The sequence below is a fragment of the Actinoplanes couchii genome (genome assembly GCF_016862075.1).
Taxonomy (GTDB): domain Bacteria; phylum Actinomycetota; class Actinomycetes; order Mycobacteriales; family Micromonosporaceae; genus Actinoplanes; species Actinoplanes couchii.
The window spans coordinates 1-57,671 of record NZ_BOMG01000024.1; the positions used below are offsets into that span (position 1 = coordinate 1).

General features: G+C 70.8%; 47 protein-coding genes, 1 tRNA gene and 2 pseudogenes (1 of these 50 running past the window's edge). 14 read left to right on the forward strand and 36 right to left on the reverse strand.

What is annotated here, in order from left to right:
- Positions 1-138 precede the first annotated feature (138 nt).
- The 10 genes and pseudogenes from Aco03nite_RS52700 to Aco03nite_RS05950 form a co-directional block, all read right to left on the reverse strand.
- A pseudogene (locus Aco03nite_RS52700) lies at positions 139-432 on the reverse strand (ArsR/SmtB family transcription factor); the annotation flags it as partial.
- A 32-nt stretch (positions 433-464) separates the two neighbouring features.
- The gene (locus tag Aco03nite_RS05910) at positions 465-761 is read right to left on the reverse strand and encodes a hypothetical protein (RefSeq protein WP_203793735.1); all 297 of its coding nucleotides are present in this window, start codon (positions 759-761) and stop codon (positions 465-467) included.
- Between the two features lie 1,733 nt (positions 762-2,494).
- The gene (polA, locus tag Aco03nite_RS05915; RefSeq protein ID WP_203793736.1) at positions 2,495-5,191 is read right to left on the reverse strand and encodes a DNA polymerase I; all 2,697 of its coding nucleotides are present in this window, start codon (positions 5,189-5,191) and stop codon (positions 2,495-2,497) included.
- Between the two features lie 111 nt (positions 5,192-5,302).
- A complete protein-coding gene (locus Aco03nite_RS05920) occupies positions 5,303-6,013 on the reverse strand; it encodes an ABC transporter ATP-binding protein (protein ID WP_203793737.1) in 711 nt (236 codons plus the stop codon).
- Positions 6,003-6,794, reverse strand: a complete 792-nt coding sequence (locus tag Aco03nite_RS05925; protein ID WP_203793738.1) for an ABC transporter ATP-binding protein — start codon at positions 6,792-6,794, stop codon at positions 6,003-6,005. Before Aco03nite_RS05925 ends, Aco03nite_RS05920 begins: the two co-directional genes overlap by 11 nt.
- Positions 6,787-7,944: a branched-chain amino acid ABC transporter permease gene (locus Aco03nite_RS05930; RefSeq protein WP_373872576.1), complete on the reverse strand. Its 1,158-nt coding sequence runs from the start codon at positions 7,942-7,944 to the stop codon at positions 6,787-6,789. The genes Aco03nite_RS05925 and Aco03nite_RS05930 overlap by 8 nt, the downstream gene beginning before the upstream one ends.
- Entirely contained in the window at positions 7,941-8,891 is a 951-nt protein-coding gene (locus Aco03nite_RS05935) for a branched-chain amino acid ABC transporter permease (RefSeq protein WP_373872577.1), read from the reverse strand. Before Aco03nite_RS05935 ends, Aco03nite_RS05930 begins: the two co-directional genes overlap by 4 nt.
- A 116-nt stretch (positions 8,892-9,007) precedes the next feature.
- Positions 9,008-10,180 (reverse strand): branched-chain amino acid ABC transporter substrate-binding protein, encoded by a 1,173-nt coding sequence (locus tag Aco03nite_RS05940; protein ID WP_203793740.1) that lies wholly within the window; start codon positions 10,178-10,180, stop codon positions 9,008-9,010.
- 209 nt (positions 10,181-10,389) lie between these two features.
- On the reverse strand, positions 10,390-11,313 hold the full coding sequence (locus tag Aco03nite_RS05945; RefSeq protein ID WP_203793741.1) for a hypothetical protein: 924 nt from the start codon (positions 11,311-11,313) through the stop codon (positions 10,390-10,392).
- 466 nt (positions 11,314-11,779) lie between these two features.
- The gene (locus Aco03nite_RS05950) at positions 11,780-12,394 is read right to left on the reverse strand and encodes an ANTAR domain-containing response regulator (RefSeq protein WP_203793742.1); all 615 of its coding nucleotides are present in this window, start codon (positions 12,392-12,394) and stop codon (positions 11,780-11,782) included.
- 131 nt (positions 12,395-12,525) lie between these two features.
- Between Aco03nite_RS05950 and Aco03nite_RS05955 the strand changes: the two genes are divergently transcribed.
- Together Aco03nite_RS05955 and Aco03nite_RS05960 are read left to right on the forward strand one after the other, a co-directional pair.
- Positions 12,526-12,602 (forward strand) — tRNA-Leu (locus Aco03nite_RS05955).
- Between the two features lie 1,133 nt (positions 12,603-13,735).
- Complete coding sequence (locus Aco03nite_RS05960; RefSeq protein ID WP_203793743.1) at positions 13,736-15,955, forward strand: hypothetical protein; 2,220 nt, start codon at positions 13,736-13,738, stop codon at positions 15,953-15,955.
- Positions 15,956-16,268: 313 nt separating this feature from the next.
- On the opposite strand, the gene Aco03nite_RS05965 is transcribed toward Aco03nite_RS05960, so the two are convergent.
- The 4 genes from Aco03nite_RS05965 to gltB all read right to left on the reverse strand — a co-directional run bounded on the left by Aco03nite_RS05965 (position 16,269) and on the right by gltB (position 24,930).
- Positions 16,269-17,138 carry an acyl-CoA thioesterase gene (locus tag Aco03nite_RS05965; RefSeq protein WP_203793875.1) on the reverse strand — a complete coding sequence of 290 codons (870 nt, stop codon included), beginning with the start codon at positions 17,136-17,138 and terminating at the stop codon, positions 16,269-16,271.
- A 2-nt stretch (positions 17,139-17,140) separates the two neighbouring features.
- Positions 17,141-18,577: a pyruvate kinase gene (pyk, locus tag Aco03nite_RS05970; RefSeq protein ID WP_203793744.1), complete on the reverse strand. Its 1,437-nt coding sequence runs from the start codon at positions 18,575-18,577 to the stop codon at positions 17,141-17,143.
- Between the two features lie 319 nt (positions 18,578-18,896).
- Positions 18,897-20,366 (reverse strand): glutamate synthase subunit beta, encoded by a 1,470-nt coding sequence (locus tag Aco03nite_RS05975; protein ID WP_203793745.1) that lies wholly within the window; start codon positions 20,364-20,366, stop codon positions 18,897-18,899.
- Complete coding sequence (gene gltB / locus Aco03nite_RS05980) at positions 20,359-24,930, reverse strand: glutamate synthase large subunit (RefSeq protein WP_203793746.1); 4,572 nt, start codon at positions 24,928-24,930, stop codon at positions 20,359-20,361. The genes Aco03nite_RS05975 and gltB overlap by 8 nt, the downstream gene beginning before the upstream one ends.
- Before the next feature lie 180 nt (positions 24,931-25,110).
- Between gltB and Aco03nite_RS05985 the strand changes: the two genes are divergently transcribed.
- Positions 25,111-25,983 carry a GNAT family N-acetyltransferase gene (locus tag Aco03nite_RS05985; protein ID WP_203793747.1) on the forward strand — a complete coding sequence of 291 codons (873 nt, stop codon included), beginning with the start codon at positions 25,111-25,113 and terminating at the stop codon, positions 25,981-25,983.
- A 316-nt stretch (positions 25,984-26,299) separates the two neighbouring features.
- Here the strand turns inward: Aco03nite_RS05985 and Aco03nite_RS05990 are convergent, their stop codons facing one another.
- The 5 genes and pseudogenes from Aco03nite_RS05990 to trpC all read right to left on the reverse strand — a co-directional run bounded on the left by Aco03nite_RS05990 (position 26,300) and on the right by trpC (position 31,542).
- On the reverse strand, positions 26,300-27,487 hold the full coding sequence (locus tag Aco03nite_RS05990) for an FAD-dependent monooxygenase (RefSeq protein WP_203793748.1): 1,188 nt from the start codon (positions 27,485-27,487) through the stop codon (positions 26,300-26,302).
- Positions 27,429-28,566 (reverse strand): annotated as a pseudogene (gene lgt, locus Aco03nite_RS05995) (prolipoprotein diacylglyceryl transferase); the annotation flags it as partial. The pseudogene lgt and the gene Aco03nite_RS05990, both read right to left, overlap by 59 nt.
- Before the next feature lie 77 nt (positions 28,567-28,643).
- Complete coding sequence (gene trpA, locus Aco03nite_RS06000) at positions 28,644-29,441, reverse strand: tryptophan synthase subunit alpha (protein WP_203793750.1); 798 nt, start codon at positions 29,439-29,441, stop codon at positions 28,644-28,646.
- Positions 29,438-30,679 (reverse strand): tryptophan synthase subunit beta, encoded by a 1,242-nt coding sequence (gene trpB, locus Aco03nite_RS06005; protein WP_203793751.1) that lies wholly within the window; start codon positions 30,677-30,679, stop codon positions 29,438-29,440. The genes trpA and trpB overlap by 4 nt, the downstream gene beginning before the upstream one ends.
- Positions 30,676-31,542, reverse strand: a complete 867-nt coding sequence (gene trpC / locus Aco03nite_RS06010; protein ID WP_203793752.1) for an indole-3-glycerol phosphate synthase TrpC — start codon at positions 31,540-31,542, stop codon at positions 30,676-30,678. The genes trpB and trpC overlap by 4 nt, the downstream gene beginning before the upstream one ends.
- A gap of 314 nt (positions 31,543-31,856) precedes the next feature.
- Between trpC and Aco03nite_RS06015 the strand changes: the two genes are divergently transcribed.
- Positions 31,857-32,081: a hypothetical protein gene (locus Aco03nite_RS06015; RefSeq protein ID WP_203793753.1), complete on the forward strand. Its 225-nt coding sequence runs from the start codon at positions 31,857-31,859 to the stop codon at positions 32,079-32,081.
- Positions 32,082-32,126: 45 nt separating this feature from the next.
- Here the strand turns inward: Aco03nite_RS06015 and Aco03nite_RS06020 are convergent, their stop codons facing one another.
- Genes Aco03nite_RS06020 through hisI form a run of 3 tightly spaced genes read right to left on the reverse strand, consistent with a single transcriptional unit; the run spans position 32,127 to position 34,557 of the window.
- Positions 32,127-32,666, reverse strand: a complete 540-nt coding sequence (locus Aco03nite_RS06020) for a Trp biosynthesis-associated membrane protein (protein ID WP_203793754.1) — start codon at positions 32,664-32,666, stop codon at positions 32,127-32,129.
- Complete coding sequence (locus Aco03nite_RS06025; protein WP_203793755.1) at positions 32,663-34,195, reverse strand: anthranilate synthase component I; 1,533 nt, start codon at positions 34,193-34,195, stop codon at positions 32,663-32,665. The genes Aco03nite_RS06020 and Aco03nite_RS06025 overlap by 4 nt, the downstream gene beginning before the upstream one ends.
- Complete coding sequence (hisI, locus tag Aco03nite_RS06030; protein WP_203793756.1) at positions 34,192-34,557, reverse strand: phosphoribosyl-AMP cyclohydrolase; 366 nt, start codon at positions 34,555-34,557, stop codon at positions 34,192-34,194. The genes Aco03nite_RS06025 and hisI overlap by 4 nt, the downstream gene beginning before the upstream one ends.
- Before the next feature lie 596 nt (positions 34,558-35,153).
- Here hisI and Aco03nite_RS06035 point away from each other — a divergent pair.
- Positions 35,154-36,380, forward strand: a complete 1,227-nt coding sequence (locus tag Aco03nite_RS06035) for a hypothetical protein (RefSeq protein ID WP_203793757.1) — start codon at positions 35,154-35,156, stop codon at positions 36,378-36,380.
- A gap of 184 nt (positions 36,381-36,564) precedes the next feature.
- On the opposite strand, the gene Aco03nite_RS06040 is transcribed toward Aco03nite_RS06035, so the two are convergent.
- Positions 36,565-37,299, reverse strand: coding sequence for a DUF2470 domain-containing protein (locus Aco03nite_RS06040; protein WP_203793758.1), 735 nt, complete (start codon positions 37,297-37,299; stop codon positions 36,565-36,567).
- A gap of 71 nt (positions 37,300-37,370) precedes the next feature.
- Between Aco03nite_RS06040 and rpsD the strand changes: the two genes are divergently transcribed.
- Positions 37,371-37,979, forward strand: coding sequence for a 30S ribosomal protein S4 (rpsD, locus tag Aco03nite_RS06045; protein WP_203793759.1), 609 nt, complete (start codon positions 37,371-37,373; stop codon positions 37,977-37,979).
- Positions 37,980-38,083: 104 nt separating this feature from the next.
- On the opposite strand, the gene Aco03nite_RS06050 is transcribed toward rpsD, so the two are convergent.
- Together Aco03nite_RS06050 and Aco03nite_RS06055 are read right to left on the reverse strand one after the other, a co-directional pair.
- Positions 38,084-39,844 carry an ABC transporter ATP-binding protein gene (locus Aco03nite_RS06050; RefSeq protein WP_203793760.1) on the reverse strand — a complete coding sequence of 587 codons (1,761 nt, stop codon included), beginning with the start codon at positions 39,842-39,844 and terminating at the stop codon, positions 38,084-38,086.
- Positions 39,841-41,580, reverse strand: a complete 1,740-nt coding sequence (locus Aco03nite_RS06055) for an ABC transporter ATP-binding protein (protein ID WP_373872580.1) — start codon at positions 41,578-41,580, stop codon at positions 39,841-39,843. Before Aco03nite_RS06055 ends, Aco03nite_RS06050 begins: the two co-directional genes overlap by 4 nt.
- 141 nt (positions 41,581-41,721) lie before the next feature.
- Here Aco03nite_RS06055 and Aco03nite_RS06060 point away from each other — a divergent pair, with 141 nt between their 5' ends.
- Together Aco03nite_RS06060 and Aco03nite_RS06065 are read left to right on the forward strand one after the other, a co-directional pair.
- Complete coding sequence (locus Aco03nite_RS06060; RefSeq protein ID WP_203793762.1) at positions 41,722-42,348, forward strand: TIGR03085 family metal-binding protein; 627 nt, start codon at positions 41,722-41,724, stop codon at positions 42,346-42,348.
- 77 nt (positions 42,349-42,425) lie between these two features.
- Complete coding sequence (locus tag Aco03nite_RS06065) at positions 42,426-43,721, forward strand: APC family permease (protein ID WP_203793763.1); 1,296 nt, start codon at positions 42,426-42,428, stop codon at positions 43,719-43,721.
- Here Aco03nite_RS06065 and pdxR read toward each other — a convergent pair.
- Positions 43,613-45,004 carry a MocR-like pyridoxine biosynthesis transcription factor PdxR gene (pdxR, locus tag Aco03nite_RS06070; RefSeq protein ID WP_203793876.1) on the reverse strand — a complete coding sequence of 464 codons (1,392 nt, stop codon included), beginning with the start codon at positions 45,002-45,004 and terminating at the stop codon, positions 43,613-43,615. The two genes, Aco03nite_RS06065 and pdxR, sit on opposite strands and share 109 nt — an antisense overlap.
- A gap of 169 nt (positions 45,005-45,173) precedes the next feature.
- Between pdxR and Aco03nite_RS06075 the strand changes: the two genes are divergently transcribed.
- The 3 genes from Aco03nite_RS06075 (at position 45,174) to Aco03nite_RS06085 (ending at position 47,800) form a co-directional block, all read left to right on the forward strand.
- Complete coding sequence (locus Aco03nite_RS06075) at positions 45,174-46,997, forward strand: AMP-dependent synthetase/ligase (protein ID WP_203793764.1); 1,824 nt, start codon at positions 45,174-45,176, stop codon at positions 46,995-46,997.
- Between the two features lie 222 nt (positions 46,998-47,219).
- Complete coding sequence (locus Aco03nite_RS06080) at positions 47,220-47,360, forward strand: hypothetical protein (protein WP_203793765.1); 141 nt, start codon at positions 47,220-47,222, stop codon at positions 47,358-47,360.
- Positions 47,357-47,800, forward strand: coding sequence for a pyridoxamine 5'-phosphate oxidase family protein (locus Aco03nite_RS06085; protein ID WP_203793766.1), 444 nt, complete (start codon positions 47,357-47,359; stop codon positions 47,798-47,800). Before Aco03nite_RS06080 ends, Aco03nite_RS06085 begins: the two co-directional genes overlap by 4 nt.
- A gap of 212 nt (positions 47,801-48,012) precedes the next feature.
- On the opposite strand, the gene yczR is transcribed toward Aco03nite_RS06085, so the two are convergent.
- Positions 48,013-49,464 carry a MocR-like transcription factor YczR gene (yczR, locus tag Aco03nite_RS06090; protein WP_203793767.1) on the reverse strand — a complete coding sequence of 484 codons (1,452 nt, stop codon included), beginning with the start codon at positions 49,462-49,464 and terminating at the stop codon, positions 48,013-48,015.
- Between the two features lie 58 nt (positions 49,465-49,522).
- On the opposite strand from yczR, the gene yczE reads away from it, so the two are divergent.
- Positions 49,523-50,146 (forward strand): membrane protein YczE, encoded by a 624-nt coding sequence (gene yczE, locus Aco03nite_RS06095; RefSeq protein WP_203793768.1) that lies wholly within the window; start codon positions 49,523-49,525, stop codon positions 50,144-50,146.
- A gap of 25 nt (positions 50,147-50,171) precedes the next feature.
- A complete protein-coding gene (locus Aco03nite_RS06100; protein WP_203793769.1) occupies positions 50,172-50,600 on the forward strand; it encodes a hypothetical protein in 429 nt (142 codons plus the stop codon).
- A gap of 7 nt (positions 50,601-50,607) precedes the next feature.
- On the opposite strand, the gene hisF is transcribed toward Aco03nite_RS06100, so the two are convergent.
- Together hisF and Aco03nite_RS06110 are read right to left on the reverse strand one after the other, a co-directional pair.
- Positions 50,608-51,369: an imidazole glycerol phosphate synthase subunit HisF gene (gene hisF / locus Aco03nite_RS06105; protein WP_203793770.1), complete on the reverse strand. Its 762-nt coding sequence runs from the start codon at positions 51,367-51,369 to the stop codon at positions 50,608-50,610.
- Positions 51,366-52,241: an EamA family transporter gene (locus Aco03nite_RS06110; protein WP_203793771.1), complete on the reverse strand. Its 876-nt coding sequence runs from the start codon at positions 52,239-52,241 to the stop codon at positions 51,366-51,368. The genes hisF and Aco03nite_RS06110 overlap by 4 nt, the downstream gene beginning before the upstream one ends.
- 73 nt (positions 52,242-52,314) lie before the next feature.
- Between Aco03nite_RS06110 and Aco03nite_RS06115 the strand changes: the two genes are divergently transcribed.
- Entirely contained in the window at positions 52,315-53,223 is a 909-nt protein-coding gene (locus Aco03nite_RS06115; protein ID WP_203793772.1) for a LysR family transcriptional regulator, read from the forward strand.
- Here Aco03nite_RS06115 and priA read toward each other — a convergent pair.
- The 7 genes in view from priA to hisD are tightly spaced (at most 9 nt apart) and all read right to left on the reverse strand, a layout consistent with a single transcriptional unit that may run on beyond the window.
- A complete protein-coding gene (priA, locus tag Aco03nite_RS06120) occupies positions 53,189-53,908 on the reverse strand; it encodes a bifunctional 1-(5-phosphoribosyl)-5-((5-phosphoribosylamino)methylideneamino)imidazole-4-carboxamide isomerase/phosphoribosylanthranilate isomerase PriA (RefSeq protein ID WP_203793773.1) in 720 nt (239 codons plus the stop codon). The two genes, Aco03nite_RS06115 and priA, sit on opposite strands and share 35 nt — an antisense overlap.
- 9 nt (positions 53,909-53,917) lie before the next feature.
- Entirely contained in the window at positions 53,918-54,235 is a 318-nt protein-coding gene (locus Aco03nite_RS06125; RefSeq protein WP_203793774.1) for a hypothetical protein, read from the reverse strand.
- Positions 54,232-54,849 (reverse strand): imidazole glycerol phosphate synthase subunit HisH, encoded by a 618-nt coding sequence (gene hisH / locus Aco03nite_RS06130; protein ID WP_203793775.1) that lies wholly within the window; start codon positions 54,847-54,849, stop codon positions 54,232-54,234. Before hisH ends, Aco03nite_RS06125 begins: the two co-directional genes overlap by 4 nt.
- A complete protein-coding gene (locus tag Aco03nite_RS06135) occupies positions 54,849-55,010 on the reverse strand; it encodes a CG2302 family histidine operon protein (RefSeq protein ID WP_203793776.1) in 162 nt (53 codons plus the stop codon). Before Aco03nite_RS06135 ends, hisH begins: the two co-directional genes overlap by 1 nt.
- Entirely contained in the window at positions 55,007-55,618 is a 612-nt protein-coding gene (gene hisB, locus Aco03nite_RS06140) for an imidazoleglycerol-phosphate dehydratase HisB (RefSeq protein WP_203793777.1), read from the reverse strand. Before hisB ends, Aco03nite_RS06135 begins: the two co-directional genes overlap by 4 nt.
- The gene (locus Aco03nite_RS06145; protein ID WP_203793778.1) at positions 55,615-56,688 is read right to left on the reverse strand and encodes a histidinol-phosphate transaminase; all 1,074 of its coding nucleotides are present in this window, start codon (positions 56,686-56,688) and stop codon (positions 55,615-55,617) included. Before Aco03nite_RS06145 ends, hisB begins: the two co-directional genes overlap by 4 nt.
- Positions 56,685-57,671, reverse strand: the 3' portion of a protein-coding gene (gene hisD, locus Aco03nite_RS06150; protein WP_203793779.1) for a histidinol dehydrogenase. Its footprint extends 339 nt past the window's final position; the window shows 987 of its 1,326 coding nt (coding positions 340-1,326); the start codon falls outside the window, past its right edge; the stop codon is at positions 56,685-56,687. Before hisD ends, Aco03nite_RS06145 begins: the two co-directional genes overlap by 4 nt.

Genomic DNA, 57,671 nt, shown 5'->3' on the forward strand with positions numbered 1-57,671 from the left:
GGCCGGGGACTGGACCTGGACCGGGGACTGGGTCTGGACCGGGGACTGGACCTGGACCGGGGACTGGGTCTGGACCGGGGACTGGACCGAAGCCGGGTCCTGGACCGAAGCCGGAGCCGGGATCTGGCGGTCTCCGTCGAGGATGGCTGCGAGGCGGGTGAGTTCGGCGGGGATCGCCCGGTAGTAGACCCAGGTGCCGCGGCGAGCACCGTGAACCAGCCCGGCTTCCCTGAGGATCTTCAGGTGGTGCGAGATCGTCGGGCCGGTGAGCGGGAAGGCATCGCTGAGATCGCAGACACAGATCTCCCCCTCAGCCGCCGAGGCGATCATCGACAGCAGCCGAAGCCGAACCGGATCACCGAGGGCCTTGAACGCACCGGCCAGATTCCCGGCCCGCACCGAATCCAACGGCCCTTGCGTAAGCCCGGGCACGGCTTGCTCGACCGCCTCAGGACCAGCATCACTCACGCCCGCCCGAAAACCCTCACCGCCGCTTCCGGCAGCACCCCGCCGCCCAGCGATTCCCGGCCCGCCGCCAAGCCCGGCCCGTCCGGCAAGCCCGGCCCCTCCGGCAACACCCGGCCGCCCGGCAAGAGCAGGACCGGGCCGACCAACAAGCCCAGGACCGCCAGCAGAACCAGACCGCCCGACAGGTCCAGGACCGCCGGCAGGACCAGACCGACCAACAAGCCCAGGGCCACCGGCAGGACCGGACCGACCAACAAGCCCAGGACCACCGGCAGGACCAGACCGCCCCGCAAGTCCGGGAGTACTGGTCGGACCGAGTCTCCCAGCGGCGCCAAGGCCTCCGGCAACATTCGGTCGCCCGGTGACAGATGGCCCGCCACCAGCGTCTGGGCGCCCGGGAACGCCTGGTCCTCCAACGACATTCGGTCGCCCGGCAACACCTGGTCGCCCGGGAACTACCGGTCGTCCAGGAACCGCCAGTCGGTCCGGAGCCTGACCCGCACCAACGACGGCCGGTCTGGCAGAGACTTGTCCGCTACCAGCGACAGCCCGCCGCCCGGCGACTTGCCGGTCGACGATCTGCCGAGCACCGGCAGTGCCGGGACGTGCGGAGATCTGGCCGGAACCACCCACATCCCGCCGTGCGGAAGCCTGCCCAGGACTGGCAACTCCCTGCCGTGCGGAAGCCTGCCCCGCACCGGCAACTCCCTGCCGCGCGGAAGCCTGCCCCGCACCTGCGATACCGCGCCGCGCGGAAGCCTGCGCCGAATCGTCAAATCCCTGTCGCCCGGAGCCCTGGCCGGGGCCAGCTGCGGACTGCCGCAATGAGCCCTGACCCGTGCCGGCATCGACCGACCCGCCAGGAGTCCGTGGACCATCGGGAGCGATCGAGGAACCGGCAGTACCAGGACGTGTCCCCGGATAGCCAGCCGCCAAGGGACGGCCGGTGACCGGACCGCTCGAGGAAAGGCGGCCGGGGGCAGGATGGTCCGCCGCAACCAAAAGCTCGCCGGCGGCAGGCAACCCGGAGACAAGGACGCCGTCGGCAGAGGTGTGCAAAGCAGGAACCGGAACGCCGCCGGTGGAGACATGCCCGACGGGAACCGAGACAGCACCGGCAGAGGCATGCGCTTCAGGAACCACGACAGCACCGGCAGAGGCATGCGCTTCAGGAACGGCGACACCACCAGCGGGAACCGGGACACCGTCGGTAGAGGCACCCGTTTCGGGAACCGCGACACCACCGGCGGGACCCAGGACACCGTCGGCGGAGGCATGCGCTTCGGGAAGCGGGGCACCGTCGGCGGAGGCATGTGGTTCGGGAAGCGGGAGGCCGTCGGTGGTGGGAAGGCCTGCGCGGGCTGGAGCGGTGGTGGATGGGGCGTAAAGGTTGCTTCCGGGAACTGGGGTGGGGGCTCCACTCGCTGTCACGGGTGTGGTTTCGCTTGGGGTGTTTACGACACCGGGCGTGACGGGATCGGTGGTGGGTCCGGGCTCGGTCGCCGAGTGCTGATCGGTGGCGGGCTCCGGACGAACCTCAATCGACGTCGATTGAATCAGCATCGGCCCAGGGTGTCAGATCAGGGTAAACATTGGCGACGCTGCCACCCGGACGGGTATCCGACAATCCGGCGTCATCACCCGGGAGGAGCATTCGCACGCACTTTCCGGTCGGACAGCGCTCACCCTGAGTGACATATCTCGGTTACTCGGACGGTTCGGCGTAACTCACCCTGAGTATTGCCCGATCGCTGGTCACTCCATTGTGCACAAACACGCGCACCCCTCGGAAACTAACGAACCGCCCCGCCGACGGCTGGAAACCGGCGACGGGGCGGGCAGAAAGGCGACCAGCGGACGAGACAGGTCCGCGGCCAGGACCGAGGCAACAACCAGGACCGAGGCAACGACCAGGACCGGATCAGCGGCCAAGACCGAGACAACGACCAGGACCGGATCAACGGCCAAGATCGGCCAGTGACCGGGACGGGTCAGCGGCCGAACAGAGGTCAGCGGCAGGAACGGGTCAGTGGTCGGCGCCGTTCCAGTCCCGGCCGGAACCGATGGAGACCTCCAGCGGGACCGACAGTGGGTAGGCGGCGCCCATCTCCCGGCGGACCAGCTCCTCCAACTGTGGCTGCTCCCCCTCGGCGACCTCGAAGACGAGCTCGTCGTGGACCTGCAGGAGCATCCGGGATTTCAGGCCCGCGTCCTTCAGCGCCTCGTCCACGCGCAGCATCGCGATCTTGATGATGTCGGCGGCGGAGCCCTGGATCGGAGCGTTCAGAGCCATCCGCTCGGCCATCTCACGGCGCTGGCGGTTGTCGCTGCTCAGGTCGGGCAGGTAGCGGCGGCGGCCCAGGATGGTGGCCGTGTAGCCGTCCTTGCCGGCCCGCTGGACCACTGCCTGCAGGTAGTCGCGGACACCACCGAAGCCTTCGAAGTACCCGTCCATCAGGGTGCGGGCCTCCTCGGTGGAGATGCTCAGCTGATTGGAGAGGCCGAAGGCACTCAACCCGTACGCCAAGCCGTAGTTCATGGCTTTGATCTTGCGGCGCTGGTCGGGGGTGACCTCGGTCAGGCCGACGCGGAAGACCGACGAGGCGGTGGCGGCGTGGAAGTCGGCGCCGGAGTTGAAGGCGGCGATCAGGGCGTCGTCACCGGACAGGTGCGCCATGATCCGCATCTCGATCTGGCTGTAGTCGGCCGTCAGCAGCGTGTGGTAGCCGGAGCCGACGACGAACGCGCGGCGGATGCGCCGGCCCTCCTCGGTGCGGATCGGGATGTTCTGCAGGTTGGGGTCGGTGGACGACAGCCGGCCGGTGGCGGCCACCGTCTGGTTGAACGTGGTGTGGATGCGGGTGTCGTCGGAGACCGACTTGAGCAGGCCGTCGACAGTCGACTTGAGCTTGGCGACGTCACGGTGGCGCAGCAGGTGCGACAGCAGCGGGTCGCCGGTCTTGGCGAACAGGTCGGTCAGCGCGTCGGCGTCGGTCGTGTAGCCGGACTTGATCTTCTTGGTCTTCGGCAGGTCCCGCTCGACGAAGAGGATCTCCTGCAGCTGCTTGGGCGAGCCCAGGTTGAACTCGCGGCCGACGACCTCGTGCGCGGCCACCTGGGCGGCGCGCACCTCGGTGGCGAAGTGCGACTCCAGCTCCTCCAGGTAGTCGATGTCGGCGGCGATGCCCCGCTGCTCCATCTCGGCCAGCACGATCGACAGTGGCTGCTCGACGTCGGCGAGGATCCGCTCCGACTCGCCGCCGTCGCGGGACAGCTCGGCGGTGATCACCTCGGCGAGGTCCAGAGTGGCCCGGGCGCGCAGCATGACGCCCTGCTCGGCGGCGTGGTCGTCGCCGTCGCCGTCGAAACTGAGGGCGAGCTGGCCGTTGTCCGGCTCCTCCACCTTCAGCTCGCGCTTGAGGTAACGCAGCGCCAGGTCGTCCAGCTGGTAGGCGCGCTGATCGGGTTTCGCCAGGTAGGCGGCGAGGGCGGTGTCGGTGGTGACCCCGGCGAGCCGCCAGCCGTGGGCGTGGAAGGCGAGCAGCGCCGGCTTGGCGTCGTGGACGACCTTGGGCCGGGACGGCTCGGCCAGCCAGGCGGCGACGGCGCGCTCGTCGTCCTCGTCCAGCGTCTCCGGGTCGAACCAGGCGGCCGGGCCGCCGGCGGTGGCGACGGCGACCCCGGTGAGCCGGCCGGTGCCACGGCCGAAGACGCCGGTGACGGCCACGCCGACCGGGTCGGTGCCGGCGTGCTCCCGCAGCCAGGCGGCGACCGCGCCGGTGCGCAGCACCTGGCCGTCGATGTCGAAGCCGGACTCGGCCTCCGGGACGACGGAGTCGAGGTACGAATACAACCGCTCGCGCAGCACCCGGAACTCGAGGGCGTCGAAGAGCTGGTGCACGGCCTCGCGGTCCCAGCCCTCCCAGCGGGTCTCCTCCGGGCGCACCGGCAGCTCCAGGTCGCGGACCAGAGCGTTCAGCTCGTAGTTGCGCAGCACCGAGGCCAGGTGGGCCCGCAGATTCTCCCCCGCCTTGCCCTTGATCTTGTCGGCGCCGGCCACGATCCCGTCGATGCCGCCGAACTCGATGATCCACTTGGCCGCGGTCTTCGGACCGACGCCGGGGACACCGATCAGGTTGTCGCTGGTCTCGCCGACGAGGGCGGCCTTGTCCCGGTAGAGATGCGGCGGGACGAGCTGTTTCTCCTCGACCAGGGCCGGGGTCATCCGCCACACCTCGGACACACCACGGCTGGGGTAGAGGACGGTGACGTGCTCCTCGACCAGCTGCAGGGCGTCGCGGTCGCCGGAGGAGATCAGCACCTCCATGCCCGCGTCACGGCCCTGGGTGGCCAGGGTGGCCAGCACGTCGTCGGCCTCGAAGCCGGGTTTCTCCACCACGGTGATGCGGAGCGCGGCGAGGATCTCCTTGATCAGGCTGACCTGGCCGTGGAACTCCTTGGGGGTCTCGGCGCGACCGGCTTTGTACTCCGGGTACTTCTCGGTGCGGAACGAGACCCGGGAGACGTCGAACGAGACGACGATGTGCGAGGGCTTCTCGTCGCGCAGCATGTTGATCAGCATCGAGGTGAAGCCGAACACCGCGTTGGTGTGCTGGCCGGTGGCCGTGCTGAAGTTCTCCTTGGGCAGCGCGTGGAACGCGCGATAGGCCAGGGAGTGGCCGTCGAGCAGCAGCAGGCGGGGGGTCTGGGCTTCATCGCTCACGCCCCAGGACTCTAGTCGCCCCCTCCGACAAGTTTCCGGACACACCACGGGGCGGCCACCTGCGAAAGGTGGACCGCCCCGTGATTACTGAAGGCCAGGGATCACTACCGGTCAGGCGACGCCGAGGTACGCGTCCTTCACCGACGGGTCGTTGAGCAGCTCCTGTCCGGTGCCGCTCTTCACGATCGAACCCGTCTCCAGCACGTACGCCCGGTGGGCCCGGCTCAGGGCCTGCTGCGCGTTCTGCTCGACCACCAGCACGGTCGTACCCTGACTGTTGATCTCCGTGATGATCTCGAAGATCTGCTGGATCAGCATCGGCGCGAGACCCATCGAGGGCTCGTCGAGCAGGAGCAGTTTCGGCCGCGTCATCAGCGCCCGGCCGACCGCGAGCATCTGTTGCTCGCCGCCGGACAGGGTGCCACCGGCCTGCTTGCGCCGCTCCAGCAGCCGCGGGAACAGGGCGAAGCAGCGCTCCAGGTCCTCGGCGATGCCGGCCTTGTCCCGGCGGGTGTAGGCGCCGATCTCCAGGTTCTCCATCACCGACATGCCGGGGAAGACCCCGCGGCCCTCGGGCGACTGGCCGACACCGAGGATGACCCGCTTGTCGGCCCGCAGCTTGGTGATGTCCTGGCCGTCGAAGACGATGGAGCCCTTCGCGACCGGGCGCAGGCCGGAGATGGCCCGCATGGTGGTGGTCTTGCCGGCCCCGTTGGCGCCGATCAGGGCCACGATCTCACCCTGCTCGACCTCGAGCGAGATGCCGTGCAGCGCCTCGATCCGGCCGTACTCCAGGGTGAGGTCCTTGATCTCAAGCAGCATCGGTCGGCACCCCCAGGTAGGCCGCGATCACCTTCGGGTTGTCCCGGACCTCGGCCGGCAGGCCGTCCGCGATCTTCTGCCCGAACTCCAGCACGGTGATCCGGTCGGTCACGCCCATGACCAGGCGCATGTCGTGCTCGATCAGCAACACCGTGACACCGGTGTCGCGGACCTTGCGGATCAGGTCGAGCAGCTCCAGCTTCTCGGCCGGGTTGAAGCCGGCGGCCGGCTCGTCCAGGCAGAGCAGCTTCGGCTTGGTGGCCAGCGCGCGGGCGATCTCCAGACGGCGCTGCTCACCGTAGGACAGGTTGCGGGCCAGCTCGCCGGCCCGGCCGGTGATGCCGACGAACTTCAGGAGGTCGTGCGCCAGGTCGCGACCGTGACGCTCCTCCTTCCAGAACCGCGGCAGCCGGAACATCGCGGACAGGACGCCGGTCTTGTTGTGGGCGTCCGCGCCCACCATGACGTTCTCCAGCGCGGTCATCTCCGGGAACAGCCGGATGTTCTGGAACGTCCGGGCGATGCCCATCTGGGTGATCTTGTGACGGCGCTGGCCGCTGATCTTGGTCCCGTCGAACGTGATCGAGCCCTCGGTCAGCTGGTAGACCCCGGTGATCGCGTTGAACAGCGTGGTCTTGCCCGCGCCGTTCGGCCCGATCAGGCCCAGGATCTCGCCCCGGCGGATGGTGAAGTCGACGTTGTTCAGGGCGGTGACGCCACCGAACCGCAGCGTCGCCTTGTCGACCCGCAGCAGCAGGTCCTCAGAAGTCGGCTCACTCACTGGCGACTGCCTCCTTCCGGCGGTCCTCGAACTCCGCGGCACGCCGTTTGCTGGCGATGATGCCCTGCGGCCGGAAGATCATCATCACGATCAGGACCAGGCCGAAGACCGCGATCCGGTACTCCGCGGGGTCGAACTCCAGACCCAGCGAGCTACCGACACCGCGCAGCCACTCCGGCAGGTACCAGGTGATCGCAGCACCCACGATGGCACCACCGATGTTGCCGGCGCCACCGAGCACGACCGCGGCGAGCACCAGGATCGAGTTCTCCAGCAGGAAGCTGTCCGAGTTGATGAAGCCCCGGTTGCCCGCGAACAGGGCGCCGGACAGACCGCCGACGGCGGCGCCGATCGCGAACGCGGCCAGTTTGTACAGGAACGTCGGGACACCCATGATCTGGGCGGCGTCCTCGTCCTCGCGGATCGCGACCCAGGCCCGGCCGACCCGGCTGCGCGCCAGGTTCCGCACCCCGAACACGACCAGGATGATGATGGTCAGCGCCAGCCAGTAGTACGGGCGGGCGTCGGTCACCCCGAAGATCGCGTCGCCGTTGACCTCGCCCGGCGGGTGCGGGATCGACGGGATACCCCGCTGACCCTGCAGGATGCCCTCGTTGCGAGCCGCGTAGAGGCGGATCATCTCGGCGAAACCGAGCGTCACGATGGCCAGGTAGTCACCGCGCAGGCGCAGTGTCGGACCACCCAGGATCACGCCGCCGATCAGCGTCACGATGACCGCCACCGGCACCGCGGCCAGCCACGGCCAGGTCACGTCGAGGCGGCTCTCCGGCGACGTCAGCAACGCCACCGTGTAGGCGCCGATCGCGAAGAAGCCGTAGTACCCCAGGTCGAGCAGACCCGCGAAACCCACGACCACATTCAGACCCACGGCCAGCAGTACGAACACCGCGGTGTCGAACAGAACCTGGGCCATCTCCGTACGAGCCGTGTAGAACGGAAGGTAGAAGTCGCCCATCGGGATGCCGAGGTACAGGTAGAACTCTTTGAACGGCAGCAGGTAGAGGAAGATGACCAGCGCGATCATCCCGGCCCAGCGGAACTGCTTGGGCATGTTCTCCCAGCGCGACTTCAGCACCGAGCCGTTGCCATTGCCGTTGCTGCCGGCCTTGGCCGTCTTGTCGACACTCATGCGCGGGCCCTCCCCAGCGACTCGCCGAGCAGACCGGTCGGGCGGAACATCAGCAGGATCACCAGCAGTACGAAGCCGGTGAAGTCCTTCCACTCGCCGCCGAACAGACCGGACGCGTAGTTCTCCACGACACCCAGCAGCAGGCCACCCAGCAGCGCGCCCCGCAGGTTGCCGATACCGCCGAGAACGGCCGCCGAGAACGCCTTGAGCCCGATCAGGAAGCCCACGTTGAACTTGGTGAAGCCGTAACGGACGTTCCAGAGCAGCGCCGCGACACCCGCCATCGCGCCGCCCAGGACGAAGACCAGCAGGATGATGCGGTTCTTGTTGATACCCATCAGAGCCGCGGTGTCCGGGTCCTGGGCCACCGCGCGGATGCCCTTGCCCATCCGGCTGCGGTTCACGAACTGGTCCAGGGCCGCCATCATCAGCAGCGCCACCAGCAGCACCAGGATCTGGGTGTTGGTCACCTTGAACGGGCCGATCGCGAAGGCGACGGCCGGCTCGATGATCCGCGGCGGGCCGAACGGCGCCCGCTTGGTGAAGATGCCGATCATCTCGGCCAGGAACAGCGAGGCGCCGATCGCCGTGATCAGGAAGGCCAGCGGCGGGGCGTTGCGCCGGCGCAGTGGCCGGTAGGCCACCACCTCGACGGTCACCGCGGTCACCGCGGAGGCGGCCGCACCGGCCACCAGGCCGATCACGATCAGCATCACCATCTGACCGACGCTGTCGATCTTGGTGTTCTGGTCGATCCCCATCCAGCCCCACACCCACATGGTGGTGAAGGTGCCGATCATGAAGACCTCGGAGTGCGCGAAGTTGATGAGCCGCAGCACGCCGTATACCAGGGTGTAGCCGAGGGCGACAAGGGCATAGATGGCGCCCTGTTCCAACCCTGTCATTGTTAAATCAGGAAAATTCCTGATAAGTCCGTCGAAGTCCAAAGTGCGCGCTCCCGCATCGCGGAGGGGTGTCAGACAAACGGATGCGGCCGGGAGTCACGCTCCCGGCCGCATCGAAGCGGCCGCTCGGACGAGCCGCTCTCAAGCCATGAGCCGGATCAGGACTTCGGGATCTCCTGGTCCGGGACAACCTTGCCGGCCTGGACCTTGAACGCCCAGACCAGAACCTGCGCGGGGTCGAGCTCGCCGGTGGCCTCGAACTTGTAGGTCACACCGGTGGCGGCGCCGGCCGCGTTGTAGCCCGAGATGAAGGTGTTCAGCTTGTCGCGGGTGGTGTTGCCCGCCTTGATGCCCTCGAGCGCGATGTTGGTGATGTCGAACGAGACGTCCGCGTACGTACCCGGCTCGGCGTTGTCGAAGGCCGCCTTGTAGTCGGTGACGAACGTGCCCTTGGCCTCGGTGGCCGGAGCACACGGGCAGGTCAGGATCGTGCCCTCGGCGACCGCCTGGCCGGCGACCGTGACGAAGTTCGCGTCGTTGACGCCGTCACCGGCGACCATCGTGCCCTTCCAGCCGGCACCCTTCAGCTGCTTGAGCAGCAGGCCCGCCTCGGTGTAGTAGCCACCGAAGAACAGGGAGGTCGCGCCGCTGTTCGCGATCTTGGTCGAGATGGCCGAGAAGTCGGTCTGCTTGACCTGGACCTTGTCGCTCTGCACGACCTTGGCGCCGAGGACCTTCTTGACCTCGTCGGCGAGACCGGCGCCGTACGCGGACTGGTCGTCCACGACGTACACCTTCTCGGCCTTGAGCACCTGGTCGATGTAACGACCGGCGGCCGGGCCCTGCGACTCGTCGTTGCCGACGCCGCGGTGGAAGGTCTTCCAGCCCTTGGTCGAGAGGCTCGGGCGGGTCGCCGACGGAGTGATCGTCGGCACACCCTCGGCCTCGAAGATCGGGTCCGCGACCTCGGACTCACCGGAGAACGCCGGGCCGATGATCGCGATCACCTTGGCGTCGCCGACGGCCTGCTGCGCCAGGGCCGGGGCCTTGGCCGGGTCGCCCTGCGAGTCGAGCGGGAGCAGCTCGACCTTGCAGTCCGCGTTGGCGGTGTTGTACTGGTCGATCGCCAGCTTGGTGCCGTTGCGCATGTGGATACCGAGACCGGCCGCGTCGCCCGTCAGGGCGCCGAAGAAGCCGATCTTCAGGCCACAGGCCGCGCTGTCGCCGCCGGACGACTCACTCGGGCTGTCCGCCTTGCACGCGGCAGTGCCACCCAACATGAACGCGGCAACGGCAGCCGCGCCCACCGCCCGAAAAAGCTTCTGCCTCAAGGCACGAATCCCTTCATCAATGGCATCCGATCCCCACGCCGAGGGGTGTCCTCGACGAAAAGTCACGGAGCCGGCACACAGCCGGTCTTGCGGCGGGACGTTATCCCACGGTCAGTAGCCACGAGTAGCAAATTGGCTGCGCATTGACCGAACCGTTACCCGATCACAAGATCGTGTTGCCGCCATATGTCACGGATCAGCCGAACGCGCTACTTGAACCGCCCGAACGGGCTGTCAGACGTGTAAACGCGGGCACCTTCGCCGGCGTCCCAGAACAGTGTCAGTCGATCTCCCGAACCCGCCGGAGTGGCGGCGGTCACCGCTGAGCGTGACAGTCCCGGCGGCAGCGCCGCCTCGGCCCACGACACGCCCGAGTCGGCGGACACCCACAACCGGTAGCGGTCGTCCGAACCGGTCAGCGCCGTCACCCGGCCGGACACCACCGCCCCCGACACCGTTCCGCCTGCCACTCCGTACCGCGCTCCGCCGTCCTCCTCGCTGTCCAGCGCTCCGCCGTCTTTCCCGGGGTCTTCCGCCGCGCCGGCCTTTCTCCCGGTGGCGATGGCCGGGCCGGCCACCCAGCGGCCGTCCACCTGTCGCCACGCCCGGAAGCCCGCCGATACACCCAGGAGGACCGGGCCGGCCCAGGACAACTCCCCCGGACCGGGCATATCCACCGGCCGAGTGACCCAGCCCACCGTCTCGTCCCAGGACCACACCGCCGGACTGCGCGCTCCGGCCCGGGTCGCGGCGCCCACCACCAGCCAGCCGTCGCCGGAGGCCACCGCGTCCGACGCCCACGACGACACCCCCGCCGCGGGGCGCAGGACGAACCGGTCACCGTCCGGCGACGACCACACCGACGCGCCCGACACCCGGTTGCCGACGATCAAAAACTTCCCGCTTGCCGTACGGACACGCCCGGCGTTCACGGCATCCGGGCCACCGAACAACTCGAACGGCGCGGACACCTCACGCACCGGACCGCCCAGCGGGCCCACCCACGAACTCACCCGCGGATTGCCGTGCACCCCGCCCGACTTGGCGCCCAGCAGAACCACACGCCCACCGGCACACGCCACCGACGACAGCACACTCTGCTCGCCGTAGAACGACACCGGCTCCAACACCACCGGCCGCCACGACATGGCATCCGCCGACGACCACAACGCCGGCCGCGTCCGCCCCGACGCCTCCCGCACCCCACCGGCGACAAACCACAGACCATCACAAGCCACAAGATCCCGAGCCATCGCCGTACGCCCACCGACGGCCCCCGTGGCTCCCCCGCCCACTGGGCCCACTGTGGTTCCCGCCGGTGCCGACATGGTTCTTGCGGAGGCCGGCGTGGTTCCGGCGGGTGCCGACGTGGTTTTTGCGGGTGCCGACGTGGTTTTTGCGGGTGCCGGCATCGTTTCCGCGGTGGCTCCCCCGCCCGCCGGGGCGTCCACCGGCAGGGTCGACTCGTGCCAGGTCGGGGTCATCGACGGCGAAGGCGGCGTCGCCGGACAACCGGCCAGCAGGCCGACCGTCAGCAACGCCGCCAGACGTCTCATCCCGGAAGCACGGCCTCCGGGGATCGCTGCGCCGCGAACCTCGTCACTTCGGCGGCTCGGCCTCCGCCTCCTGCTCGGCGAGGATCCGGTCGGCGACCTCACGCATGGTCATCCGGTGATCCATAGCGGTCCGCTGGATCCACTTGAACGCCTGCGGCTCGGTCATCGAATACTTCGTCATCAGCTCGCCCTTGGCGCGCTCCACCGACTTCCGCGTCTCCAGACGCTCGGTCAGCCCGGCCACCTCGGACTCCAGCACCGAGATCTCCGAATACCTCGACAGGGCGATCTCGATCGCCGGCACCAGATCGGACTTCTGGAACGGCTTCACCAGGTAGGCCATCGCACCCGCCGCACGGGCCCGCTCCACCAGATCACGCTGGCTGAAAGCGGTCAGGATCACCACCGGCGCGATGCGCCCACCGGCGATCCGCTCGGCCGCCGCCAGACCGTCCATGATCGGCATCTTGATGTCGAGGATCACCAGGTCCGGCTTCAGGTCCTCGGCGAGGCGCACGGCCGTCTCACCGTCCCCCGCCTCCCCGACCACGTCGTAGCCCTCCTCGACGAGCATCTCGGCGAGGTCCAGGCGGATGAGGGCCTCGTCCTCGGCGATGAGCACCCGCTTGCGCTCGGCACCAGCCTGCGTGTCGGCCACGGAAACCCCTACCCCCAGAACGTCGATGTCGCGACACCCGGGTATCTGGGTGTCGCCGACCTAAGCCTAGTGGGTAGGCTGTCCCTTGCTCGGGTTGGCGTGGCCTAACTTGCGTCCGCCCGGGACGGCTCGTCCTCGTAGACCAACCGGCAGAGTCGATGCTCTCAAACAGCATTCAGTGTGGGTTCGAATCCCACCGAGGACACCAAGGATAGATCCGTTCGAATGGATGGCGCACGGAATGCGCCACGACTTCCGCACACCGGCTTTCGTGACTTCGTTTTCCGGCCTCCCGGGCTCTTGATTCCACATCCCGGGCCTGCCGGTTTTGGCGTGGAGCATCCGGTGGGGGTCCGTAGAGCATCCGGTGGAATCTCCGTGGGGGATCCGGTGGGGGATCCGCCATCGGTCATGTCCCTGCCCGGTCGATTCGGTATCGCGGGCCGGGAATTCGCTCGGCATCCCCGGGCATGCTCCGCTAGCACTCCTGCTAGCTGGTCGGATCTGATCATCGCGGTGCCCCTCGGGCCCACTCGGCGCGTCATGGAGATCGTCCGCGACCGGGCCGGGGATTTCGCTCGCTGACTGTTTCACTCCGACGGTTGTCGAATCTTCACCCCTGCGGCTATCGAATCCTCCTCTCAGCGGCTCGCGGATCTTCCGCCCTGCCGCTCGCGGATCTTCCTCTCTCTGCGACTCTCGAATCTTTCTCTCCGCGGCTCGCGGATCTTCCTCTCCACGGCTCGCGGATCTTCACTCCGATGGCTGCCGTGACGGGAATCGCATGAATCGTTTCTCGAACCGGGCCGCCGTCCTCATGGGGGCCGACCGGGTGCCGCTCTCTCGGCGCGGTCCATCTCCGGCGGACGGCTCTCGCCCGAGGGCGGTGACGGCCGGCCGGCGCTTCGACGGACGCCTCACGACCTTGGCGGTGCCTAGCCGACGCTCCGGCGGATGCCTCACGGCCGAGGCAGTGACTGACCGGCGCTCCGGCCGACACCTCACGGCCGAGGCAGTGACTGACCGGCGCTCCGGCCGACACCTCACGGCCGAGGCAGTGACTGACCGGCGCTCTGGCGGACGCCTCTCGGTCGAGACGGTGGCGGCTGGCCGGGGCTCGGGCTGAGCTGTTCGGTGATGGCTCTGGGCGGGGATTTTCGGGGGTGGATCGTGAGGATGGTTACCCGTACCGGCGGATGGGCCTGATCTTGATCTTGGCACTGAATCTCGCCGAACTGCGGGCTGTGGTCGGTGGCGGGTGCTGTCATGACAAGGACAGCTTCAGCAGGAGGCCCCATGTTGTCGTCCGGTTCGTCGCCTTTGACCGTCAAACGCGGGGGCATGTGGGTCGTCCTCATGGTCGCGGGCGCGACGTGGCTGGTGACCGGCTGGGCGGTCCTGCAGATGGAACCGGTGACCGTGGTCTCGGCGGTCGGACCGGTGGTGCTGTTCGGCGCGTTCTGCGAAGTGCTCCGGGCGCTCGCCGGAACCCGGACGTGGTGGCTGAACGCCGGGCTCGCGGCGATGTTCGCGGCCACCGGTGTGATGCTGCTGACCGGCGGCGACTCGTCGTTCACCGAACCGGCATCGCTGGCCGGCTGGTACCTGCTGGTCCGCGGCGCCGTCGACGTCGCCGTCGGGATCATGACACGCGGCTCGGACCGGGTGTGGAGCCTGCTGGTGACGGTCGGGGTGCTGGAGACCGGGCTGGGATACTTCGCCGCCGGGCCGTTCGTGCGATCCGCGGAACTCGTGGCGGTCGTGCTCGGCGGGCTCGGTGTGCTGCGCGGAGTCGCCGACCTGGTGACGGCGCTACGGTTGCGGGAGGTCGCCGGGCTGCGCCGGGACGTGCTGGAGCTGCCACCCGAGCGGGCGGCAGGGGTCACCGGGTATGCGGCGGGACTCGCCGACACCGAGAAGTACGCGGCGGGACTCGCCGGCGCCGAGAAGGCCGCGACGGGACTCTCCGGCGCCGAGAAGGCTATGGACCGCTTCGGCGGTGGCGGGCCGCATCCGGTGCCCGGGCATCCTTCGCTGTCCCAGTTGGCCGACGCCGACCCGTACAACCTGGCCCGACTCGCGGACCCGGGCGACGCGCACCCGGCCCGCCACCTGGATCCGGTGGGCGCGTCCGCTGCCCTTCACACGGATTCGGCCGGCACGTCCGCCGGATGGCACATGGACCCGATCGGGCCGTCCACCGCCCGGCACGCCGAGCGGGCCGGCATGCCCCGGATGGTCACGCCGGGCGCGGCACCACACACGGGTCCGGCAGGCGCAACCGCCACGGCACACAACCGTCCGGCAGGCGCAACCGCTACAGCACACATGGTTCCGGCAGGCGCGGCCGCGACACGCCACATGGATCCGGCGGGCGCGGCCGCGGCACACCACATGGATCCGGCAGGCTCGGCCGCGGCACACCACATGGATCCGGCGGGCGCGTCCGTGCCACATCACATGGATCCGGCGGGCGCGGCTGTGATGGGCCATAGGGATTCGGTGGGCGGCTTCGGCGCGTCGCAACCTGGTGCTTTCCCCGCGCCTCAGCCGGGGCCGATGGGTGCCTCTGACGCACCTCAGCCGGGGTCGACGGGTGCCGCTTCCTTCACCTCGCAGCCGGATTCAGTGAGTGCCTCGCGGGGCCGGCACGTCGAGGCCTCCGGGCAGGATGTTTCACCGGCACGTCATGCGGGGCCGGACGACGGTTCCCGGGCACTGCATGGGGAGACGGGTGACGCCATTCAAGTGCGGCACACAAATTCTGGGGACGCCGGCCGGTCGCGGCATGCGGGTGCGGGTGACGCTGTCCAGGCGCGACACGTCGGTCAGAAAGAAGCGGTCCAGACGCGACACGCGGGTTCGGGTGAGGCTGCTCAGATGCAGCATCCGGGTTCGGGTGAGGTGGTTTCGGCTCGGCATCTGAGTGCGGATGGTTCGGGGAATGCCGGGCGGCTTACCGGGGCGGATCTGGACAGTGTCACCCGGGCCCGGCTGTTGGATGCGGAGCATGCTTCGCGGCTGCGGCACGGCGGGCCGGACGGTGCTTCGCGGGCTCGGCAGATTCTGGAGGCCGAGGCGGTGACCCGGGAACGGCTGGCCGAGATGGAGATCTCGGCCCGGGCTCGTTCGGCTCGAGCCGGGAACGCGCCACCGGCCCGGCATCGGGCGCCGTCGGCGGTTCCATCACCCGCGTCGGTTCTGGCACCCGCACCGGTCATGGCGACCGGGCCGTTCATGGAAGCCGGACCAGCTACGGCATCCACGGCGGGCATGACAACCGGGCCTACTACGGCACCCACAACGGGCATGACAACCGGGCCCACTACGGCACCCACAACGGGCATGACAACCGGGCCCGCTACGGCGCCCTCGCACGCCATGGCAGCCGGACCGGCTATGGCATCCGCGCCGGGTATGGCTCCGGGGCCGGGCATGGCGGACGCGTTTCAGGAACGGCGGATGGGATCCACCACGGAGTTGGCCGCCCGGTTGGCGCAGGCGGGAATGGGTGCGCAGGAGGCTTCGGGCAGCACGACGGGTGAGGTGAGCCAACGTTGATCAGTTTGTCCCCCGGCCCCGCCGGTGGTGGATCTTCTGTCGGCCGGTCGCCAGGCTGTGATCCACACCGGCGGGGCCTCCATAACACCTGGTGACCGGGGGTGCGGGCCTTAGCGACACACCCGGTGACCTCGGCTACGGATCCCAGCGACACACCTGGTGACCTGAGCATGGGGAGAGTGCCGACGCAGGAAGACAGCCGGGCCGGCAAGCGGACCGGCACCGGAAAAGGCGGGGCCGCCGCACCTGGAAAGGCGAGGGTCAGCCGCACCCCGGAAAGGCGGAGGTCAGCCGCACCCCGGAAAGGCGGGGGTCAGCCGCCGATGCGGCGGAGCAGGCCCTCCTGGACGGCGCTGGCGATGTGGCGGCCGTCCCGGGTGAACATGCGGCCGTTGGCCAGGCCGCGGGCTCCGCTGGCGGACGGGCTGGCGGAGTCGTACAGGAACCACTCGTCGGCTCGGAACGGGCGGTGGAACCACAGGGCGTGGTCCAGGCTGGCGCCGATCACCCCGCCGGGGCCCCACACCTCGCCGTGGGTGGAGAGGACGGCGTCCAGCAGGCTCATGTCGCTGGCGTACGTCAAGGCGCACGCGTGGATCAGCGGATCGTCCGGCAGGCGGCCGTCGAAGCGCATCCAGACCCGCTGGTTGGGTTCGATCTCGCGGTCGCCGGGCGGCACCCAGCCGGGGACGCCCACATAGCGGATGTCCACCGAGCGTGGCGAGGACTGGAACATCGCCATCCGCTCCGGATACTTCTCCGCCCAGTCCAGGATGGTGGGCACGTCCTCCGGAGCGGGCACGTCCTCGGGGGCCGGGGTGTGGTGGTCCAGGCCTTCCTCGGGGAGCTGGAACGACGCCGACATGAAGAAGATCGTCTTGCCGTGCTGACTGGCCGTCGAGCGGCGTACCGAGAAACTGCGGCCGTCCCGGATCGTCTCCACGTGGAAGGTGATCGGCACGGTCGGGTCGCCGGCCCGGACGAAATAGCCGTGCAGGCTGTGCACGTGCCGACTCGCATCGACGGTGCGGCCCGCGGCGACCAGCGCCTGCCCGGCGACCTGGCCGCCGAACACGCGCTGGGCCCCGGTCTGCGGGCTCTCGCCCTGGAAGGTGGCCGCGTCGACCTGCTTCAGATCGAGGAGATCGAGAAGCTGGTCGACGGCGGCCTGTCCCTGGAGCAACGTCACGCCTTGGCCGGGTCGACCAGCGAACCGATCTGGTGGACGCGGAGGGTGTTGGTGGAGCCGGGCGCGTTCGGCGGGGAGCCGGCCACGACGACCACGTAGTCGCCGGGCTTGGCCAGGCCCATGCTCAGCATCTTGGCGTCGACCTGCCGGAACATGTCGTCGGTGTGCTCGACGAAGTCGGTCAGGAAGGTCTCCACACCCCAGCTCAGGGCGAGGGTGTTGCGGACCTCGGCGACCGGGGTGAACGCGTACAGCGGGAGGTCGCAGTGCAGGCGGGAGAGCCGCTTGACGGTGTCGCCGGTCTGCGAGAAGGCGACCAGGGCCTTGGCGCCGATGTTCCGGGCGATCTGCGACGCGGCGACGGTGAGCGCGCCACCGTGGGTGCGCGGGTCGTGCTGCAGGCGCGGGACGCCCATGCCACCGGCCTCGGTGGTGGTGACGATCTTCGCCATGGTGCTGACGGTGAGGACCGGGTACTTACCGACCGAGGTCTCGCCGGAGAGCATCACGGCGTCGGCACCGTCGAGGACGGCGTTGGCGACGTCGGAGGCCTCGGCGCGGGTCGGGCGCGAGTTCTCGATCATCGAGTCGAGCATCTGGGTGGCGACGATGACCGGCTTGGCGTTCTCCCGGCAGAGCTGCACGGCGCGCTTCTGGACCAGCGGGACCTGGTCGAGGGGCAGCTCGACGCCGAGGTCACCGCGGGCGACCATGACACCGTCGAAGGCCAGCACGATGGCTTCGAGGACGTCGACCGCCTCGGGCTTCTCGACCTTGGCGATGACCGGGACCCGGCGGCCCTCCTCGTCCATGATCTTGTGGACGAGGTCGATGTCCTCGGGGGCGCGGACGAACGACAGCGCGATCAGGTCGACGCCGAGGGAGAGGGCGAAGCGGAGGTCCGACTCGTCCTTCTCACTGAGGGCGGGGACGCTGACCGCGACGTTCGGCAGGGAGACGCCCTTGTTGTTGCTGACCGGGCCGCCCTCGGTGACGAGGCAGTGGATGTCCTCACCCTCGACCTCGGTCACCTCGATCGCGACCTTGCCGTCGTCGATGAGGAGCCGGTCGCCGACCTTGACCTCGTGCGGGAGCTTCTTGTAGGTGCAGGAGACGCGCTCCTTGGTGCCGAGGATCTCCTCGCTGGTGATGACGACGCGGTCGCCGGTCTCCCAGCGGTGCGGGCCGTCGGCGAACTTGCCGAGGCGGATCTTCGGACCCTGAAGGTCGCCGAGGATGGCGACCGGGCGGTCGGCCTGGGCGGCGGCCGCGCGGACCAGCTCGTACATCTCCCGGTGGTTTTCCTGGGTGTCGTGGCTGAAGTTCATCCGGGCCACGTTCATGCCCGCTTCCACCAAACCGAGCATGCGCTCCGGTGACTTGGTGGCGGGGCCCATCGTGCAGACGATCTTTGCGCGGCGTGTCACGGCCATCAGGCTAGTCCTTCTTTCGGGGCGGCCTGGCGGCCGACCCCGGTCTTCGGCATGAAATGCGGGTGTCGACGGCGAGTTCGACCCGCCAGTCGGTCGCGGGTGTGCTGCGTCGTCCGCGGGCTCCAGCGACCGCTGGACCAGCCTAGCGTTCGCGTTCCGGCGCTCGACGGCAGATGCCCCAACCGGCTCTGGGCAGCGAAAAGTCCCCCGAACCGGGGTTCCGCGGTGACCACCACCACAGCCACATTCGACGAAATCGATGGAAAACAATGCGAAATGCGCCCCCGGAATTACCGGGAGCGCATTTCGGAGAATGGTGTCAGACGGACAGCGGCTGCGAATCCGCGCGGACCGGCGCCGGCAGTTCTCCGGCGGCGCCGAGATAACTGTGGATGGCGGAAGCGGCGGCCCGGCCCTCGGCGATCGCCCAGACGATCAGGGACGCTCCCTTGTGCATGTCGCCTGCCACGAATACGCCTTCGGCGTCGGTCTGCCAGTTCAGTCCGGCGTCCAGCACGTTGCGGCGGTTGCGGGTCAGCCCGAACTGGCCGAGCAGCGGCTGGTCCTCGGTGCCCTCGAAACCGATGGCGAGCAGGACCAGGTCGGCGGGCAGCTCGCGTTCGGTGCCGGGGGTGACGACGACGGTGCGGACACCGTCGACACGCTGCACGGACACCTCGGCGAGACGGATCGCGACCAGGTTGCCGTCGTCGTCGCCGACGAACTCCTGGACGGCCACACCGAAGACGCGGTCGCCGCCCTCCTCGTGCGCGGCGTAGTTGCGCAGGATCAGCGGCCAGGTGGGCCACGGATCCTTGACGCCGGTGCGCAGGTCGGGGGGCAGTGGGTACTGGTCGAGCTGGGTGATCGACGCGGCGCCCTGGCGGTGGGCGACACCGAGGCAGTCGGCGCCGGTGTCACCGCCGCCGATGATGATGACGTGCTTGCCGCGCGCGTCGATCGGGGTGGTGTCCTGCAGTCCGGCGACGATCCGGTTGGCCGGGACCAGGTGCTCCATGGCCAGGTGGACGCCGTTGAGGTGACGGCCGGGGGTGTCGGTGACGTCCCGGCCGGCGAGGGCTCCGGCGGCGAGCAGGACCGCTTCGTACCTGTCACGAAGGTCTTCGGCGGTGATGTCGGTGCCGACGTCGACGCCGGTCTGGAACTCAACCCCTTCGGCGGTCATCTGGGCCAGGCGGGCGTCGATGACGTGCTTCTCGATCTTGAAATCGGGAATGCCGTAACGGAGCAGGCCGCCGATGCGGTCGTCGCGCTCGTAGACGGTGACGGCGTGACCGGCCCGGGCGAGCTGCTGCGCGGCGGCGAGCCCGGCGGGGCCGGAGCCGATCACAGCTACCGACTTGCCGGACGCGACGGGCGCGGGCTGCGGGACCAGGCCGGCGCCGAACGCGAAGGTGGCGATCTCCACCTCGACCTGCTTGATGGTGACCGGGTCGTCGGCGATGCCGAGGACGCAGGCCGCCTCACAGGGCGCCGGGCAGAGCCGGCCGGTGAACTCGGGGAAGTTGTTGGTGGCGTGCAGCGAGTCGGACGCGGCCGCCCATCCCCCGGTACGCACCAGGTCGTTCCAGTCCGGGATCCGGTTGCCGAGCGGGCAGCCGTCGTGACAGAACGGGATGCCGCAGTCCATGCAGCGGGTGGCCTGGTCGCGGATCAGGTCCTCACCCGCGGGCGGGTAGACCTCCTTGTAGTCCAGGATGCGCACCGGCACCGGGCGGCGCTTCGGCAGCTGCCGCTCGTAACGGAGGAAACCGTTAGGGTCAGGCACTGGTAACCCCCATGACCGCTTCGTCGACGTTGCGACCGGCGGCTTCGGCGGTCTTGATCAGTTCCATCACGCGCTTGTAGTCGCGCGGGACCACGGCGGTGAACCGCTCGACGGCGGTCGGCCAGTCCTTGAGCAGGCGCCCGGCGACGTCCGAGTCGGTCTCCGCGTGGTGTTTCTCGACGAGCGAGCGCAGCAGGTCGCGCTCGTCGTCGGTGAGCGGGCCGAGGTCGACCAGCTCCGGGTTGACCAGGGCCTGGTCGAGGTCGAGCAGGAACGCCTTGCCGCCGCTCATGCCGGCCGCGAAGTTGCGCCCGGTACGGCCGAGCACGACGACGGTGCCACCGGTCATGTACTCGCAGCCGTGGTCGCCGACACCCTCGACGACGGCGGCGGCGCCCGAGTTGCGGACCGCGAACCGTTCGCCGACCTTGCCGCGGAGGAAGATCTCGCCGCCGGTGGCCCCATAGATGATCGTGTTGCCGGCGATGGTGTTGTCCTCCGCGGTGAACGGCGCGTCCTCGGCGGGGCGCACGATCACCCGGCCGCCGGACAGGCCCTTGGCGACGTAGTCGTTGCTGTCGCCGATCAGCCGCAGGGTGACGCCGCGCGGCAGGAAGGCGCCGAACGACTGGCCGCCGGTGCCGCGCAGGGTGAACGAGATGGTGTCGTCGGGCAGGCCGTTGCCGCCGTACCGGCGGGACACCTCGCCACCGAGCATGGCGCCGACGCTGCGCTGGTCGTTGGTGGCGACCAGCTCGGCGCGGACCGGCTCACCGTTGGTGAGGGCCGGCTGGGCCAGCTCGATCAGCTCGTTGTCCAGGGCCTTTTCCAGACCGTGGTCCTGGGCGACGATGCCGCGGCGGGCGGCGCCCTCCGGCAGCTCCGGCACGTAGAGGACCGGGGCCAGGTCGAGGCCCTTGGCCTTCCAGTGGTCGACGGCCTGGGTCACGTTGAGCACCTCGGCGTGGCCGATGGCCTCGTCGATGCTGCGGAAGCCCAGTTCGGCGAGGATCTCCCGGGTCTCCTCGGCGAGGAACATGAAGAAGTTCTCGACGAACTCGGGCTTGCCGGTGTAGCGCTCGCGCAGCACCGGGTTCTGGGTGGCGATGCCGACCGGACAGGTGTCCAGGTGGCAGACCCGCATCATGATGCAGCCGGAGACGATCAGCGGCGCGGTCGCGAAACCGAACTCCTCGGCGCCCAGCAGGGCGGCGATGACCACGTCACGACCGGTCTTGAGCTGGCCGTCGACCTGCACGGTGACCCGGTCACGGAGCCGGTTGAGCAGCAGCGTCTGCTGTGCCTCGGCCAGGCCCAGCTCCCACGGGGTGCCGGCGTGCTTGAGCGAGTTCAGCGGGGACGCGCCGGTGCCGCCGTCGTGACCGGAGATCAGGATGACGTCGGCCTTGAGCTTGGCCACACCGGCGGCGACGGTGCCGACGCCGATCTCGCTGACCAGCTTGACGTGCACCCGGGACCGCGGGTTGACCATCTTGAGGTCGTGGACCAGCTGGGCCAGGTCCTCGATGGAGTAGATGTCGTGGTGCGGCGGCGGCGAGATGAGGCCGACGCCCGGGGTGGCGTGCCGGGTCTTGGCGATCCACGGCCACACCTTGTTGCCGGGCAGCTGGCCGCCCTCGCCGGGCTTCGCGCCCTGCGCCATCTTGATCTGCAGGTCGTCCGCGTTGACCAGGTACTCGCTGGTGACACCGAAACGGCCGGAGGCGATCTGCTTGATCGCGGAGCGGCGCTCGGGGTCGTACAGCCGCTCGACGTCCTCGCCGCCCTCGCCGGTGTTCGACTTGGCGCCGAGCCGGTTCATCGCGATGGCCAGGGTCTCGTGCGACTCGGCGGAGATCGAGCCGTAGCTCATCGCGCCGGTGGAGAACCGCTTGACGATCTCCGACGCGGGCTCGACCTCGTCGATGCTGATCGGGGTGCGGTCGGACGCGAACTTGAACAGGCCGCGCAGGTGACCGGCCTCGGCGGACAGTTCGTCGACCTTGCTGGTGTACCGGCGGAACACGTCGTACTGCTTGCTGCGGGTGGCGTGCTGCAGCAGGAAGACGGTCTCCGGGTTGAACAGGTGCAGTTCACCCTCGCGGCGCCACTGGTACTCGCCGCCGACCTCGAGGCGGCGGTGGGTGCGCTCGGCCCGGTTCGACGGGTACGCCTTGCCGTGCCGGGCCTTGATCTCGGCGTGGATGCCGTCCAGGCCGACGCCGCCGATCCGCCCGGAGGTGCCGGCGAAGTAGCGCTGGAGCAGCTTGTTGTCCAGGCCGACGGCTTCGAAGACCTGCGCGCCGCAGTACGACGAGACGGTCGAGATGCCCATCTTGGACATGATCTTCAGGACGCCCTTGCCGAGCGCCTTGACGTAGTTGCGGACCGCCTTGCGGGGTTCCACACCGACCAGGGCGCCAGTGGCGATCAGGTCATCGACGCTCTCGAAGGCCAGGTACGGGTTGATCGCGGCCGCGCCGAACCCGATCAGGGTGGCGGCGTGGTGGACCTCGCGGCAGTCGCCGGACTCGACGACCAGCGCCACCTGGGTGCGGGTCTGCTCGCGGACCAGGTGCTGGTGCACGGCCGCGGTGAGCAGCAGCGACGGGATCGGCGCCAGGTCGGCGTTGGAGTCCCGGTCGGAGAGCACCAGGATGCGCACGCCGTCCTCGATGGCCTCGGACACGTGCCGGCAGATCTGGGTGAGCCGGGCCTTGATGCCGGCCGCGCCGTCGCGCAGCGGGTAGAGCCCGGAGACCCGGACGGCCTTGAAGCCGGGCAGGTCGCCGTCCTCGTCGATCGAGAGGATCTTGGCGAGCTCGTCGTTGTCGATCACCGGGTACGGCAGGGTGATCTGCCGGCAGCTGGCCGGCCCGGGCTTGAGCAGGTTGCCCTCCGGGCCGATCGTCGAGGAGAGGCTGGTGACCAGCTCCTCCCGGATCGCGTCCAGCGGCGGGTTGGTGACCTGCGCGAACAGCTGGTGGAAGTAGTCGAACATCAGCCGCGGCCGGGTGGACAGCGGTGAGATCGGGGTGTCGGTGCCCATCGAGCCGAGCGGCTCCGCGCCGAGCCGCGCCATCGGCGCGATCAGGATCTTCAGCTCCTCCTCGGAGTAGCCGAAGACCTGCTGGCGGCGGGTGACCGAGTCGTGGGTGTAGACCACGTGCTCACGGGCCGGCAGGTCGCCGAGCTCGATCAGGCCGGCGTGCAGCCAGTCCGCGTACGGCTCGGCGGCGGCCAGGTCGGCCTTGATCTCGTCGTCGTGGGCGATCCGCCCGGCGATCGTGTCGACCAGGAACATCTTGCCGGGCTGCAGGCGGCCCTTGGCGACCACGTCGGCCGGGTCGACGTCGATGATGCCGGCTTCGGAACCGAGCGCGACCAGGCCGTCCTTGGTGTGCCACCAGCGGCCGGGGCGCAGGCCGTTGCGGTCCAGCACGGCGCCGATGATGCTGCCGTCGGTGAACGCCACGGCGGCCGGGCCGTCCCACGGCTCCATCATGCTGGCGTGGAACTTGTAGAAGGCGCGGCGGGCCGGATCCATCTCCGGGTCGTTCTCCCACGCCTCCGGGATCATCATCAGCACCGCGTGCGGGAGACTGCGGCCCGCCAGGTGCAGCAGCTCCAGGACCTCGTCGAACCCGGCCGAGTCGGAGGCTTCCGGCGAGTTGATCGGGAACAGGCGCTTGATGTTGCCCGGGATGTTCGGCGAGGACAGCATCGCCTCCCGGGCGGCCATCCAGTTCTTGTTGCCCCGGATGGTGTTGATCTCACCGTTGTGGGCGATCAGCCGGTACGGGTGGGCCAGCGGCCACGACGGGAAGGTGTTCGTCGAGAACCGGGAGTGCACCAGGGCGATCGCCGAGGAGACCCGCTCGTCGGTCAGGTCCGGGAAGAACGCCGGGAGCTGCTCGGGGGTGAGCATGCCCTTGTAGGTGATCGTCCGGGACGACAGCGACGGGAAGTAGGCGGCGATGCCGCGCTGTGAGGTCTCGCGCTCGGCCTGCTTGCGGATGCAGAACGCGGCCCGGTCGAGCTCGATGCCGGACAGCCGCTCGTCGGCCGGGCCGGCCGCGGAGGCGCTGAGCCGGTCGGCGGCCAGGAACACCTGGCGGATCGCGGGGCGGGCGTCCTCGGCGGTGGCGCCCAGGTCGGCCGGGTCGACCGGCACGTCACGCCAGCCGAGCACCTCGCCGCCCTCGACGAGCACGTACTTCTCGAAGATCTTGATGGCACGGGCCGCGTCGTCGGGGTCCGTGGGCAGGAACACCAGGCCGGTCGCGTACGAACCGGCGGGCGGCAGCTCGAAGCCGGCCACGGCACGGTAGTACTCGTCCGGAACCTGGATCATGATGCCGGCGCCGTCACCGGTGTTCTGCTCGGCGCCGCGCGCGCCCCGGTGGTCGAGGCGGATCAGTGCGGTAAGACCCTTGGCCACCACATCGTGGGAGCGACGGCCGTGAATGTCAGCGACAAATGCGACACCACAGGCGTCTCGCTCCGTCTGAGGGTCGTAAAGCCCCTGGGGGTGCGGATATGCCACCGGGCCTCCTGTCGTCACTGGTGTTTCATTCTGAGGTCGGGACGACGTCGGCCCTGCAAAGTCTCTCGAGTCTACGGTAAGAGCCGCTGATCTCCGCCAGATACGGATTGATCACACCTCTTACGGATGCGCCGCCGGCGCATGGACTGCGGACGAACTGAATAGCACAGCCGGTGCGGTGACCGGTAGTCTCGCGCGATGGCGCCAGCGGATTCCGGTCTCTTCGACCGGCTCGAACGGTTCTACGACGCTTTGCCCCGCCCCTGGGCGCGGACCGAGGAGATCGGCTCTCTCGTTCTCTTCGTCCGTGACGGGGAGGGCTGGCCCTACTATGCCCGTCCGCGGCTCGGTTCGCACGTCCCTTCGGCGGCCGACGTCACCGACGTGCGCTCCCGCCAGCGTGAACTCGGCCTGCCGGAGACCTTCGAGTGGGTGCACGAGACCACCCCCGACCTGCTGGCCGTGACCCGGTCGGCCGGGCTGGACGTGCTCCTCGCGCCGCTGCTCACGCTCGACCGGGCGGCCCTGGTGCCGGACCTGCCGATGCGGGACGCCGAGGTGCGCCGTCTGCACCCGGACGACCCCACCTTTCCGGCCGACCTACGCGCGTCCCGGGCAGTGGCCCGGCTCGGTTTCGCCGCGCCCGCCCACCAGTCGCCGCTCGATCTCACCGGGAACACGCTGCTCATCGAGGCCGCCGGGCCGGCCGAGCGGGACTCCGGCGAGTTGCTGACCGCCGAGGCGGTGCGACACGCCCGGACGATGTATGCCACCGGGGACTACCTGACCGTGGTCGCCGAGTCACCCTCCGAGGGGATTCTGGCCACCGCCACCGCCCAGCGGTCCGGGGACGTCGCCGAGGTGGTCGGGGTGGCGACGCTGCCGTCGGCGCGGCGCCGGGGGTACGCCTCCCAGCTGACCGCCACGCTCGCCGGGATGCTGCTCGCCGAGGGCGTCGACCTGGTGTTCCTGTCCGCCGGGGACGACGACGTGGCCCGCCTCTACACCAAGGTCGGCTTCCGGCGGCTGGGCACCGCGTGTGTCGCCGAACCGGCCGCGGCGTCGCTCTAGGCGGGCGGCCCGCCGGCGGGTCGGCGATTCCTCACATTCCCAGCATCTGGTACGGGGTAAGTACCACAGCCGTTTCCGGTCCTTACCGAATATCGGCGCCGGCGATCACCGCCGCACGGATCCGCACGTCCGGCCGCACCGATCGAGTGAACAGGGCGATACCCGCCCGTCCCGAAATATGATCACGAACCCGTCGCCCGGAACGGTCGCATCCGCCCGGCGGTCGCGGGACGGCCCGGACGGGCCGCCCTCCGCGCGGGACGGGGCGGGACATGCCGGTGCGCCTGTCGAGGTGTAGGCGTACCGGCAGAAGGGGTTATTCGGGTGGGGTCCAGTCGTGCGACGGATCCAGGGAGCGGGCCAGCATCCGCGGGCGCATGTGGTTCAGGGCCGCGTCCCGGGCGCGCAGCGCGAGCCGGCCGCGGGCCTGGACCACCGCCGACATCCGCCGGTTCTGCCGGACCACGGTGGCGGTCCGCGGCTGCCGCACCCGGCTGTAGTTCTCCACCGCCGCGACCAGGTCCGGGCCCGGCTCCGCGTCGGCCACCACCGCGCGCAACGTCGCCGCGTCCTCGAACGCCAGGCAGGCGCCCTGACCCAGATGGTGCGGCATGGCGTGGGCGGCGTCGCCGATCAGCACCACCCCGCCCGGACCGCCCGGGAAACCGTAGGCGCGGGGCAACGGCCGCAGCTCCCGCACCCCCTGCGGGACCAGGTCCTCCGGCCGGGTGGCGTCCAGCAGCGCGCCGACCGGCTCGTGCCAGCCCGCGAACCACCGCCGCAACAGGGTGAGCTGGGTGGCCGCCGACTCGGGACGGGCGGCGCCGGCCGCGGTCGCCACCCAGTAGATGCCGCCACGCCCGGCCGCGTGATCGCCGAGCGGGATCGCCACGAACCGGTAGCCGGCACCGAGCGTCTCGCCGCCCGGGCACCGGTCCTCGGCCGTGCTGGGCACCCGGAAACCGGGGATCACCGCCTGCCACGCGGCGAACCCGGAACCAACCGCGACCGATTCCGGCGCCACCGCGGCCCGCACCCGGCTGTCGATGCCGTCCGCGCCGACCAGCAGATCCGCCTCGATCGTGGAGTGCCCGTCGCTGACCGCCGGACGGGACCGCAGACCGGTCCGGATCGTCGTCGCCTCGAACCCGGTCCGGATCTCGACGTCACCCAGACCGGCGACCAGCGCGTCGTAGACGTCCTCCAGGTGGGCGGCCGCCGGACCCGGGCCGGCCCCGGTGCGGGATCGCGGGGTCACCAGCCACTGGCCGTCCGGGCGGCGCACCCCGCCGTCCGGCAGCGGCGACGCGATCGCCGTCCAGCCGCCGTCCGGGTCCAGGGACTGCAGGGCACGCAGGCCGTTCGGCCACAGCACCACCGCGGTCGGCGGCGCGGCGATCCGCTCGGCCCGCTCCAGCAGGGTCACCCGCCAGCCGGACCGGGACAGCGCCCCGGCCGCGGCCAGGCCCGCCGTCCCCGCGCCCACCACCACGGCCGTACGCATGAGAGGTGTCAGCTCTTCTCTTCGGTCTCACCGGCGGGCGCGGGCTCGCCGGCCCCGGCCGCCCCGACCGGGACGGGCTCCAGCACGCCGGTCCGCTGGTACTCCCGGAAGCGCTCCTCGTCGACCAGCTGGTAGGCGATCGGCGGCTTGGCGTCCTTCGTCGTCCCACCGGCGGCCACGTCGACCTGGGAGACGTCGCTCGCCTCCGCGGCCGGGTCCGGGGCCACGTCCGGCGCGTCGATCGGCACCACGTAGCCGCGCGGGCCCTTCACCATCACGAAGTAGATGGTGGCCAGCAGGAAGATGATGATCGACACGAAGACGTTGACCCGGACGCCGAAGAACGTGTTCGCCTCGTCGACGCGCATCATCTCGATCCAGCAGCGGCCGGCCGTGTAGGACATCACGTACAGCGCGAAGGCCCGGCCCCGGCCGAACTTGAACTTGCGGTCCAACAGCCACACCAGGCCGGCGGTGCCCAGGTTCCAGATCGCCTCGTACGCGAACGTCGGGTGGTAGAGGTCCGGCTTCGTCACCGGCTCGCCGTCGATCGTGGTCGCGTGCCCCGGGTTCGCCGAGTCCATCTCGTGCACCTCGAGACCCCACGGCAGGGTGGTCACCTTGCCGTACAGCTCGTTGTTGAACCAGTTGCCGAACCGGCCGATCGCCTGCGCCACCGGCAGGGCCGGAGCCAGCGAGTCGGCGAACACGCTGTACGGCAGCCCGATCTGACGGCAGGCGATCCAGGCGCCGAGCGCGCCACCGGCGACACCGCCCCAGATGCCGAGGCCGCCCTCCCAGATGTAGAACGCCCGGATCGGCTCACCCCCGGCGCCGAAATAGTCCTGCGGCGAGGTGATCAGGTGGTAGATCCGGGCGCCGATGATGCCGAACGGCACCGCCCACACCACGATGTCCAGCGAGATCCACGGTGCCACCCCGCGGCGGCGCATCCGCTGCTCCACCAGGAGCGTCGCGGCGACCATGCCGAGGATGATGCAGAGGGCGTACGCGCGGATCGGGAACCCGAACAGATCCCACACCGACTGGGTGGGGCTGGGGATGGCGGCGAAGTTCACGGGTGCACACGCTACCGCCGACAAGCCGTTCTGTGATGCCCAGGGCACCGGCTGAATTCACCGGAGCCCCAGGAACCTCAGCGGCGGCGGACGCCCTCGGCCAGTTCGGCGCTCAGGGCCCGCAGGTTCGCCAGGCCGGTGGCCCGCTCCGGGGCCTCCAGCACACAGCGGATCAGGGCGCTGCCGACGATGACCCCGTCGGCGAACGCGGCCACCTCGGCGGCCTGCGCGCCGTTGCCGACACCCAGTCCCACGCCGACCGGCATCTCCGGGTCGATCGCCCGGATCCGCCGCACCAGGTCGGGGGCCTGCGAGGAGACCGTCTTGCGGGCGCCGGTGACACCCATCAGCGCGGTCGCGTAGACGAAGCCCCGGCAGTTCGCCAAGGTCAGCGCGATCCGCTCGTCGGTCGACGACGGCGCGACCAGGAACGTCCGGTCGATCTTGTGGGCGTCGGCGGCGGCGATCCACTCGGCCGCCTCGTCCGGGATCAGGTCCGGCGTGATCAGCCCGGTGGCCCCGGCCGCGGCCAGGTCACGGGCGAACGCGTCGACACCGTACTTCTCGATCGGGTTCCAGTACGTCATCAGCACGACTGTCGCGCCGGCCGACGACACCGCGTCGATGATCTTCAGGGTGTCCCGGGTACGGACCCCGTTGGCCAGGGCGATGTCGCTCGCCTTCTGGATCACCGGGCCGTCCATCACCGGGTCCGAGTAGGGCAGCTCGACCTCGATCACGTCGCAGCCGGCCTCGTGCATCGCGATCATCTGCTCGATGCTGTGGTCGACCGTCGGGAACCCGGCCGGCATGCAGCCGACCAGCACCGACCGGTTCTCCGACTTCGCCTTCGCGAAGGTCTCCGCGATGCTCACGTGTTCTCCCCCGGGACGACCGTCTCGTTCTGGTCGAGGATGCCGAAGTACGCGCCCGCCGTGTGCACGTCCTTGTCACCGCGCCCGGACAGGTTGATCACGATCGTCGGCGTGCGGCCCAGCTCCTCGCGCAGCCTCGGGACGATCTTCGCGGCGCCGGCCAGAGCGTGTGAGCTCTCGATCGCCGGGATGATCCCCTCGGTACGGCAGAGCAGCTGGAACGCGGCCATCGCCTCGGAGTCGGTGACCGGCTCGTAGACCGCCCGGCCGGAATCGTTCAGCCAGGCGTGCTCCGGGCCGACACCCGGGTAGTCCAGACCCGCCGAGATCGAGTGCGACTCGATCGTCTGGCCGTCCTCGTCCTGCAGCAGATAGGTGCGGTTGCCGTGCAGCACCCCCACCGAGCCGCCGGTGATCGACGCCGCGTGCCGGCCGGTCTCCACACCGTCGCCGCCGGCCTCGAAGCCGTACAGCCGGACACCCTCGTCGGGCACGAAGGCGTGGAAGATGCCGATCGCGTTGGAACCGCCGCCGACACAGGCCGCGACCGCGTCCGGCAGCCGGCCGATCTGCTCCAGGCACTGGGCCCGGGCCTCGACACCGATGCCGCCGACGAAGTCGCGCACCAGCTCCGGGAACGGGTGCGGGCCGGCCGCGGTCCCCAGTAGGTAGTGCGTGGTGTCGACGGTGGACACCCAGTCCCGCAGCGCCTCGTTCAGCGCGTCCTTCAGAGTGCGGGAACCGTTGGTCACCGGGATCACCGTCGCGCCGAGCATCCGCATCCGGGCCACGTTGAGCGCCTGCCGCTGGGTGTCGGTCTCGCCCATGTAGACCACGCACTCCAGGTCCAGCAGGGCGGCCGCGGTCGCGCTGGCCACACCGTGCTGGCCCGCGCCGGTCTCGGCGATCACCCGGGGCTTGCCCATCCGCTTCGCGAGCAGCGCCTGGCCCAGCACGTTGCGCACCTTGTGGGCGCCGGTGTGGTTCAGGTCCTCCCGCTTCAGCAGGATCTCCGCGCCGAGCTTCTCGGACAGCCGGGTCGCCCGGTACAGCAGCGACGGGGTGCCCGCGTAGTTCAGCAGCAGGTCCTGGAAGGTGGCCTGGAACTCCGGATCCACCTTCGCCGACCGGTACGCCGCGTCCAGCTCGTCCAGCGCCTTGACCAGTGCCTCGGGCACGAACCGTCCGCCGTACCTGCCGAAGTGCCCGGCGAGGTCCGGCAAGGACGGCGCGCTCAACGGACCGGCCGCGGCGTCGCCGGGTGGTTGCCGGCGTTGACCAGCTCGGCCACCGCGTCCCGCGGCGACTTCTGGGTCACCAGGCCCTCGCCGACCAGCACCGCGTCGGCACCGGCCGACGCGTAGCGGATCAGGTCGTGCGGGCCGCGCACCCCGGACTCGGCGATCTTCACGACGTTCTGCGGGAGGCCGGGCGCGATGCGCTCGAACACCGACCGGTCCACCTCGAGCGTGCGCAGGTCCCGGGCGTTCACCCCGATGACCTTCGCGTTCGCCTCCAGTGCCCGGTCCGCCTCCTCCTCGTTGTGCACCTCGACGAGGGCGGTCATGCCCAGCGACTCGATGCGCTCCAGGAGGCCGACCAGAACGTTCTGCTCCAGCGCCGCCACGATCAGCAGCACCAGGTCGGCGCCGTGGGCGCGAGCCTCGTGGATCTGGTAGCTGGAGACCACGAAGTCCTTGCGCAGCACCGGGATCTTCACCGAGGCGCGCACCGCGGCCAGATCGTCCAGCGAGCCGCCGAACCACCGGCCCTCGGTGAGGACGCTGATGCACCGGGCGCCGCCCGCCGCGTACTCCCCGGCCAGCTCGGCCGGGTCGGGGATGTCGGCGATCGCGCCCTTGGACGGCGATGCCCGCTTGACCTCGGCGATCACCGCCACACCGGGCTTGCGCAGGGCCGCGTAGGCGTCGATCGCCGGCGGGGCCGCTGCCGCGAGTTCCCTTACCTTCTCCAGAGGCAGCGCTGCCTGCCTCGCTGCCACGTCTTCACGGACGCCGGCGAGGATCTCCTCGAGAACGTTCTGCGAAGCCGCGCGCGCGGGGCCGCCACTGCCCGCTTCCGCCTGCTCTTCGGATGTCACCTAATGACTCCCCTCTCCGGGTGTCTTCGGCCTGATGCTAGGAGGTGACAGCGGGTGACGGCCTCCTGGGGGTATGGCGCGCCTCACGGAATGGACTGCGGCATAATGCCGGACTGCCCGCCGCGAATGTCTCGTCGCTCACATCGGCATGATCGCCCGCACCGCGCTGTGCAGGGCTTATTCCCCCGTTCGGACGATGGCACTTCGTGTTGACGGGGGTGTCACCGTGCGGAAATAGGACTCCACCATCATGTGACTCGGGCAAACTTGTTCCGGACGACGTCAGCCACCGGACGATGATGCGGAGTCGACCCATGGCCACCGAGTTACCCCAGCCGATGAATTTCGCCGCCGTCTCCCGAGTGCTCGTCTCGGTCGCGGCCGAGGTCGCCACCGGCGTGCAGCGCGCCGTCGTCGGTCCCGGCAACATGCGGACCGCCCGGGAGAATGCCTGGGACGCCATCCAGGCCGACCGGGCCCGGGAGGCCGCCCGCGCCGAGACGGCCCGCACGGTGGCCGCCATGGTCTCCGCGCGCTGATCCGTCCACCGGGCCGGCTCGCCGTCCACCGGGTCGGGTCTGCGTCTACCGGGTCGGGTCCTCGCCCCGGTCCAGGGCGTCCCAGAAGGCGCGGCTGTCCGGCACGGCCTGCGTCTGCACCGGAGCGGTCTCCGGTGCGGTGACCTCCGGCGCGGCGGCCGGGGTCCGGTCGTACCGGGAGGACATCGCCGCCCAGAGGTGACCGTGGCGCGCGGTGAGAACGCCGCCCACCGCCACCGCCGCGCCGCCGAGAACCGTCACCACCGGCCACGCCGGGTCCGGGTTCTCGTTCGCCCAGGCCAGCACCGCACCCACCGCCACGCCCACGCCGGCCAGGGCCAGAACCGCGCCCAGCACCCGCCGGACCACGCCCCGGGTGGCCAGCAGCGCGCCCGCCCCGGCCAGCGCCATCACGGCCAGCCCGAGCAACCACGGCTGCACCTCGGCGCCGGTCTGCTCGGTGCGCAGATCGGTCAGGCCGGGCCGCACCTCGACCTCGGTCACCCAGACGCGGGTCACCGCCAGCAGCGCCGCCCCGGCCCCGCCGAGGCAGGCCAGGACGGCGGTGAGCAGGCCGCGCCTCATCGGGCGGCGCGCAGGGTCTCCGCGGAGGCGATCGCGGCGAGCACCGCGGCGGCCTTGTTCCGGGTCTCCTGCTCCTCCGCGGCCGGATCCGAGTCGGCCACGATGCCGGCGCCCGCGCCGACGTAGGCGACGCCGTCTTTCAGCAGCGCGGTCCGGATGGCGATCGCCATGTCCATGTCGCCGGCGAAACCGAAGTAGCCGACGGTGCCGCCGTACAGCCCGCGCCGGGTCGGCTCCAGCTCCTCGATGATCTCCATGGCCCGGACCTTCGGGGCGCCGGAGAGGGTGCCGGCCGGGAAGGTGGCGGCCAGCGCGTCGAACGCCGACCGGTCCTCGCGCAGCCGGCCGACCACTGTCGACACGATGTGCATGACGTGGCTGTACCGCTCGATCCGGGCGAACTCCGGCACTTCCACCGAACCGGCCTCGCACACCCGGCCCAGGTCGTTACGGCCCAGGTCGACGAGCATCACGTGCTCGGAGCGTTCCTTCGGGTCGGCGAGCAGCTCGGCGGCGAGCGCCGCGTCCTGTTCCGGGGTGGCGCCGCGCCAGCGGGTGCCGGCGATCGGGTGCAGCAGCGCGGTCCGGTTGGCGCTGACCTTGAGGTGCGCCTCCGGGGACGAGCCGACGATGTCGAAGTCGTCGAAGCGCAGCAGGTACATGTACGGGCTCGGGTTGGTGGCCCGCAGCACCCGGTAGACGTCGAGCGCGTTGGCGTCGGTGGGCCGCTCGAACCGCTGGGCCACCACGATCTGGAAGCACTCGCCGGCCCGGATCGCCTCCTTGGCCTCCTCGACGGCCTTCTGATATTCACCCGGAAGAGTGCGGCTGACCGGTTCACCGGCCGGCCGCCGGTCCACCGTGGAGACCATCGGCGGCGTGGGCCGGGACAGTGCCGTGGTCATCGCGTCGAGACGGCCCACGGCCTGGTGGTACGCCGCCCGCCGCTCCTGTTCCCCGGCGTCCTCGCCGAGCACCGCGTTGGCCACCAGCAGCGCCGAGCCCTCGTGGTGGTCCAGCACCACCAGGTCGGTGGCGAGCATCATGCCCAGCTCGGGCAGCCGCAGGTCGTCGACGGTGCCGGACGGCAGCTTCTCGAACCGGCGGACCAGGTCGTAGCTGAGGTAACCGACCATGCCACCGGTCAGTGGAGGCAGCGTCTCGTCGGGCAGGCCGCCGGTCGTCGCAGTGAACACGCCGCCCGTCGTCAGAGCCGCGACCGTCTCGCGCAGGGCCACCACGGGATCGCCGGTCAGCGGCACCCCGGCCGGCGGGGTGCCCAGCCAGGTGGCCTCGCCGTCCCGCTCGACCAGGGTGGCCAGGCTACGGACGCCGATGAAGGAATACCGAGACCAGGCCAGGCCCTGCTCCGCCGACTCCAGCAGGAAGGTGCCGGGGCCGCCGGCCAGCTTGGTGTAGACGCCGACCGGGGTCTCGCCGTCGGCCAGCAGCTTGCGGGTGACCGGGACGACCCGTCGCCGGCCGGCGACGAACTCGTCCTCGGTGGGGAACGTGGCTCCGCTGGTCATCCGGTCACCACCGGCAGCTCGGTGCTGAAGCAGGTGTGCGTCCCGGTGTGGCAGGCGGCGCCGACCTGATCCACGGTGACCAGCAGCGCGTCGCCGTCACAGTCCAGCGCCACGCCGTGGACGTGCTGGAAGTGGCCGGAGGTGGCGCCCTTCACCCAGTACTCCCGGCGGCTGCGCGACCAGTACGTGGCGCGGCCGGTGGTCAGCGTGCGGCGCAGCGCCTCGTCGTCCATCCAGCCGAGCATCAGGACGTCACCGGTGCCGCGCTCCTGCACGATCGCCGCGACGAGGCCGTCGGGGGTGCGCTTGAGCCGGTCGGCGATCGCCGGGTCCAGGGTGGTCTCTACATCGGGTACGGACACGCCGACGATTCTCCCCCATCCCCCGCGGCGGCTCCCGACGACGCCCACGATCCGGTAACCGGGGGTGTGCTCGACGAGGCGTAGCGGTACCGTCGCCGAGAAGCGCGGCGCGACGGGAGTGGTGAACCGAGATGGAGCCGACGTCCAGCCCCGACAACCCCCGGCCCTCCCCTGGCCTGTCCCGGTTCTGGCAGACCCTCCCCGAGCCGGAGACGCCGGATCCGGTCGAGACCCCCGCGGATCTGTTGCCCGGCTCGCCGCTCGGCACCTTCCACAGCCACCCCATCCCCCCGCTGGCCCCGATCGCCTCGGCCGCGCGTCACCCGTCCGGCGCCGATCCGTTCGGCCTGAACCGGGCACCCGAAGCGAGCCGGCGCCACCCTCCGGACTCTGACCGGGCGGCCCCGGAAGAGGACCGCGATACTGATCACTCAGTGCCTTCGGACGAGCAGGGCGGGCCTTTGCAGGACGTACAGTCCCAGGAGCCCGGCGGCGGTCCCTTCGGAGGTCTCGACCTCGGCGGACGGTTCGGGCCGGGTGAGAGAGCGGATGAGCGCCACGAACAGGCGGACGACTCCCCGGCCGATGACGAGCCGGTGGATCACGACCCGCCGGATTCCGGGCGGGACTCCGCCGAGACGGCGGACGACAGCGACGAGAACGGACGTGACGACATGAACGGACGGGCAGGGGCGCCCGGTTACGCGCAGACCGGTGAGGCCGGCCCGGACGGGACGGGCGACGCGGCCACCGAGCCGCAGGGCCCGGCCGAGCCGGTCCGCTCGGCCGCGGGCTGGGCCTCGGTGCCCAGTCAGGCTCAGCCGGTCACGCCGACGTCGGGCGGGCCGGTCTCCGGCGTGCCGGTGTCGCCGGCGTACGCGAACCCGTACTCGGTCGCCGATTTCACCCCGGACCACCCGGCCGCGAACCTGCAGTCGGCCGAGCCGGTGCCGGCCGCGCCGGTTCCCGCGCCGGCCGCCGGTTCGGCCTCGGTGCCGGTTTCCGCCGTGTCACCCATGTCGCCGGCCGCACCGGTGTCGCCGGTCTACCTGGCCTCCCCGGTCTCGCCCGCGTCACCCGTTCATCCGGCTTCGCCGGCCACGCCCGCTCCGCTCGCCGAGCCGGAGGAGAAGGCTGAGGAGAAGGAAGAGAAGCCGGTGCCGGCCATTCACGCTTCGGTGCAGATCCCGCTGACCCGGCCGCCGGCCGACGAGCCGGTGGAGCAGCCCGCGCCCGACTCCGGGTACGGCTACACCCCGGCCGGTTACAGCCTCGGTCGCACCCCGGAGGTCTACGGTGTGGCATCGGTCACACCGGCGCCGGTGAGCGCGCCCCCGCAACCGCCGCTCTTCCCGGCCGCCCAGGAGTTCCCGGCCGTGGCGGCCAAGGAGTTCGCGCCGATCGTGGAGACGTCACTCACGATCGACGTGCCGGCCCGCCGCTCGGCCGACCCGGAGGACGCCGACCAGCCCCGCCGGGCCGTCGCCGCCCGCCGTGTCGTGCCGGCCGAGGAGTCCGTTCCGGTGGAGGGCGCGCCTTCGGACGAGCCGCTGATCGCGCGGACCGTGTGGGACGAGGACGCGGCCCGGCATTTCCGGGCGGCGTGGCACGAGGTGAAGGCGGAGTTCGTCGACGACCCGGTCACCGCGCTGACCCGGGCCCACGACCTTCTCACCGACGCGGTGAACGAGCTGACCGAGGTGCTGCTCGCCGAGCGCGACGAGCTGGACCCGCTGCGCGGCACCGACACCCCGGACACCGAGAGCATGCGGATGGCGATGCGGGGTTACCGCGAGTACCTGGAGCGAATCCTGTCGCTGTGATCTGCACAGCACCGGGAAATTAGTGAGCCCTGCCACCCGCGGCACCGGGTGGCAGGGCATGAGACGGGATCCCGCGGCATGACGGCGGCAGAAGGTCGCCGCGGGATCCCGCCTCGATCAGGTGATCCTCATGACGAGGATCGGGGTGATCCGCGTGACGCGGATCGGGTGATCCTCGTCAACTTCACGCGGCGCTGTTGCAGCACCGGCGGCAGAGGATCGGGTGGAGCAGGTGTGCCAGGTCGTGCCGGTCGGCGACCGGCCGGGGGAAGGCGAGCCGCGCCGAACGGTTGCCCATCCGCACCATGAAGCCGTAGCGGTCCATCCGGACGACCTTCGGCTCGTCGTCCGGCAGGGCGTTCTCACCCAGCTGACGGCGCACGTAGTCGCTCATCTCGGCCATGTGGTGATCGGCCAGATCGGCGATCAGGTCGAACTCGACGGCACGCAGCGGGTCCGGAGTGGCCTCGGCGTAGTCGTCCGGATCCACCTCGACGATCTTGTCGTTGCGCTCCCAGCGGACCTCGGCGACCTGCATCCGGAACAGGGCCTGGCTGTCGCCGATGTCGAGCAGGTCGCCACAGGCGTCGGTGTCGGCGTAGTCTAGGGCCGCGGCCCGTGCGTCGTCTCCGTCGAGCTTCACCGCCCAGCCGGAGACCCACACGCGGCCGAGCGATGGGGATACCGCCATGGGCGGTACGTCCCGGATGTCCAGCACGAGGGCCGTGTCCTCGTTACCGCCCTGTGGGTGGAGCGCGGCCGCAAGGGTACCCTCGCTGGGCACTAACAAAAGCACGCGTCCCTGTGCATCGGTGACGTGCCGGACCGGAATGGGTCCGGGGCGGCATGCGATGTGAGCGACTGCGGGCAGGTGGCCGGCGGCAAGCGTACGTGCGATCTCGGCGGGACTGGGTTGCATGGACGAGCACCTCCGGGCACCGGTTAGGCTTACCTAAGTTAGGCAAGGCTTACCGTAACAGGAGATCGCAGTTGAACAACTCTCGACCCAAGGCGAAGCTCTCGCGCGCCCTCGGAATTCCGCTGACGCGTAAGTGCGTCAAGTACTTCGAGCGCCGCCCGTTCCCGCCGGGTGTGCACGGCCGTGGACGCCGGAAGAGCTCGGACTACCAGGTCCGACTGCTGGAGAAGCAGCGCCTCCGCCACCAGTACAACATCAGTGAGGTCCAGATGCGGGCGGCCTACGACGCCGCCCACAAGGCCGAGGGCAAGACCGGCGAGACGATGGTCACCCTCCTCGAGCGCCGCCTCGACGCCACCGTGTTCCGGGCCGGTTTCACCCGGACCATCTACCAGGCCCGCCAGCTCGTCGTGCACGGTCACTTCACCGTGGACGGCAAGAAGGTGGACCGCCCCGGCTACAAGCTCAAGCCGGGTCAGGTCATCGAGGTCAAGGAGACGTCCCGGCAGAAGCCGCCGTTCCAGATCGCGGCGACCGGCACGCACATCGACGGCCCGACCGCTCCGTACCTGTCGACCGTCCTCGAGGACCTGCGCACCACGGTCGTCCGTGCCCCGCAGCGCTCCGAGGTCCCGGTCCTCTGTGACGAGCAGCTCGTCGTCGAGTACTACGCGCGTTAATCAGCAGGCTCTTGAATCGCTGAATTGGCGGGCCTCTCGCAGCGGTCACGGCTGACCGCGGCCGCTGCGAGCGACTTGCTTAACTCACCGGCGAACGTTGCCGGTCAGCGTGTTTGCTCCAACCAGCTGGCGTAGAGCTTGTGGTAGATCGAACCCTCCTCGGCGACGAGGAGGGCGTGCGGGCCGCGTTGAACGACGCGGCCCGCTTCTACGACCAACACCTCGTCCGCGGCCTCGGCCGTGGACAACCGGTGCGCGATGGCGACCGTGGTCCGGCCCCGGGTCACCAGGTCCAGGGCGTACTGCAGGCGCACCTCGGTGGCCGGGTCCACCGCGCTGGTGGCCTCGTCCAGCACGAGCAGGTCCGGGTCGGCGACGTAGGCCCGGACCAGCGCCACCAACTGCCGCTCCCCGACGCTGAGCGCCTCCCCGCGTTCGCCCACCGCGGTCTCCAGACCGGCGGGCAGCCCGTCCAGCCAGTCCTTCAGTCCCAGCTCGGTGAACGCGTCCCGCAGCTGGTCGTCGGTGAGGGACGGCTCGGCGAAGCGGATGTTCTCGGCGACCGTCGCGTCGAACAGGAACCCGTCCTGCGGCACCATCACCACCCGGGACCGCAGTGACGAGAACCGCACGTCGGTCAGCGGCGTCCCGGACAGCAGCACCCGTCCCTCGGCCGGGTCCATCAGCCGGGTGAGCAGCTTGGCGAACGTGGTCTTGCCGCTGCCGGTCTCGCCGACCACCGCGTACTTGCGGGTGGCGTCCAGGGTCAGGTCCACGTCGTCCAGCACGATCGGGCCGCCCGGGTAGCGGAACGACACGTGGTCGAAGCGCACCGACAGCGGCCCGGCCGGCAACTCCGCACCCCGGTCGTCGGGGTCGGCGACGTCCGGTTCCACGTCCAGCACGTCCAGGATGCGCCGCCAGCCGGCGACCGCGTTCTGGGCCTCGTTGAGCTGCTCGGTGGCGATCTGCACCGGCTGGATGAAGAGCGTCACCAGGAACAGGAACGCGGTCAGCCGGCCCACCGTCATGCCGCCGTCGACGCCGAGCAGGACACCCACCACGACCACCCCGGACAGCGCCAGCCCGGCCGCGATCTCGCCGCTGGAGAAGCTGGTCACGCTGGCCCGGATGGCCCGCTGCTGGGCGGTCCGCAGGTCCTCGACCGCGGTGTCCAGGCGGCGGCCGGTCCGGTCGGACACCCCGTAGGCACGGATCACGGTGGCGCCCACCACGCTCTCGGCGATGGCGCCGAGCATCAGCCCGCTGCGTTCCCGGACCGTGCGGTACACCACCGCCAGCCGCTTCTGGAACAGCCGGATCACCGCGATCGCCGGGGCGAAGGCGAGCAGCACCACCAGGGTGAGCTGCCACGAGTAGACCGACATCACCGCCAGCGAGACGATCAGCTGGCCCAGCGACAGCAGCAGCTGCACGCCGCCGGTCTGCAGGAACTGGGAGATCTGGTCCACGTCCCCGGTCACCCGGGAAACCATCGAGCCGCGCCGTTCGGACTGCTGGTGCAGCATCGACAGATCGTGGATGTGCCGGAAGGTCCGGGACCGCAGCCCGCTCAGCGCGTTCTCGCTGACGGTGAACAGCCGCCTGGTCATCAGGTAGCCGCAGAACGTGGAGATCACCAGCCCGAGCAGGGTGAGCGCGACGACACCGAGGACGATCCGCGGGTTCGGGCCACCGGGGCCGTTGATGCCGTGGTCGATGCCCTGCTGCACGGCGACCGGGACGGACACCCGCCCGGCCATCTGCAGGATCGCCAGCCCGAGCGTGCCGGTCAGGCCGGTGCGCAGTTCCGGCGAGAGCGACAGACCCCGTTTCAGGGTCGCCATTGTTCCGGCGTCGCTCATTTTCCTTCTTTCTCGTACGCGGTGACCAGGTCCAGATAGCCGGGCTGGGTCGCCATCAGCTCGGTGTGCGTCCCGGTCGCGACCACCCGGCCGCGGTGCAGGTAGACCACCTCGTCGGCGAGCGCGATACTGGCCCGCCGGTAGGCCACCACCAGCAGCGACGTGCCCGATTCCCGGAGCGCGCCGAGGATCGCCGCCTCCACCCGCGGGTCGACGGCGCTGGTGGCGTCGTCGAGCACCAGCAGCCGGGGCGTCCCGGCCAGCGCGCGGGCCAGGGTGAGCCGCTGCCGCTGCCCGCCGGAGAGCGACGTGCCCCGCTCCCCGACCGGGGTGTCGATGGTGCCGGGCAGCCCGGTCACGAACTTGGTGGCCTGGGCCAGCTCGATCGCCGACCACACCCGTGCGTCGTCGATGCCGGGCCGGTCCAGGGCGATGTTGCCGCGGACGGTGTCGTCGAAGACGAACGGCACCTGCGGGACCAGCGCGGTGGCGGCGGCCAGGGCGGACCCGGACAGGTCGGGCAGTTTCACCCCGTCGGCGGAGACCGTCCCGGTGTCCGGATCGACCAGCCGGACAGCCAGCGCGGCGATCGTGGACTTGCCCGAGCCGGTGGCGCCGACCAGGGCCACGGTGCGCCCGGCCGGGACGGTGAACGACACGTCGGTCAGCACCGGCGGGCCGTCGCCGTAGCGGTAGCCGACCCGGTCGAACCGCAGCTCGGCCGGGCCGTCGCCGGGCAGGTCGCCGGCGCCGTACGCCAGGTCGCCCTCGGCGGTCAGCACCGCCTGCACCCGGTCCCAGCCGGCCACGCTGCGCGGCAGTTCGCCGATCACCCAGCCGATCGCCCGCACCGGGAACGCCAGCACGGTGAACAGGAACGCGACGCTGACCACCTCGGTCACGGTGACCGCGCCGGTCTGCAGCCGCCAGGTGCCGAGCAGCAGCACCGCCAGGGTGCCGACGCTGGGCAGGCTCTCCATCAGCGGGTCGAAGACGCCACGCAGCCGCCCGACGGCGACCAGCGCGTCCCGCAGGTCGGCGACGTAGACCCCGAACCGGCGGGACTCGTCGGCCTCCCGGCCCATCGTCTTGACCACGAGCGCGCCGTCGAAGCTCTCGTGCGCGACCGCGGCCACCTTGGCCCGCATCTTCTGGGCGTGGATCTGCCGGGGCGACATCCGCCGGGAATAGAAGTAGTTGAGCGCGAAGAGGGCCGGGAACAGCGCCACCCCGACCAGGGCGAGGACCCAGTCGACGGCGAACAGCGAGCCCAGCGCCCCGATGATCATCACGATGGTGCCGACCGCGAACGGCAGCGGGGCGATCGGCGCCCACGCGGCTTCCACGTCGGAGCTGGCGTTGGAGAGCAACTCTCCGGTGGCGTTGCGCTGATGCCACTCGGGCGGCAGCGACAGATAGCGGCGGGTCACCGCCCGCCGGTAACGGGCCTGCATCCGGAACTGCATGTAGCCGGCGGCCAGGCGGCGGGCGAAGATGCTCGCCACCCGCAGGCCGCTGATGCCCAGCAGAACCGCGACGACCAGCGCGAGGCCGGCCGTGCTGACCCGGTCCTCGGTGAAGGCGGGCACCACCACCCGGCCGATCACGGCTCCCACGACGTACGAGTTCGCAACGATCAGGAGACCGAAGAGACTGCTTCCCAGCGCGCTGATCGTGAAGAGCCGCGGCTCCGTCCGGATCGCGTGGCCGAGCACCCGCAGTCCCCGTCCCAGCACTTCATTGCCGGTACTGCTGCTCACATTCCTACCTGACTGGTAAGCATTCGTCGGGTTTTCCGACCTTACCGACCCATCTTTCCCCAGAAGCATGGTCGTTTACATCGTGGCCACGATTACATCGAGGCCTACCATCGAGTCATGACCAACCACGCGCGCGCCGAACGGGACCTGCTCGCCGACCTGCTGGTTCGCGAGGGCTCGGACGCGCCGACCCTGTGCGAGGGCTGGACCACCCGTGACCTGGCCGCACACATCGTGGTCCGCGAGCGCCGGCCGGATTCGGCGGTCGGGATGCTGGTCAAGCCGCTGCAGGAGTACGGGGAGCGGATCCGGCTGGCCCGCGCGGCCCTGCCGTACAACGAATTGATCTCGCAGTTGCGGCAGCCGCCCGCCTGGAGCCCGATCAGCAACCCGCTCGTCGAACCGCTGGCGAACACGATGGAGTTCTTCATCCACCACGAGGACGTGCGCCGGGGCTCCGGCGACTGGCAGCCCCGGCTGCTGGACCGGGAGTTCGAGGCGGTGCTCTGGAGCAACGTCAAGCTGATCGCCCGGGCCTCGCTGCGCCGTCTCGGGATCACCGCCGCGATCGACCCGGCCGGGCTCCCGCCGGTCCGCAACGGCGCGGATCCGCAGGTCACGATCCGGGGCGACGCCGGCGAGCTGGCTCTGTTCTTCTTCGGGCGGCAGCGGGCCACCCGGGTCACGATCGAGGGCCCCGCCGACATCGAGGACCGGCTGCGGACGGCCCGGATGGGCATCTGACAAAAAGAAGGATCGGCCCATCCGATCGGGCCGGAATTGGCTCCACCGATGGTCCGATCCGGCTCTAGGTTCGTGGCATGACCGCACGCACCGACCTGTCCGTCTCCCAGGGCGCCGCGCTCTCCGTCGGCGCCGTCCTGGGCACCGGGCTGATCTCCCTGCCCGCGCTGGCCGCCGACGCCGCCGGGCCCGCCTCCCTGCTCGCCTGGCTCGCCCTGATCGTCCTGTCCGCGCCGCTGGCCTGGACGTTCGCCGCCCTCGGCGCGCGCTATCCGGACGGCGGCGGGGTCTCCACGTACGCGGGCATGGCCTTCGGTCCCAAGGTTTCCGCCGCGGTCGGCTGGACCTTCTACTTCGCGGTTCCGCTCGGCGCCCCGGTGGCGGCCGGATTCACCGGCGGGTACGTGTCCGACGTCCTCGGCGGTGGCCGGGGCACCGAGATGGCCACCTTCCTCGCGCTGGTCACCGTCGCGTACCTGATGAACTGGTTCGGTCTGCGGATCTCCGGCCGGGTGCAGGTCGGCCTGTCGGTGGCGCTCGCCACGATGCTGGTGCTGACCGTGATCGCCGCCCTGCCGCACGCCCGCTGGGACAACCTGACCCCGTTCGCCCCGCACGGCCTGGCCGGGGTGGGCGCCGCCGCGGCCCTGCTGGTCTGGGGTTTCGCCGGCTGGGAGGCGCTGTCCTCGCTGTCGGCCGAGTACCGCGATCCGCGGCGCGACGTGCCCCGGGCCACCCTGATCGCGGTTGCCGTCGTCGGCGTGCTCTACCTGGCCGTGGCCGCGGTCAGCGTGCTCGCTCTCGGCCCGGCGCTGGCCGGCAGCCGGGCCCCGCTCGCCGACCTGCTGGCGATCGGCCTGGGCGGGCCGGTCCGGCTGCTCACCGCGGTGATCGCGGTGGTGCTCACGCTGGGTGCGATGAACGCCTACTTCGCCGGGTCGAGCCGCCTCGGCGTGGCCCTGGCCCGGGACGGCGCGCTGCCGGCCCGGGTCTTCGGCGGGCAGCGCCGCTCACTCACCTTCATCTACCTCGCCGGTATCGGCTGCGCGCTGCTCCCGTTCGACCTGCACACCGCCGCCCTGCTGACGACCGGCTGCTTCACCCTGGTCTACGTGATCGGCACGGCCGCCGCGCTGCGCCTGCTGCCCGGCATCGGGGCCCGGCTGGTCGCCGGGACCGCGTTCACCGCGGTCGTCGGGCTGCTCTGGCTGAACGGCGCACCGGCCCTGCTCAGCCTGGTCATCGCCGGGGCCGCGCTGCTGTATCAGGCGATCAGGCGGGCCAGGACGGACAGGCCCTCCTCGATCCGGTCCGGGTCGACCGCGCCGAACCCGACGACCAGCCCGCCGGCCACCGACCGTTCCCCGGTGTAGTGCGTCAGGTCCTCCACGAACACCCCCTGCCGCCGGGCCGCGGCCGCCACCCGGGCGCTGCCCTCGAACAGCGCGGTCATGTGCAGGCCCGCGTTGCTCGGGAGCACCTCCAGTTCGGGAATCCGTTCCAGCGCGGCGGTGACCCGGGCGTGCCGATCCGCGTACGCCCGGCCCGCCTTGCGCACGTGCCGGGCGAACAGGCCGTCCTCGATGAACCGGGCCAGCGCCGCCTGCACCGCTGTCTGCCCGTGCACGTCGGAGAGCTGCCGGGCCGCCAGTACGGCCGGCCGCACCCCCGGCGGGACCAGCACGAACCCGAGCCGTAAGGCCGGCAGCATGGTTTTGGAGAAGGTGCCGACGTAGAGCACCCGGCCGGCCCGGTCCAGCGTGCACAGCGGCTCCAGCGGCCGCGCCGAGAACCGGAACTCGCTGTCGTAGTCGTCCTCGACGATCGCCACCGGCCGGGTGCCGGCCCAGGCCAGCAGCTCCTGACGGCGGGCCAGGCTCATCGTGCGGCCCAGCGGGAACTGGTGCGACGGCGTCACGTAGACCAGCCGGGCCCGGTCCGGGAGATCCGCCACCACCAGGCCCTCGGCGTCCACCGGCACCCCGGCCACCCGGACCCCCAGGGCGGTGAACAACCGGCGGGCCGGCGGGTAGCCGGGCTCCTCGACCGCCACCACGTCACCGGGCCGCAGCAGCACCCGGGCGATCAGGTCGAGGGCGTGCTGGGTGCCGTTGGTGACCACCACCTCGTCGGCGGTGGTCCGCACCGACCGGGCCACCCCCAGGTGCCGGGCGATCGCGGCGCGCAGCCCCGGATGACCGGCCGGGCCGGCGTACGTCCCCGGCCCGTTCGCCCCCAGCCGCAGCTCGGCCCCGACCAGCCGCCGCCACGTGTCGAACGGGAAGAGCCGGGCGTCCGGGATGCCGGTGCGGAAGTCGTAGCGGGGCGCCGGCACCTCGCCGCTCATCGACGCCGGGGTGAGCGCCCAGCCGGCCCGCGGGCGCAGCGGGTCGGCGGCCGGCCGGCGGGCCCGGGGCACGGTCCCGCTGCCGGACACGAACGTCCCGGCGCCCACCCGCGCGGTCAGGAAGCCCTCGGCGATCAGCCGCTCGTACGCCCCGGCCACACTCCCGCGGGAGATCCCCAGGTCACCGGCGAGCACCCGGGTGGCCGGCAGCCGGAACCCGGGCGGCACCCGCCCGTCCACGATGGCCGCGCGCAGGGCCCGGTAGACGGCCGCGGTCCGCTCCCCGGACGGGTCGATGATCAGATCCACATCGCTCAACGTAATTCCCCGGCGACGCGGATCGGGGGTGGGGCCGGGAACGAACTACGATTAGGGAGATCAGGTTGGTCCGACACCCTAGCCCCGATGCCGCACGACCATTACTGTGCGGTAACCCTTTAGTTACGTACCCCCGTTGATGTTTAAGGCGGCGCCCGATATGGCTCTCCCAGTCCCTTACCGGTCGATCCCCGACATATTCTTCCAGCGCGTGGCCAAAACCCCGGACGCGCGGGCGTTCGCCGGGCCGAACTCGACCGACACGGGTGCCGACTGGCTGACCTGGCGTCAGGTCGGCGAGCGGGTGAAGGCGATCGGCGCCGGTCTGCGGGAGCTGGGGGTCGGCCTGGAGGACCGGGTCGCGATCCTGTCCAACACGCGGCTCGAGTGGATCCTCGCCGACCTGGGCATCAACGTCGCCGGCGCGGCCGCGACCACGGTCTACCCGACCACCGAGCCGGAGGACACCGCGTTCATCGTGTCCGACTCCGGGTCGAAGATCCTGATCGCGGAGAACGCGAAGCAGGCCCTCAAGCTGTCCGGCGCGCAGACCGCCGTCACCAAGGTCGTGCTGATCGACGGGCCCGCCGACGCCGGCGCCACCCCGCCTCAGATCACCCTCGCCGACCTGGAGAAACTCGGCAGTGACGCGCTGAGCCGCGACCCCGGCCTGATCGACGCGGTCACCGAGCAGCTCGGCCCGGACAACGTGGCCACCCTGATCTACACCTCCGGCACCACCGGCCGCCCCAAGGGTGTCGAGCTGCTGCACAAGGGCTGGACCTGGGAGGGTGTGGCGCAGGAGAGCCTGGGCCTGTTCTCCCCGGAGGACCTGCACTACCTGTGGCTGCCGATGTCGCACGCGTTCGGCAAGACGCTGCTCTGCGGCATCCTGCACGTGGGCGTGCCGACCTATGTCGACGGCCGTGTCGACCGGCTGATCGACCTGCTCGCGGTGATCAAGCCGACGCTGATGTGCGCCCCGCCGCGGATCTACGAGAAGGTCTACAACAAGACCGTCACCAACGGTCTCGGCGGCACCGGCCTGAAGCCGAAGATCTTCAGCTGGGCGGTCGCCACCGGCAAGAAGCGGGTCGCCCTGATGCAGGCCGGCCGGCCGGTCCCCGGGCTGCTGGCGTTCCAGTACTCGATCGCCGAGAAACTGGTCTTCAGCAAGCTCCAGCAGAAGCTCGGCGGCAACATCAACGTGCTGGTCAGCGGCTCGGCCGCGCTCAGCAAGGACATCTCGGAGTTCTTCGCGGCGGCCAACCTGCCGATCCTGGAGGGCTACGGCCTGACCGAGTCGTGCGCCGCCAACTTCGTCAACCGCCGCGGCAAGCTGAAGATCGGCTCGGTCGGTCAGCCGCTCGGTGACCTGGAGGTCCGCATCGACGCCGACGGCGAGGTGCTGCTGCGCGGCGCCCCCGTCATGCGCGGCTACCACAACCTGCCGGAGGCCACCGCCGAGGCGTTCACCGAGGACGGCTTCCTGCGCACCGGTGACATCGGCGAGGTCGACGCCGACGGCTACCTGAAGATCACCGACCGGAAGAAGGACCTGGTCAAGACGTCCGGTGGCAAGTTCGTCGCCCCGTCGGCGATCGAGGGCGCGTTCAAGGCGGTCTGCCCGTACACCTCGCAGGCGGTGGTGATCGGCCAGAACCGCAACTTCGTCACCATGCTGATCGCCCTCGACGAGGAGGCCATCGTGGGCTGGGCCGCCGGCGGCCCGCTGGCCGGCAAGTCCTACGCCGAGATCATCGCCGCCCCGGAGACGAACGCGCTGGTCGAGGGCTACATCGCCGAGCTGAACGCCAAGCTGAACCGCTGGGAGACGGTCAAGAAGTTCGCCCTCCTCCCGCGCGACCTGACCATCGAGGACGGCGAGATCACCCCGTCCATGAAGATCAAGCGCCGCAGCGTGGAGACCAACTTCGCCGGCCACATCGACAAGATGTACGAGGGCAGCCTCGCCCAGATCTGACCCGCACTCCCCCGAGGCCGGCCGACCGCTCCAGGTCCGCCGGCCTCACCCTTTCCCCCGCGCGGCGACGCGATACTCCCGGTCCGGCCGCGCCTGGCGGGAACGTTCCCCGGCAAACCCCTCATCTGTTACGAGTAGGAAGTCCCGCACCAGTCGTCACCTCCCCTGGCGGCCCCGCGAGGCGGGCGGCCCGTCCCGGTCGCCCCGCGACCGCCGGGCCGGATGCGGCCCCGCACCGGCAGCCTGGTCACCGTCTCCGGCCACAGCGCTGCCGCCCGGGATCCGCGGGCCCGCACCGGCAGCCCGCTCACCGCCTTCGGCAGCGGGGCTGCCGCCCGGAACACGCATAGGGTGGACGGATGATCGAAGAGCCTCGTTCCGCGGTCCAGCGCAAGGCCGACACCCTCGCCCTGCTGTCGTCGCCGGTGCTGGACGGCTGGGTGGCCACCGACGGGCCGAACCTGGTTCCGCTGACCCTGGCCTGGTTCCGGGAACGGCTGATCGCGGCCACCGACGGCGCCAACCCCACCGCGAAGACCCTGATCGCCACCGGCCGCGCCCGGATCGGCCTGGGCCACACCCGCGACGTGGTCCTGGTAGACGCCGAACTGGAGCGTTGGCTCCCGGTCACCGAGGCCCCGGAGATCAACGACGCCTACACCACCCAGAACGACTGGGATCCCGGGAAGGCCGGCCCGTCCTACGTCTTCCTGGTGCTCCGCCCGACCCGCATCCAGGCGTGGCGGGAGGCCGACGAGATCCCGGCCCGAACCCTGATGCGCGACGGTGCCTGGCTGATCTGACCGTCAGGGACCGCTTCCGGCCCGGCGGTCGCGGGGAGACCGGAACGGGCCGCCCGCCTCGCGTGGCCGCCACTGGAGGTGACGACTGGTGCGGGACTTCCTACTCGTAACAAACACCGGGTTTGAAAAAGTCGCCAGGCCGGCGGCGCGGGACGGACCGGGCGCCGGGAGATCGCCGCGTGGGAGGTGCGGGCGGCGGCGCGACAGTCGGGTCAGGCGATGACCGCGGGGGTTCGCCAGGTGGGGCGGGGGGTGTGGTCGAGGTCGTGGCGGACCGAGGCGATGCGGCGGATGGCCTCGGTCAGGTCGTCGGCGGGGAGGGTGAACGGCAGGCGCAGGAAGCGTTCCAGCGTGCCGTCCAGGCCGAAGCGGGGGCCGGGGGCCAGGCGGACGCCGACGTCCTCGGCGGCGCGGGACAGGGCGCTGGAGATCGGGCCGTCCAGCTCGGCCCAGATGGTGACGCCGCCGCCGGGAACCACGAAACGCCACTCGGGCAGCTGGGAGCGCAGCTCGTCGACCAGGGCGTCGCGGCGGAAGCGGAGCTGGTTGCGGCGGGCGGCGACGATCTCGGTGGACTGGCGGAGCAGGTGGACGGCGACCAGCTGTTCCAGCACGGGGCTGGACATGTCGACGCCGACCCGGATCGCGGCCAGGCGCTGGACCAGCGGGGCGGAGCCGCGGACCCAGCCGATGCGCAGGCCACCCCAGTACGGCTTGCTCATCCCGCCGATCGAGGTGACCCGGGAGTGCCTGTCGAAGACGGCCACCGGCGGCGGCATCGCCGGGGTGTCCAGCGGCAGGTCCACGAAGGACTCGTCGACGATCAGCTCGGTGCCGGTGGAATGCGCGGTGGCGACGAGACGCTCGCGCAGCTCGGCGGACATCAGGTGGCCGGTCGGGTTGTGGAACTCCGGGATGACGTACGCGATCCGCGGCCGGGTCTGGCGCAGCGCCCCGAGGAGCAGGTCGGCGTCCCAGCCGGTCTCGATGTCGACACCGCTGGTGCTGATCCGGGCGCGCCGGGCGGCCAGGGCGGCCAGCGCGTTGGGGTAGGTCGGCGTCTCCACCAGGACCGGCGCGCCGACCGGGACGGACAGCCGGAGCACCAGGTCGAGGGCCTGCTGGGTGCCGGCGGTGATCAGGATCTGTTCGGCGGAGGTGGGCACGCCCCGTGCGGTGTACCCCTCGGCGACGGCGGCCCGCAGCTCGGGCAGACCGGTCGGGTGGTACCCGGCGGTGCCCAGGTAGCGGGGCAGGTCGTCGGCGGCGGCACGGGCGGCGGGCACCAGCTCGACCGGGGCCGCGGACGCCGCCACCCCGAGGTCGAACTCCAGGTCGTCGTCGGCGGTCCACAGGCCGGACGTGCCGACCTTGTGACCGTGCGGCAGGGTGGTCCAGCTGCCGGCGCCGCGACGGCTGGTCAGGTGGCCGGTCTCGCGCAGCGCCCGGTACGCCGCGGAGATGGTGGTGCGGCTGATGGTGAGGGCCTCGGCGAGCTCGCGCTCGGCGGGCAGGCGCACGCCGAGGGCGAGCCGGCCGTCGGTCAGCAGTCCACGGACGGCGGTGGCGAGGGCGGCGTAATCGGGACTGCGGCGGCGGCCGGGCAGCGCATGCCAGCGGCCGAGCAGTCGAGCCAATTGGTCCCCGCGAACCGATGTCGTCATGGCCACCTCCCAAGGATTGGCACTTTAACATCCGCGGATTGGCATCGAGAGTGGCAACATGAACATGTTCCGTCGTGTGGTCCAACTGTTCGTGGGGCTCGTCCTCTACGGCGTGAGCATGGCCCTGATGATCGAGTCCGGCCTCGGGCTCAACCCGTGGGACGTCTTCCACCAGGGTGTTTCCGAGGTGACCGGGATCAGCTTCGGCGTCGTCGTGCTGCTGACCGGCATCCCGGTGCTGCTGCTGTGGATTCCGCTGCGGCAGAAGCCGGGTGTCGGGACGGTGGCCAATCTGGTCGTCGTCGGGTTCGCCGCCGATGCCGCCCTGCGCCTGCTGCCGCCCGGCGAGTCACTCCCGGCCCGGATCGGTCTGCTCGCCGGCGGCATCCTGCTCAACGGTTTCGCCACCGGGCTCTACATCGGCAGCCGGATGGGACCGGGCCCGCGCGACGGGCTGATGACCGGAATCGTCGGCCGGTTCCCGCGGCTGTCGATCCGGGTCGTCCGCACCGGCATCGAGCTGTTCGTGCTGGGTGTGGGCTGGATGCTGGGCGGCACGTTCGGGGTGGGGACCATCGTGTACGCGGTGGCGATCGGCCCGCTGGTCCATCTGTTCCTGCCGCGGCTGACCGTTCCCGCCCCGGCCCGCAGTGATCTTCCGGACACATTCGCTTCCCGGTGACGGCAACGCACGGCATCATTGCCCCATGGGGGCCGGTGGCTGGAACTGGAACGACGCTTGGATCTTCGTCTCCGCGGTCATCGCCGAGCGGCTGGAGCGGGACCGGGCGCTGCACGCCGCGCTGCCGGTGACCGGGGCGACCCTGGCCGACGTCATCGCGGCAGCCGATTTCCTGCACCACAGCGTGCCCGCCCGCGAGGATCTCGAGGAGTCGGTGCGCCGCCTGGCCGGCGCCGGCCTGATCATCGTGGACGACGATCTGATCCAGGTGGCCCCGCCCGGCGAGCAGCTGTGGCGGACCCGCCCGTTCAGCGGCCTGTCGTCCGCGGTGATGACCCTGCAGTCCCAGCTCAACCGCTCGGCCGAGCCGGGCCACAGCGACTGGGACCTGGACGAGCAGGCGTACAACTCAGCGGTCCGGGAGTACAGCCTGCGGCTCGCCGACGGGCGCTAGACCCGCTCTAGCGGACCGGGTTGCCGGCCGTGCGCAGGCTGTCCTTGACCTCGCCGATGGTCAGGTCACCGAAGTGGAAGACGCTCGCGGCCAGCACCGCGTCGGCGCCCGCCTCGACGGCCGGCGGGAAGTGCCCGACCTCGCCGGCGCCGCCGCTGGCGATCACCGGGATGTCGACGACGGCCCGGACCGCGCGGATCAGCTCCAGATCGAAACCGGCCTTGGTGCCGTCGGCGTCCATCGAGTTCAGCAGGATCTCGCCGGCGCCCAGCTCGGCCACCCGGGCCGCCCACTCGATCGCGTCGAGACCGGCGCTGCGGCGGCCGCCGTGCGTGGTGACCTCCCAGCCGCTGGGCTGCTCGGCGGAGCGCCGCACATCCAGCGACAGCACCAGCACCTGGTTGCCGAACCGCTCGGCGATCTCACTGATCAGTTCCGGTCGGGCGATGGCTGCGGTGTTGACCCCGACCTTGTCCGCGCCGGCCCTCAGCAGCACGTCCACGTTCTCCGGGGAGCGGACGCCGCCGCCGACGGTGAGCGGGATGAAGACCGACTCGGCGGTACGCCGCACCACGTCCAGCATCGTGCCGCGGTCGTCGGAGGAGGCGGTCACGTCGAGGAACGTCAGCTCGTCGGCGCCGGCCGCGTCGTAGGCGGCGGCCAGCTCGACCGGGTCGCCCGCGTCCCGCAGGTCGACGAAGTTGACACCTTTCACCACCCGTCCGGCGTCCACGTCCAGGCAGGGAATCACACGTACCGCGACCGTCATGCCCCAACCCTAACCAGCCTGGGCTGCCGGACTCTGATCAGTCCCAGAAGCACGCCCCCGACGACCAGGGCGCCACCGATCACGTCGACGGTGTGGATCGGCTCGCCCAGGAACAGCGCGGCGGACGCCATCCCGAAGAACGGCACCAGCATGGAGAACGGCGCGACCGTGGCCGTGCCGTACCGGCGGATCAGAAAGCCCCATCCGGCGAAGCCGGCCAGGGTCGAGATCAGTGCGATGTAGAGCAGCGCCAGAACCGCCTCGGTGTCGACGGCCCGCAGCGCGGCGAGATCGGCGGACGGCCCGTCGACGATCAGGGTGAGCAGCAGCAGCGGCCCGGTGGCGAGCGCGCTGACCCAGACCATGAACCGCAGCGAGTCCGGCGGCGACGCCCGGCGGGTGGCCACGTTGCTCACGCCCCAGCAGACGGCCGCGCCGATGACCAGCAGGAAGGCGGTCAGGTTCGCGGTCATCCGGGTCGCCACCAGGGCGACACCGCCGAGGGCGACGACCAGGCCGATGATCTGTACGGGCCGGGGCCGCTCCCGCAGGAACAGCACCGCGAAGCACATCGTGAAGATCGCCTGGCTCTGCAGGACCAGCGAGCTGAGCCCGGCCGGCATCCCGGCGTGCATGCCGATGAAGAGCAGGCTGAACTTGGCCACCCCGAGCACCAGGGCGACGGTGATCAGCCATTTCCACGCCACCCGGGGGCGGCCGACGAAGAGCAGTGCCGGGAACGCGGCCAGGGCGAACCGCAGCGTCGAGAACAGCAGTGGCGGGAAGTGCTGCAGCCCGGCGTGGATGGCCACGAAGTTGACTCCCCAGGCGGCTGCCACGGCGACGGCGATGACGAGGTCACGCGGTTTCATGAGGGTCAGCGTCACCCGGGTGGACAGTTAAGCACCAGCGAATTCACCTACACCCACGATGTAGCATGGCTACATGATCGACGTGGGCCGGTTGCGCGCCCTGCACGCGGTGTCCAGTTACGGCACCGTCCTGGCCGCCGCCCAGGCCCTGCACTGCACACCGTCGGCCGTCTCCCAGCAGATCGGCAAGCTGGAGCGGGAGACCGGCTCGGTGCTGGTCGAGAAGGACGGGCGCCGGCTGCGGCTGACCGAGGCCGGGCGGGTCCTCGCCGGGCACGCCGAGCGGGTGCTGAGCAGCCTCGACGAGGCGGAGACCGCGCTCGCGGCCCATCGTGACACGGTCACCGGGCGGCTCACCATGACCGCGTTCGCCACCGCGTGCCGGGCGCTGATGCCACACGCGCTGCGCCGTCTCGCCACCGATCATCCGCAGCTGACCACCGGGCTGATCGAGGTGAACCCGCACGAGGCCCTGGAGCTGCTGCGACGAGGGCACGTGGATCTGGCGGTGCTGGACGACTGGCCGGAGGTCGCCCTGAAATATCCGGATTTTGTGGTGAGAACCCAGATCGGCGAGGATCACGCTGACCTCGTGGTCCCCCATGATCATCGTCTCGGCGGCGATGCCACCCTGGAGGACGCGCGTCACGAGCGGTGGATCGGCGTTCGCGCCGGCGACGTCTGCTACGAGTACCTGATCAGGAGCCTGCCCGGAGTCGTGCCGGACTTTCAGGTCGGCGAGTTCGAAACTCAGCTCACGTTGATCGCGGCAGGGCTGGGAGTGGGGTTGATCCCGCGACTAGCGCGCGGTGATTTGCCGGAAAAAACACGACTTGTCCGGATTCATCCGACGCCTACTCGTCGGGTGGTCCTCGCCTGGCGCGACTCCTCGACGGCCCGGCCCGCAATCCGGGCCGCCGAGCAGGCGCTACGTGAGGCCTGGCAGATCAACCGAGAACGGCAAGCGCTTCTCGTACGGTGAACGCACCGGCGTAGAGAGCCTTACCGGCGATCACGCCCTCCACCCCGATCGGCTCCAGGGTGGCCAGCGCCCGCAGGTCGTCCAGCGTGGAGACACCGCCGCTGGCGATCACCGGCTTGTCGGTGGCCGCGCACACCTCGCGCAGCAGCTCCAGGTTCGGGCCCCGCATGGTGCCGTCCTTGGTGATGTCGGTGACGACGTACCGGGACGCGCCGGCCTTGTCCAGCCGGGCCAGCACCTCGTACAGGTCGCCGCCGTCCCGGGTCCAGCCGCGCGCCGACAGGGTGCGGCCGCGCACGTCGAGGCCGATGGCGACGCGGTCGCCGTACTCACCGCAGATCCGGTCGCACCACTCCGGGTCCTCCAACGCGGCGGTGCCGATGTTGACCCGCTGGGCGCCGGTGGCCAGGGCCCGGGTCAGCGACTCGTCGTCCCGGATGCCGCCGGACAGCTCCACCTTCACGTCCAGGCGGCGGACCACCTCGGCGAGCAGTTCGGCGTTGGAGCCCTTGCCGAACGCGGCGTCCAGGTCGACCAGGTGGATCCACTCGGCGCCGTCGTTCTGCCAGGCCAGCGCGGCGTCCAGCGGGTCGCCGTAGGCGGTCTCCGAGCCGGCGGCCCCCTGGACCAGGCGCACGGCCTGGCCGTTCGCGACGTCGACGGCGGGCAGCAGTTGCAGGGTCACGTATCTCTCCTAGGAGCGTCGGCCGAGCACCACGACGACGAGGGCCGGCACGGCGAGGACGATGATGGCGGTCAGGATGATGCGGAGCGCGAGTTCCGGGATCAGCGTCCAGACCGCGACGATGGCGATCACGGTGACGGCCACGATGCCGATCCGCTGCCGCAGACTGCGGTGGTAGATCCGGCCGTCCCGCCCGAGACGCGGTTTCAGGCTTCGCCGGACCGTCCGGAAACGATCGTGCCGGGCCGCTCTCCGGGCCCGGACGGCCTTCTCCTTCTCCAGGACGACGAGCCGCTCGGCCCGCCGCTTGGCACGCTCTTTGCTCATCGGAGGGTGGCGACCCAGTTGCTGAGCAGGGTGAAGCCGGAGTCCGCGGACTTCTCCGGGTGGAACTGGGCGGCGCTCAGGGCGCCCGCCTCCACCACGGCGACAAACGGCTCGTCGTGGCTGGCGGTGGTCACCAGGGCGTCACCCAGCAGATCGAGATCCTGCGCGGCGTACGAGTGGACGAAGTAGAACCGGGCATCCGCCTCCAGCCCGGCGAGCAGCGCCGACCCGGTGGGCACGGCCACCGTGTTCCACCCCATGTGCGGGATCCGTTTCGCGGCCAGCCGGGTGACCGAGCCGGGCAGCAGCCCCAGCCCCTTGGTCTCCACGCCGTGCTCCACCCCGGACTCGAACAGGATCTGCATGCCGACACAGATGCCGAGCACCGGCTTGCCGGCGGCGACCCGGGCCGCGATGACCGGCCCCGCGTTCAGCGCTTCGATCCCGGCCATGCACGCGGCATAGGCGCCGACCCCGGGGACGACCAGCCCGTCCGCCTCGGCGGCCAGGTCCAGATTGCTGGTGACGGTGACGTCCGCACCGGTCCGGGCCACGGCCCGTTCCGCGGACCGCAGGTTCCCCGAGCCGTAGTCGAGGATGACCACGTTCGTCATCACGCCTCCCCGGACGGCCACCAGGCGAACCCGCCCGCGGTGGCCAGCAGCGCGAGCACCGCGGTGATCCCGATGCTGAACTTCGTCGCGTCCGACTTGACCAGTTGGATCACGCCGCCGATCAGGATCCCGGCCAGCGCGAACAGCACCACGGAGATCACAGGACCCCCTTGGTGGACGGCATCGCGCCGGCGTTGCGCGGGTCGATCTCGACGGCCTCGCGCAGCGCCCGGGAGAACGCCTTGAACTGGGCCTCCACCACGTGGTGCGCGTCCGGGTGACCGCCCGGGCGGCAGGCGCGCAGCACGTCCACGTGCAGGGTCACCTTGGCCGCGTGCCCGAACGCCTCGAAGATGTGCCGGGTCATGCTCGTCGCGTAGACCGGGCCGATGTACGGCACCAGCAGCGGCTCGTCGTGCACCACGTAGGCCCGGCCGGACAGGTCGACGGCCGCCCGGACCAGCACCTCGTCCATCGGGATGGTGGCCGACCCGTACCGCCGGATGCCCCGCTTGTCGCCGAGCGCCTGGGCGAACGCCTCGCCGATCGCGATCGCGGTGTCCTCGATGGTGTGGTGCGAGTCGATCTCCAGATCGCCCTCGGTGCGCACGGTCAGGTCGAAACCGCCGTGCTTGGCGAGCTGGTTGAGCATGTGGTCGTAGAAGCCGACCCCGGTGTGCAGGTCGCCCTTGCCGGTGCCGTCGAGGTCGATCTCGACGAGCACCTTGGTCTCGTTGGTGACACGGTCGATGCGGCCTACACGGCTCACAGGATCTCCTCGGCGGCGGTCAGGAAAGCGGTGGTCTCGGTCTCGGTGCCGGCGGTCACACGCAGCCAGCCGGCCAGGCCGACGTCGCGGATCAGCACTCCCCTGTCGAGGAAGGCCTGCCAGACGGCTTTCTGGTCGTCGGCGGTGCGGAACAGGACGAAGTTCGCGTCACTGTCCGCGACCTGGACGCCCCGGCCCCGGAACGTGTCGACGATCCGGTCCCGCTGCACCTTGATCTGCTCGACGGTGGCCAGCAGGGCGGCGCTCTGCGCGACGGCGGCCCGGGCGGCGGCCTGGGTCAGGGCGCTCAGGTGGTAGGGCAGCCGCACCAGCTGAACGGCGTCCACCACGGCCGGATCGGCCGCGAAGTATCCGAGGCGCCCACCGGCGAAGCCGAACGCCTTGCTCATCGTCCGGGTCACCACCAGGCGCGGGTGCCCCGGCAGCAGCGAGATGGCGCTGCGGGTGCCGGACCGGGCGTACTCGAAGTAGGCCTCGTCGACGATCACCATGCCACGCGCCGCCCCGAGCACCGCGTCGATCACCGCGGGGTCCAGGGCGGTGCCGGTCGGGTTGTTCGGCGAGCAGAGGAACACCAGGTCCGGGTCGTGCCGGTGGATCTCGGCGACCGCGGCGTCGGCCCGCAGACCGAAGTCCGGGTCACGCAGCGAACCGATCCAGCGGGTGCCGGTACCGGCCGCGAGCAGCGGGTGCATCGAGTAGGACGGGCCGAACCCGAGCGCGGTGCGCCCCGGCCCGCCGAACGCCTGGAGCAGCTGCTGCTGCACCTCGTTGGAGCCGTTGGCGGCCCAGACGGACGCGAACCCGAGCCCGTGGCCCAGGTAGGCGGCCAGGTCGGTGCGCAACGCCACCGCGTCCCGGTCCGGATAGCGGTTCAGGTCGGACAGCTCGGCGTCGAGGCGCTTGCGCATCTCCTCGATCACCGGCTGCGGCACCGCGAAGGCGTGCTCGTTGGTGTTCAGCCGGACCGCGACGTCGAGTTGCGGAGCCCCGTACGGCGTCTGGCCCCGCAGGTCGTCACGGATGGGCAGGTCGTCGATGGTGGTCATGCGAACCGGGCCTTCACTGCGTCACCGTGTGCGGGCAGGTCTTCGGCGTTGGCGAGGGCCACCACGTGACCCGCGACGTCGCGCAGGGCGTCCTCGGTGTACTCCACCACGTGGATGCCCCGCAGGAACGACTGCACCGACAGGCCGGACGAGTGCCGGGCACAGCCGGCGGTCGGCAGCACGTGGTTGGACCCGGCCGCGTAGTCGCCGAGCGACACCGGGGCGAACGCCCCGACGAAGATCGCACCGGCGTTGCGGACCCGCATGGCCCACTCCCGCGCGTCCCGGGTCTGGATCTCCAGGTGCTCGGCCGCGTACTCGTCGACCACGCGGAGGCCCTGCTCCAGATCGTCGACCAGCACGATGCCGGACTGCTCGCCGGTCAATGACGTACGTACTCGCTCGGTGTGTCTGGTGGTGTCGACCTGTTTCGCCAGCTCGACCTCGACCGCGTCGGCCAACTCCAGCGACGGCGTGACCAGGACCGAAGCGGCCAGCGGGTCGTGCTCGGCCTGGCTGATCAGGTCGGCGGCGACGTGCCGCGGGTCGGCGGTGTCGTCGGCCAGGATGGCGATCTCGGTCGGGCCGGCCTCGGCGTCGATCCCGACCCGGCCCTGCAGCAGCCGCTTGGCCGCGGTCACCCAGATGTTGCCGGGACCGGTGATCACGTCGACCGGCTCGCACCTGTCGCTCTCGTCCGCACCGTCCGAGCCGTAGCCCAGCATCGCGATCGCCTGCGCGCCACCGACGGCGTAGACCTCGGTCACCCCGAGCAGCGCGCACGCGGCGAGCACCCGGGAGTCCGGCAGGCCGTTGTTGGACGCCTGCGGCGGCGACGTGACGACCAGGGCCTCGACACCGGCCTCCTGCGCGGGCACCACGTTCATCACCACGGTCGACGGGTAGACGGCCAGGCCGCCCGGCACGTAGAGCCCGACCCGGCGGACCGGCACCCAGCGCTCGGTGACCGTGCCACCGGCCAC

Coding starts and splice junctions, on each gene's coding strand:
- Aco03nite_RS05920 (WP_203793737.1), bottom strand. CDS start 6,013: ATGCTGCTTGAGATCAAGGACCTCACCCTGGAGTACGGCCGGATCGAG.
- Aco03nite_RS05930 (WP_373872576.1), bottom strand. CDS start 7,944: ATGAGTGTCGACAAGACGGCCAAGGCCGGCAGCAACGGCAATGGCAAC.
- Aco03nite_RS05960 (WP_203793743.1), top strand. CDS start 13,736: ATGTGGGTCGTCCTCATGGTCGCGGGCGCGACGTGGCTGGTGACCGGC.
- pyk (WP_203793744.1), bottom strand. CDS start 18,577: ATGGCCGTGACACGCCGCGCAAAGATCGTCTGCACGATGGGCCCCGCC.
- Aco03nite_RS05985 (WP_203793747.1), top strand. CDS start 25,111: ATGGCGCCAGCGGATTCCGGTCTCTTCGACCGGCTCGAACGGTTCTAC.
- Aco03nite_RS05990 (WP_203793748.1), bottom strand. CDS start 27,487: ATGCGTACGGCCGTGGTGGTGGGCGCGGGGACGGCGGGCCTGGCCGCG.
- Aco03nite_RS06015 (WP_203793753.1), top strand. CDS start 31,857: ATGGCCACCGAGTTACCCCAGCCGATGAATTTCGCCGCCGTCTCCCGA.
- Aco03nite_RS06020 (WP_203793754.1), bottom strand. CDS start 32,666: ATGAGGCGCGGCCTGCTCACCGCCGTCCTGGCCTGCCTCGGCGGGGCC.
- Aco03nite_RS06025 (WP_203793755.1), bottom strand. CDS start 34,195: ATGACCAGCGGAGCCACGTTCCCCACCGAGGACGAGTTCGTCGCCGGC.
- Aco03nite_RS06040 (WP_203793758.1), bottom strand. CDS start 37,299: ATGCAACCCAGTCCCGCCGAGATCGCACGTACGCTTGCCGCCGGCCAC.
- Aco03nite_RS06050 (WP_203793760.1), bottom strand. CDS start 39,844: ATGAGCGACGCCGGAACAATGGCGACCCTGAAACGGGGTCTGTCGCTC.
- Aco03nite_RS06060 (WP_203793762.1), top strand. CDS start 41,722: ATGACCAACCACGCGCGCGCCGAACGGGACCTGCTCGCCGACCTGCTG.
- Aco03nite_RS06065 (WP_203793763.1), top strand. CDS start 42,426: ATGACCGCACGCACCGACCTGTCCGTCTCCCAGGGCGCCGCGCTCTCC.
- Aco03nite_RS06075 (WP_203793764.1), top strand. CDS start 45,174: ATGGCTCTCCCAGTCCCTTACCGGTCGATCCCCGACATATTCTTCCAG.
- Aco03nite_RS06080 (WP_203793765.1), top strand. CDS start 47,220: ATGCGGCCCCGCACCGGCAGCCTGGTCACCGTCTCCGGCCACAGCGCT.
- Aco03nite_RS06085 (WP_203793766.1), top strand. CDS start 47,357: ATGATCGAAGAGCCTCGTTCCGCGGTCCAGCGCAAGGCCGACACCCTC.
- yczR (WP_203793767.1), bottom strand. CDS start 49,464: ATGACGACATCGGTTCGCGGGGACCAATTGGCTCGACTGCTCGGCCGC.
- yczE (WP_203793768.1), top strand. CDS start 49,523: ATGAACATGTTCCGTCGTGTGGTCCAACTGTTCGTGGGGCTCGTCCTC.
- Aco03nite_RS06100 (WP_203793769.1), top strand. CDS start 50,172: ATGGGGGCCGGTGGCTGGAACTGGAACGACGCTTGGATCTTCGTCTCC.
- hisF (WP_203793770.1), bottom strand. CDS start 51,369: ATGACGGTCGCGGTACGTGTGATTCCCTGCCTGGACGTGGACGCCGGA.
- Aco03nite_RS06110 (WP_203793771.1), bottom strand. CDS start 52,241: ATGAAACCGCGTGACCTCGTCATCGCCGTCGCCGTGGCAGCCGCCTGG.
- Aco03nite_RS06115 (WP_203793772.1), top strand. CDS start 52,315: ATGATCGACGTGGGCCGGTTGCGCGCCCTGCACGCGGTGTCCAGTTAC.
- Aco03nite_RS06125 (WP_203793774.1), bottom strand. CDS start 54,235: ATGAGCAAAGAGCGTGCCAAGCGGCGGGCCGAGCGGCTCGTCGTCCTG.
- hisH (WP_203793775.1), bottom strand. CDS start 54,849: ATGACGAACGTGGTCATCCTCGACTACGGCTCGGGGAACCTGCGGTCC.
- Aco03nite_RS06145 (WP_203793778.1), bottom strand. CDS start 56,688: ATGACCACCATCGACGACCTGCCCATCCGTGACGACCTGCGGGGCCAG.